At 66.9% G+C, this 57,671-nt stretch carries 46 protein-coding genes (2 of these 46 only partly in view); 23 read left to right on the top strand and 23 right to left on the bottom strand.

The genetic code is table 11. The features are described from left to right. The 3 genes from ccoO to AX708_RS14340 form a co-directional block, all read right to left on the bottom strand. Window positions 1-56, bottom strand: the 5' end (the start) of a protein-coding gene (gene ccoO / locus AX708_RS14350; RefSeq protein WP_066525319.1) for a cytochrome-c oxidase, cbb3-type subunit II. 715 nt of this gene lie to the left of the window's left edge; only the first 56 of its 771 coding nucleotides appear in the window; the start codon lies at window positions 54-56; its stop codon lies off the left edge, out of view. Between the two features lie 25 nt (window positions 57-81). Continuing rightward, window positions 82-1,767 (bottom strand): cytochrome-c oxidase, cbb3-type subunit I, encoded by a 1,686-nt coding sequence (ccoN, locus tag AX708_RS14345; protein ID WP_066525316.1) that lies wholly within the window; start codon window positions 1,765-1,767, stop codon window positions 82-84. A gap of 77 nt (window positions 1,768-1,844) precedes the next feature. Then, entirely contained in the window at window positions 1,845-2,609 is a 765-nt protein-coding gene (locus tag AX708_RS14340) for a Crp/Fnr family transcriptional regulator (protein ID WP_066525314.1), read from the bottom strand. 147 nt (window positions 2,610-2,756) lie between these two features. Here AX708_RS14340 and AX708_RS14335 point away from each other — a divergent pair, with 147 nt between their 5' ends. Then, a complete protein-coding gene (locus AX708_RS14335; RefSeq protein ID WP_066525312.1) occupies window positions 2,757-3,440 on the top strand; it encodes an OmpW family protein in 684 nt (227 codons plus the stop codon). Window positions 3,441-3,641: 201 nt separating this feature from the next. Continuing rightward, window positions 3,642-5,573, top strand: a complete 1,932-nt coding sequence (acs, locus tag AX708_RS14330) for an acetate--CoA ligase (protein ID WP_066525310.1) — start codon at window positions 3,642-3,644, stop codon at window positions 5,571-5,573. Here the strand turns inward: acs and AX708_RS14325 are convergent. The 7 genes from AX708_RS14325 to AX708_RS14300 all read right to left on the bottom strand — a co-directional run bounded on the left by AX708_RS14325 (window position 5,570) and on the right by AX708_RS14300 (window position 14,576). Next, entirely contained in the window at window positions 5,570-7,240 is a 1,671-nt protein-coding gene (locus tag AX708_RS14325) for an MFS transporter (RefSeq protein WP_066525306.1), read from the bottom strand. The genes acs and AX708_RS14325 overlap by 4 nt on opposite strands. An 88-nt stretch (window positions 7,241-7,328) precedes the next feature. Further along, window positions 7,329-7,772 (bottom strand): META domain-containing protein, encoded by a 444-nt coding sequence (locus tag AX708_RS14320; RefSeq protein ID WP_066525304.1) that lies wholly within the window; start codon window positions 7,770-7,772, stop codon window positions 7,329-7,331. A gap of 28 nt (window positions 7,773-7,800) precedes the next feature. After that, complete coding sequence (locus AX708_RS14315) at window positions 7,801-8,853, bottom strand: hypothetical protein (protein WP_156443257.1); 1,053 nt, start codon at window positions 8,851-8,853, stop codon at window positions 7,801-7,803. Between the two features lie 135 nt (window positions 8,854-8,988). Next, complete coding sequence (locus AX708_RS14310; protein ID WP_067490287.1) at window positions 8,989-9,288, bottom strand: hypothetical protein; 300 nt, start codon at window positions 9,286-9,288, stop codon at window positions 8,989-8,991. A 120-nt stretch (window positions 9,289-9,408) separates the two neighbouring features. Further along, window positions 9,409-10,686 carry a M16 family metallopeptidase gene (locus tag AX708_RS21390; RefSeq protein WP_369815634.1) on the bottom strand — a complete coding sequence of 426 codons (1,278 nt, stop codon included), beginning with the start codon at window positions 10,684-10,686 and terminating at the stop codon, window positions 9,409-9,411. Continuing rightward, window positions 10,583-12,280, bottom strand: coding sequence for a M16 family metallopeptidase (locus AX708_RS21385; RefSeq protein WP_369815633.1), 1,698 nt, complete (start codon window positions 12,278-12,280; stop codon window positions 10,583-10,585). Before AX708_RS21385 ends, AX708_RS21390 begins: the two co-directional genes overlap by 104 nt. Before the next feature lie 49 nt (window positions 12,281-12,329). Further along, on the bottom strand, window positions 12,330-14,576 hold the full coding sequence (locus AX708_RS14300) for an acylase (RefSeq protein ID WP_197425886.1): 2,247 nt from the start codon (window positions 14,574-14,576) through the stop codon (window positions 12,330-12,332). A 180-nt stretch (window positions 14,577-14,756) separates the two neighbouring features. On the opposite strand from AX708_RS14300, the gene clpB reads away from it, so the two are divergent. Next, a complete protein-coding gene (gene clpB, locus AX708_RS14295; RefSeq protein ID WP_066525916.1) occupies window positions 14,757-17,333 on the top strand; it encodes an ATP-dependent chaperone ClpB in 2,577 nt (858 codons plus the stop codon). A 100-nt stretch (window positions 17,334-17,433) separates the two neighbouring features. Here the strand turns inward: clpB and AX708_RS14290 are convergent, their stop codons facing one another. Beyond that, window positions 17,434-20,607, bottom strand: coding sequence for a TonB-dependent receptor domain-containing protein (locus AX708_RS14290; protein ID WP_197425887.1), 3,174 nt, complete (start codon window positions 20,605-20,607; stop codon window positions 17,434-17,436). Between the two features lie 381 nt (window positions 20,608-20,988). Then, window positions 20,989-23,910 (bottom strand): TonB-dependent siderophore receptor, encoded by a 2,922-nt coding sequence (locus tag AX708_RS14285; RefSeq protein ID WP_066525918.1) that lies wholly within the window; start codon window positions 23,908-23,910, stop codon window positions 20,989-20,991. An 839-nt stretch (window positions 23,911-24,749) separates the two neighbouring features. Here AX708_RS14285 and AX708_RS14280 point away from each other — a divergent pair. The 4 genes from AX708_RS14280 to AX708_RS14265 all read left to right on the top strand — a co-directional run bounded on the left by AX708_RS14280 (window position 24,750) and on the right by AX708_RS14265 (window position 28,550). Beyond that, the gene (locus tag AX708_RS14280; RefSeq protein ID WP_066525925.1) at window positions 24,750-25,919 is read left to right on the top strand and encodes an acetyl-CoA C-acetyltransferase; all 1,170 of its coding nucleotides are present in this window, start codon (window positions 24,750-24,752) and stop codon (window positions 25,917-25,919) included. Between the two features lie 28 nt (window positions 25,920-25,947). Continuing rightward, the gene (locus tag AX708_RS14275; RefSeq protein WP_066525927.1) at window positions 25,948-26,733 is read left to right on the top strand and encodes an SDR family NAD(P)-dependent oxidoreductase; all 786 of its coding nucleotides are present in this window, start codon (window positions 25,948-25,950) and stop codon (window positions 26,731-26,733) included. Between the two features lie 478 nt (window positions 26,734-27,211). Further along, window positions 27,212-28,084, top strand: a complete 873-nt coding sequence (locus tag AX708_RS14270) for a crotonase/enoyl-CoA hydratase family protein (protein ID WP_066525930.1) — start codon at window positions 27,212-27,214, stop codon at window positions 28,082-28,084. Continuing rightward, window positions 28,077-28,550 carry a MarR family winged helix-turn-helix transcriptional regulator gene (locus tag AX708_RS14265; RefSeq protein WP_066525935.1) on the top strand — a complete coding sequence of 158 codons (474 nt, stop codon included), beginning with the start codon at window positions 28,077-28,079 and terminating at the stop codon, window positions 28,548-28,550. Before AX708_RS14270 ends, AX708_RS14265 begins: the two co-directional genes overlap by 8 nt. 25 nt (window positions 28,551-28,575) lie before the next feature. Here AX708_RS14265 and AX708_RS14260 read toward each other — a convergent pair whose 3' ends face one another. The 7 genes from AX708_RS14260 to AX708_RS14230 all read right to left on the bottom strand — a co-directional run bounded on the left by AX708_RS14260 (window position 28,576) and on the right by AX708_RS14230 (window position 36,101). Then, on the bottom strand, window positions 28,576-29,586 hold the full coding sequence (locus AX708_RS14260) for a type II secretion system F family protein (RefSeq protein ID WP_066525937.1): 1,011 nt from the start codon (window positions 29,584-29,586) through the stop codon (window positions 28,576-28,578). A gap of 20 nt (window positions 29,587-29,606) precedes the next feature. Continuing rightward, entirely contained in the window at window positions 29,607-30,578 is a 972-nt protein-coding gene (locus tag AX708_RS14255) for a type II secretion system F family protein (RefSeq protein ID WP_066525939.1), read from the bottom strand. Window positions 30,579-30,696: 118 nt separating this feature from the next. Then, complete coding sequence (locus tag AX708_RS14250; protein WP_066525941.1) at window positions 30,697-31,977, bottom strand: pilus assembly protein CpaE; 1,281 nt, start codon at window positions 31,975-31,977, stop codon at window positions 30,697-30,699. Window positions 31,978-31,980: 3 nt separating this feature from the next. After that, window positions 31,981-32,664, bottom strand: a complete 684-nt coding sequence (locus AX708_RS14245; RefSeq protein ID WP_066525944.1) for a CpaD family pilus assembly protein — start codon at window positions 32,662-32,664, stop codon at window positions 31,981-31,983. A gap of 19 nt (window positions 32,665-32,683) precedes the next feature. Next, entirely contained in the window at window positions 32,684-34,333 is a 1,650-nt protein-coding gene (locus AX708_RS14240) for a type II and III secretion system protein family protein (protein ID WP_082745418.1), read from the bottom strand. Window positions 34,334-34,374: 41 nt separating this feature from the next. Beyond that, window positions 34,375-35,508 (bottom strand): Flp pilus assembly protein CpaB, encoded by a 1,134-nt coding sequence (cpaB, locus tag AX708_RS14235; RefSeq protein ID WP_066525954.1) that lies wholly within the window; start codon window positions 35,506-35,508, stop codon window positions 34,375-34,377. A gap of 89 nt (window positions 35,509-35,597) precedes the next feature. Beyond that, window positions 35,598-36,101: a prepilin peptidase gene (locus tag AX708_RS14230; protein WP_066525955.1), complete on the bottom strand. Its 504-nt coding sequence runs from the start codon at window positions 36,099-36,101 to the stop codon at window positions 35,598-35,600. A gap of 135 nt (window positions 36,102-36,236) precedes the next feature. Between AX708_RS14230 and AX708_RS14225 the strand changes: the two genes are divergently transcribed. The 3 genes from AX708_RS14225 to AX708_RS20035 all read left to right on the top strand — a co-directional run bounded on the left by AX708_RS14225 (window position 36,237) and on the right by AX708_RS20035 (window position 38,546). Further along, a complete protein-coding gene (locus AX708_RS14225) occupies window positions 36,237-37,202 on the top strand; it encodes an alpha/beta fold hydrolase (protein ID WP_066525957.1) in 966 nt (321 codons plus the stop codon). Then, window positions 37,199-38,308, top strand: a complete 1,110-nt coding sequence (locus tag AX708_RS14220) for an FAD-binding oxidoreductase (protein WP_066525959.1) — start codon at window positions 37,199-37,201, stop codon at window positions 38,306-38,308. The genes AX708_RS14225 and AX708_RS14220 overlap by 4 nt, the downstream gene beginning before the upstream one ends. A 61-nt stretch (window positions 38,309-38,369) precedes the next feature. Continuing rightward, window positions 38,370-38,546 carry a YegP family protein gene (locus AX708_RS20035; RefSeq protein WP_081095341.1) on the top strand — a complete coding sequence of 59 codons (177 nt, stop codon included), beginning with the start codon at window positions 38,370-38,372 and terminating at the stop codon, window positions 38,544-38,546. Window positions 38,547-38,669: 123 nt separating this feature from the next. Here the strand turns inward: AX708_RS20035 and rnhA are convergent, their stop codons facing one another. Genes rnhA through ispH form a run of 3 tightly spaced genes read right to left on the bottom strand, consistent with a single transcriptional unit; the run spans window position 38,670 to window position 41,135 of the window. Further along, window positions 38,670-39,128: a ribonuclease HI gene (gene rnhA / locus AX708_RS14215; RefSeq protein ID WP_066525962.1), complete on the bottom strand. Its 459-nt coding sequence runs from the start codon at window positions 39,126-39,128 to the stop codon at window positions 38,670-38,672. A 25-nt stretch (window positions 39,129-39,153) separates the two neighbouring features. Beyond that, window positions 39,154-40,125: a homoserine kinase gene (locus tag AX708_RS14210; protein WP_066525965.1), complete on the bottom strand. Its 972-nt coding sequence runs from the start codon at window positions 40,123-40,125 to the stop codon at window positions 39,154-39,156. A gap of 20 nt (window positions 40,126-40,145) precedes the next feature. After that, a complete protein-coding gene (gene ispH, locus AX708_RS14205; protein ID WP_066525966.1) occupies window positions 40,146-41,135 on the bottom strand; it encodes a 4-hydroxy-3-methylbut-2-enyl diphosphate reductase in 990 nt (329 codons plus the stop codon). A gap of 72 nt (window positions 41,136-41,207) precedes the next feature. Between ispH and AX708_RS14200 the strand changes: the two genes are divergently transcribed. The 9 genes from AX708_RS14200 (at window position 41,208) to tatC (ending at window position 48,791) form a co-directional block, all read left to right on the top strand. Next, complete coding sequence (locus AX708_RS14200) at window positions 41,208-41,873, top strand: hypothetical protein (protein WP_066525977.1); 666 nt, start codon at window positions 41,208-41,210, stop codon at window positions 41,871-41,873. 216 nt (window positions 41,874-42,089) lie between these two features. Beyond that, entirely contained in the window at window positions 42,090-43,838 is a 1,749-nt protein-coding gene (argS, locus tag AX708_RS14195) for an arginine--tRNA ligase (protein ID WP_066525979.1), read from the top strand. Window positions 43,839-43,869: 31 nt separating this feature from the next. Continuing rightward, complete coding sequence (locus tag AX708_RS14190) at window positions 43,870-44,589, top strand: SPOR domain-containing protein (protein WP_066525984.1); 720 nt, start codon at window positions 43,870-43,872, stop codon at window positions 44,587-44,589. A gap of 96 nt (window positions 44,590-44,685) precedes the next feature. Continuing rightward, window positions 44,686-45,699 carry a beta-N-acetylhexosaminidase gene (gene nagZ / locus AX708_RS14185; protein WP_066525987.1) on the top strand — a complete coding sequence of 338 codons (1,014 nt, stop codon included), beginning with the start codon at window positions 44,686-44,688 and terminating at the stop codon, window positions 45,697-45,699. Further along, window positions 45,696-46,481: a ScpA family protein gene (locus AX708_RS14180; protein ID WP_066525990.1), complete on the top strand. Its 786-nt coding sequence runs from the start codon at window positions 45,696-45,698 to the stop codon at window positions 46,479-46,481. Before nagZ ends, AX708_RS14180 begins: the two co-directional genes overlap by 4 nt. Next, window positions 46,478-47,119, top strand: a complete 642-nt coding sequence (gene scpB / locus AX708_RS14175) for an SMC-Scp complex subunit ScpB (protein ID WP_066525993.1) — start codon at window positions 46,478-46,480, stop codon at window positions 47,117-47,119. Before AX708_RS14180 ends, scpB begins: the two co-directional genes overlap by 4 nt. A gap of 108 nt (window positions 47,120-47,227) precedes the next feature. Then, a complete protein-coding gene (locus AX708_RS14170; protein WP_066525996.1) occupies window positions 47,228-47,464 on the top strand; it encodes a twin-arginine translocase TatA/TatE family subunit in 237 nt (78 codons plus the stop codon). A 45-nt stretch (window positions 47,465-47,509) separates the two neighbouring features. Next, window positions 47,510-47,989: a Sec-independent protein translocase protein TatB gene (tatB, locus tag AX708_RS20030; protein WP_082745419.1), complete on the top strand. Its 480-nt coding sequence runs from the start codon at window positions 47,510-47,512 to the stop codon at window positions 47,987-47,989. After that, entirely contained in the window at window positions 47,982-48,791 is an 810-nt protein-coding gene (tatC, locus tag AX708_RS14160) for a twin-arginine translocase subunit TatC (protein WP_066525998.1), read from the top strand. Before tatB ends, tatC begins: the two co-directional genes overlap by 8 nt. Here the strand turns inward: tatC and AX708_RS14155 are convergent, their stop codons facing one another. Continuing rightward, window positions 48,792-50,447: an amidohydrolase gene (locus tag AX708_RS14155; protein ID WP_066526001.1), complete on the bottom strand. Its 1,656-nt coding sequence runs from the start codon at window positions 50,445-50,447 to the stop codon at window positions 48,792-48,794. A gap of 150 nt (window positions 50,448-50,597) precedes the next feature. Between AX708_RS14155 and AX708_RS14150 the strand changes: the two genes are divergently transcribed. From AX708_RS14150 to AX708_RS14135, 4 genes are all read left to right on the top strand, one after another. Continuing rightward, window positions 50,598-51,860: a threonine ammonia-lyase gene (locus AX708_RS14150; RefSeq protein ID WP_066526004.1), complete on the top strand. Its 1,263-nt coding sequence runs from the start codon at window positions 50,598-50,600 to the stop codon at window positions 51,858-51,860. A gap of 223 nt (window positions 51,861-52,083) precedes the next feature. After that, on the top strand, window positions 52,084-52,929 hold the full coding sequence (locus AX708_RS14145; RefSeq protein WP_066526006.1) for an arginyltransferase: 846 nt from the start codon (window positions 52,084-52,086) through the stop codon (window positions 52,927-52,929). A 43-nt stretch (window positions 52,930-52,972) separates the two neighbouring features. Then, the gene (locus AX708_RS14140; RefSeq protein WP_066526009.1) at window positions 52,973-55,258 is read left to right on the top strand and encodes an autotransporter assembly complex family protein; all 2,286 of its coding nucleotides are present in this window, start codon (window positions 52,973-52,975) and stop codon (window positions 55,256-55,258) included. Next, window positions 55,258-57,671, top strand: partial view of a translocation/assembly module TamB domain-containing protein gene (locus AX708_RS14135; RefSeq protein WP_066526010.1) — the 5' portion only. Its footprint extends 1,813 nt past the window's final position; 2,414 of the gene's 4,227 nt are visible here — the first part of the coding sequence; it begins with the start codon at window positions 55,258-55,260; its stop codon lies off the right edge, out of view. Before AX708_RS14140 ends, AX708_RS14135 begins: the two co-directional genes overlap by 1 nt.

Raw genomic sequence — 57,671 nt, 5'->3', positions numbered from 1 at the left:
CGTTCGAGCTTCTTGTGGCCCTCGAAGGCGCCCGGTTGCGATGCGGTGTTGCTCATGGTGTCAGATTCCCTGTCCGAGCGGTCATTCGGCCGGTTCGGCGTTGGCGTTGGCGAATGCGGGGGCGGGGACAGGCAGCGGCCGATCGGCGGCCTGATCGTGTGCCGTCTCGCCCATCGGTGCTTCCTCGCGCAGCTTGCCCGCGATGGTCATGGCGATGTTGAAGGCCATGATGAGCGCGCCGGTGAGGTACATCAGGCCCCCCGCCATGCGCAGGACATACATCGGGTGGAGCGCCGCGACCGTGTCGACGAAGCTGTTCACGAGGTAACCGTCCGCGCCATATTCGCGCCACATCAGCCCCTGGGTGATCCCGGCCACCCACATGCTCGCGGCGTAGAAGACGATGCCGAGCGTCGCGAGCCAGAAGTGCCAGTTTATCATCCGCAGGCTGTAGAGCCGCTCGCGGTTCCACAGGCGCGGGGTGAGGTAGTAGATGCAGGCGAAGGTGATCATCCCGTTCCACCCCAGCGCGCCGGAGTGGACGTGGCCGATCGTCCAGTCGGTGTAGTGCGAGAGCGAGTTCACCGCCTTGATCGACAGCATCGGCCCTTCGAAGGTGCTCATCCCGTAGAAGGCGAGCGCGAGGACCATCATGCGGATGATCGGATCGGTGCGCACCTTGTCCCACGCGCCGTTCAGGGTCATCAGACCGTTGATCATCCCGCCCCAGCTGGGCATCCACAGCATCACCGAGAACACCATGCCCAGCGTCTGCGCCCAGTCGGGGAGCGCGGTGTAATGGAGGTGGTGCGGGCCTGCCCAGATGTAGAGGAAGATCAGCGACCAGAAGTGGATGATCGACAGGCGGTAGGAGTAAACCGGCCGCCCGGCCTGCTTGGGCACGAAGTAGTACATCATCGCCAGGAAGCCGGCGGTGAGGAAGAACCCCACGGCGTTGTGGCCATACCACCACTGGGTCAGCGCATCCTGCACGCCCGCAAAGGCGCTGTAGCTCTTGGCGCCGAGCAGGCTCACCGGCAGCGACAGGTTGTTGACGAGGTGCAGCATCGCCACGGTGATGATGAAGGCGAGGTAGAACCAGTTCGCCACATAGATGTGCGGCTCGCGCCGGTTCAGGATCGTCGCGACGAAGACCGCGAGATAGGCGACCCACACGATCGTCAGCCACAGGTCGACATACCACTCGGGCTCGGCATATTCCTTGCCCTGGCTGATGCCGAGCAGGTAGCCGGTCGCAGCGAGCACGATGAACAACTGGTAGCCCCAGAACACGAAGCGCGCGAGGCCCGGCAGCGCCAGCGTGGTGCGGCAGGTGCGCTGGACGACGTAGAAGCTTGTCGCGAGCAGCGCATTGCCGCCGAAGGCGAAGATCACCGCGCTGGTGTGCAGCGGACGCAGCCGGCCGAAGTTGAGGTAAGGCTCGATGTTGAGCTCGGGGAAAGCCATCTGCGCGGCGATGAACACGCCCGCGAGCAGCCCGGCGATGCCCCAGAACATCGTCGCGATCACGCCCCAGCGGATCGGGTCGTCGTCATAGCGCGATGGCCCCGGAGGCATCTTGAAAATCCCCTGCACGCGCGCCAGCGGATCGTAGCTGGTGGCCGTGGCAAGGATCAGGATCACCGTCACGAGGCCGACGATCCCCATGTGGATCGCGAACCCGCTATCGGGGGTGAGCGCGATGGCGGCGATACTGGCCATGAGGACGCACGCCCACACGCCCAGCCGCTTAACGACTGTTTCCATGTTGATTTATCCCTTCCGTCGGCAGGCCGTCTAACCCACCCCCGTGCCTCGTGTGTTTGACCGAAATCAAAAATGGTTCAGTTTTTGCCGCCGTCCTCCGGTTCGGGCCGGCGCCCGGCGATCCGCGCGAGCGCGGCGACATCGGTGAGCGCGACCTTCGACCGGCCCTCGGTCTCGACCAGCCCGGCCTCGCGCAGCTCGGTGAGCTGGCGGCTGACGGTCTCGATCGTGAGGCCCAATGAATCGCCGATGTCGCGGCGGCTCATCGGCAGCGCGAAGGCGCAGGTGCCGGCCGTGCAATCGGCCAGCCGCTCGGCCATCGAGACAAGGAAATCGGCGATCCGCGCCGCCGCGGACTTGTGCCCCATCTGCATCATCCGGGTGCGCGAGCGGTGCAGTGCCTGAAGCGAGCGGGTTAGCACCGATCGCAATACCACCGGATCGCCCTGCGCGTGGTCGAGAAAAGCGTCCGAGGGGAAGATCACCAGATCGCACGGGGTCAGCGCCACCAGCCGGAAATCGCCGTCCTTCTGGCGCAGCACCGAGACGAGATCGCCCGCGAAGTGGAAGGCGAGCACCTGTCCGCCGGGGGCTCCGGTCGCGACTGACGCAGGCCCGCGCGCGACCAGCTTGGCCGCGCCGCTCGCGAGCCACACCAGCCGGTCGGTCTCGGGATCGGGCGCCAGCTCCTGCCCGCGCGCCAGCTGCGCCGCCGCACCGAGCGCGCAGAGCGCATCGGCCACGCGGCCCTCGCCCGTTCCGTCCGGCAGCGCGGCGCGGAACTGGTCGAGCCCGATAGCGGGCGCCAGAGAGGTTGGGGGCAGAGGGCTGAGTGTCGCCATGATGGATGCCGCAATGGCCTTCCCGGGCGCAATGGTCTTTGATTCCGATCAATGAGGCGCGCGCAATCCTCGGGCTATCCGGCCCCCACAGGCAGCAACCATCCTGGGCCGCGGAGGGCGGCCACTGCTGCCAGTGAGGACAAGAAAATGAAGCGACTTCTGATGCTTGGCGGTGCCGTGCTGGCGCTCGCCGCGACGCCTGCCATGGCGCAGGACGGCGAAAGCGATCGTGCCGGCGACATCCAGTTCAAGGTGCTCGGCACTTACGTGGCGCCCGACGGGGCGATCACCGACATCAATGTCAACGTGCCGGGCCTGCCCGCGACCCTGCAGACCGAGGCCAACGACAATGTCACGCCGACCGTGGCGATCGAATGGTTCGTGACCGACAACATCTCGATCGAGACCATCGCCGGGATCACCCAGCACGATGTCGACACCGTCGCGGGGCTTCCGGCCGGGGCCGAACTGGTCTCGGACGCCAAGCTCATCCCGGCGACCTTGACCGCCAAGTACCACTTCGACCTCGGCGGCGTGAAGCCTTACGTTGGCGCAGGCCCCGCGCTGTTCCTGTGGGTGAGCGACGATCCGGGCGCTGCGACCCTGCCGCTGGGCGTGACCGAGACCAACCTCTCGAACGAACTGGGCCTTGCGCTGCAGGCGGGGATTGACGTGCCGCTGGGCGACAAGGGGTTCGGCCTCAGCCTCGATGTCAAGCGCTACTTCATCGACACCACCGCGCGCTGGTTCGTGGGCAACACGCTGGCGATCGAGACCGAGCACAAGCTCGATCCGTGGCTGGTCAGCGCAGGCGTGAGCTACCGCTTCTGACCGCATTGGCATGGCACGTGACCCCGCTGGCCGGATGCGGCCGGCGGGGCATGTGCGAGCGTCTAACCGATAACCAGATTGGCAATGGTTCACGTGAAACATTGCGCATTAGGTTATCTTCGCTGAACCGGCGGATCACCGGAACCCTCTTGCCTCAAGGCACCGTGCTGGTAGCCAAGAAGAGAACAAGGGAGAGTCGAGATGATCCACGCCGTAGCGCGGCCCGAGGCCGGCGCGCCTACGCATTGCACGCCCGAGCAGTATGCGGCGATGTACCGCGCTTCGGTGGAGACGCCCGATGCCTTCTGGCTGGAGCAGGCGGGGCGGCTCGAATGGGCCAAGGCGCCGACGGTGGGCGGGGACTGGGCCTATGATCCGGTCGCGATCAAGTGGTTCGAGGATGGCGCATTGAACCTGTGCCACAATGCGGTCGACCGGCATCTGCCGCAGCACGCCGACCGCACCGCGCTGATTTTCGAGCCCGACGATCCGGCAAGCCCCTCGCGCGGCCTCACCTATGGCGAGCTCCATGCCGAGGTGGTGCGCATGGCTAATGCGCTGAAAAAGCTGGGAGTGACGCGCGGCGAGCGGGTAACGATCTACATGCCGATGATCCTCGAGGGGGTGGTTGCGATGCTCGCCTGCGCGCGGCTGGGCGCGGTGCATTCGGTGGTGTTCGGCGGCTTCTCGCCCGAGGCGCTCGCGGGCCGGATCGAGGACTGCGGCAGCCGCTTCGTCATCACCGCCGACGAGGGCCTGCGCGGTGGCAAGCGCGTGCCGCTGAAGGCCAATGTCGACGCGGCCCTGAACCTCGCCGCTCATGCAACCCACGTCGCGGGCGTGCTGGTGATCCCGCACACCGGCGGCACAATCGATATGGTGGAGGGCCGCGACCACTGGTTCGCCGCCCTTGCCAGCGACGATGAGTGCCCCTGCGAAGTGATGAACGCCGAAGACCCGCTGTTCATCCTCTACACGAGCGGTTCGACCGGAAAGCCCAAGGGCGTGCTCCACACCACCGGCGGCTACGGAGTGTGGACCGCGACGACCTTCCACTACATTTTCGACTACCAGCCGGGCGAGGTGGTCTGGTGCACCGCCGATATCGGCTGGGTGACGGGGCACTCCTACATCGTCTACGGCCCGCTGATGAACGCTGCGACCGCGGTGGTGTTCGAGGGCGTGCCCAACTACCCCGATCACGGGCGCTTCTGGGACGTGGTCGACAAGCACGGCGTCAACATCATCTACACCGCCCCGACCGCGATCCGCGCGCTGATGCGCGAGGGCGACCACCACGTCACCAGCCGCTCGCGCGCCTCGCTGCGGCTGCTCGGCTCGGTTGGCGAACCCATCAATCCCGAGGCGTGGCGCTGGTATTTCGACGTCGTGGGCGAGGGTCGCTGCCCCGTCATCGACACCTGGTGGCAGACCGAGACCGGCGGCTGCATGATCACCACGCTGCCCGGCGCGCACGACATGAAGCCGGGGAGCGCGGGGCTCCCCTTCTTCGGCATCCGCCCGCAGCTGGTCGATAACGAGGGCGGGGTGCTCGAGGGCGCCAATGAGGGCAACCTGTGCATCACCCACAGCTGGCCCGGCCAGGCGCGCACCGTCTATGGCGACCATGATCGCTTCGTGCAGACCTATTTCAGCACCTATGCCGGCAAATACTTCACCGGCGACGGCTGCAAGCGCGACGCGGATGGCTACTACTGGATCACTGGCCGGGTCGACGATGTCATCAACGTCTCGGGTCACCGCATGGGCACGGCGGAAGTCGAGAGCGCGCTGGTGCTCCACCCCAAGGTCGCCGAGGCCGCGGTGGTCGGCTATCCTCACGACATCAAGGGGCAGGGCATCTATTGCTATGTCACCCTGAACGTCGGCGAGGAGGGCACCGACGCGCTGCTCGCGGAGCTGAAACAGCATGTCCGCAAGGAAATCGGCCCGATCGCAACGCCCGATGTGATCCACTTCACCGATGGCCTGCCCAAGACCCGCTCGGGCAAGATCATGCGCCGCATTCTGCGCAAGATCGCCGAGAATGACTTTGGATCATTGGGCGACACCTCGACCCTCGCTGATCCCTCGCTGGTCGAGCGGCTGATCGAAGGCAGGCAGAACCGCTAATCGTCGATATTGCGGCGGAAGGTTTCCGGGAGGAACATCAGCCCCACGACAACGGTGAGCGCGCAGACCCCGATGGGGTACCACAGCCCGTAGTAGATATCCCCCGTCGCCGCGACCATCGCGAAGGCGGTGGTCGGCAGGAAGCCGCCGAACCAGCCATTGCCGATGTGGTAGGGCAGGCTCATCGCGGTGTAGCGGATGCGGGTCGGGAACAGCTCCACCAGCAGCGCGGCGATGGGGCCGTAGACCATCGTCACCAGCAGCACGAGGTAGGTCAGCACTGCGACCACCAGCGGCGTGTTCATCGCCTCGGGGTCCGCCTTGGCAGGGTAGCCGGCAGCGGCGAGCGCGGCCTTCACTTCCTTCTGGAAGGCCTCGATCGCGGCCTTGCGCTCCTCGCCTGTGACCTTGGCCGGGTCCGGCGCGGTGAAGGTCTGGCTGCCCACCTTGACCTGCGCGATGGCGCCCGCCTTGGCGCTCACATTGCTGTAGCTCACCGCGCTCTTGGCGAGGAAGGACTTGGCGATGTCACAGCTTTTGGCGTCGAACTTGTTCTTGCCGATGGGGTCGAACTGGACCGAGCATTCACCGTTGTTGACGATCACGCTCACCGGGGCGGCGGCCTGCGCCCGGGCGAGCGCGGGGTTGGCGGCCTCGGCGAGCAGGTGGAAGGCGGGGAAATAGGTCACCGCCGCCAGCGCGCAGCCGGCAAGGATGATCTTCTTGCGCCCGATCCTGTCCGACAGCCAGCCGAAGACAACGAAGAACGGCGTGCCGATGGCCAGCGCCACCGCGATCAGGATGTTGGTGGTTGCCCCGTCGACCAGCAGCATCTTCTCGAGGAAAAACAGCGCGTAGAACTGGCCAGTGTACCACACCACCGCCTGCCCCGCGACCGCGCCGAGCAGCGCGATCAGCGCCCAGCGGGCATTCTTCCAGGTGCCGAAGGCTTCCGAGATCGGTGCCTTGGAATTGGTGCCTTCCTCCTTCATCTTCTGGAAGACCGGGCTTTCCTGAAGCTGCAGGCGGATCCACATCGAGACGCCCAGCAGGATCGCCGAAACGAGGAAGGGCACGCGCCAGCCCCACTCCTTGAAGGCATCCTCGCCGATCACCGTGCGGGTGCCGATCACCACCAGCAGCGCGGCGAACAGGCCCAGCGTGGCGGTGGTCTGGATGAAGCTGGTGTAGAGCCCGCGCTTGTTGTTGGGCGCGTGCTCGGCGACGTAGGTCGCAGCGCCCCCGTATTCGCCGCCCAGCGCCAGGCCCTGCATCAGCCGCAGCAGCACCAGCATGATCGGCGCCGCGACGCCGATGCCGGCGTAGGAGGGCAGCACGCCGACGGTAAAGGTCGATGCGCCCATCAGGCCCATCGTCACGAGGAAGGTGTATTTGCGCCCCACCAGATCGCCCAGCCGCCCGAACACCAGTGCGCCGAAGGGCCGGACCGCGAAACCGGCCGCGAAGGCCGCCAGTGCGAAGATGAAGCCGGTGGTCTCGTTCACCCCTGAAAAGAACTGGGCCGAGATGATCGTGGCCAGCAGGCCGTAGAGATAGAAATCGTACCACTCGAACACCGTCCCCAGCGACGAGGCGAGGATGACGCGCTTTTCGGTCGCGCTCGCCTCGTGATGCTTGGGCAGTGCACCTGCGGCTGCTTCTGTCATGGTCCCCCGTCTCCCTTTGTAGCGCTACCATGCCGTTCCGGCCGGTGAAGGCAAGGGAGCGCGCCCAGCGGGTTGGGGATGGCGCAGGCTATTCGCTGGCGGACGCGAAGGTGAAGCGCAGGTCCGGCGTCTCGATCACCAGCTGGCGGCTGTCGAGCGTGGTGATGTAGCGCTGCGCGTCGGACAGGCGGCCAAGCTCGTCGCCGAAGCTGGGCTCGGGGCAGAGCATCTTCGTACTTGCCACCGGGCCGATGCTGATGCTTCCCGCGCCATTGGCCGGCTGGCCGGCCGTCCAGCTCGAACGGCCGCGGTTGCAATCGAGCCGCAGCTGCATCTCGCCCCCGTCCGCAAAGGCGACCGTGTGGCGCGCCTGCAGTGCCGGAGTGAGCGTGGTGGTGCTGCCCGAGGTGTCGATCGCGACAAGCCGCCATTCGGTCCCGGCGAGCGGGTGGGCATCGGGGATGGTCGCGCATCCGGCAAGCGCAAGGCCAGCGGCAAGCACGGCGGCGACGGCAGTGGGGTGGATGGTCATTGCGGCGCCTCTTTCGTCTTCATGCACATCACATCGGCTTTTCGCGCTTCTTCATCGCACTGTCGATCAAATCCCAGTCGATGCCGAATGGCCCGACTGCGCTGCTCTGGGGCGGCAGCAGCAATTCGTCGCTTTGGCCTCCGATTATATGGTCCGGGGGCATCACGATGCGTTGCCAATCGGTGCCGTCGGCTTTCAGCATCGGCAGCTTGGAGGTGAACCACAGCATGTGCTCCCATGTGCGGTTCTGTGATCGCCAGCGCCCGTTGCTTTCCACTTCGGCCTTTGTTTCCTGCCTGATGTATTCGAAGAAGACAAAACCGAACAGGAGATAACGGGGGCGTAGCAAGAGTTCGACGGTCGTATGATCCAGGTGGCCCATCCGTACACCCAGGGCGAGTTGGTTGAGCGCGTTGAAGAACTGATCGACAGAGTATTCAAGCGTGTTCCCGGTCGGACGCGAACCGAGCCAGCCGCTTTTTTGCTTGCGGATCTTCATGCAGGCAACCGGAATGGGTGCGCGGCTCTGGATGCCGAATTGCTTGCGGCACAGCGAGGTCAATTCCCGGACGTCGTCGTACACCTTCGTGAGATGCGTTCCGTAAAGCTGTTCGCGGATCGCATCGAGCGACGTTTTGGTGCGATCTGCCTTGCCCTGTTCATAGCGGGTGAGCAGTACGCCCGTACTCGCCAGAAAGGCGGTCACGATCGCAGCCAGCGGCACAATCGCGTCCTGAGGTATCTCGTCCTGCTGCCCTGCGACGGACTGCTGCAGCTTCACGATGGTTGCGGCAACACCTAGCAGGAACAGGGCAAGCAAGCCTATCGCCCGCCAGAACCGCACCGCATGGCGCATATATGGCTCGGTCAAGCCGAAGAAGCGATAGATGGCGCGCCGCGCAAAGAGGCCATCGGCGAGGTACCAGCTGAAAAGCAGATGGATGAGCCCGAGGTTCACCCATCCCCATGGCGTTATCAGCTCCAGACCGATCAGGCCGAGACCAAAAAAAACGGCGCCCGATAAGGCGCCGTTCGCAATTATCAATATGATGGCCCCAATCGGCGAAACCGAAGGCTTCAAGGTTTAAGCCTTGCTGGCCTTACCCATGATGCCTTCTTTGTCTTCAAGCGCGGTCATGGCTTTACTCCGGCGGAGGGGGAGCCTCCTGTGACCGCTATATGCCACAGGAGGTTTAAATTTTCAAGAACCCCGCGATCAGCTCTCGCGGGTGCCCGACAGCGGCATCGCGCCGAACGCGCCGGCGTTGACCGAGCCGGTCAGCGTGTCGCCGTCGATGGTCGCTTCGCAATCGAGCGTCATCGGCATGGGGACAACCATGTTCATCTTCCACTTGATGGTGTTGCCCTCGATCGTGCCGCCGGCGATGTCCATCGAGCCGAGGCTGCCGACGAGCGAGCCCGAGAAGGTGTCGCCATCGGGCACGACGGTGAGGGTGCCGGACTGGTCGCCCATCGGGCTCTTGACGGTGGTCTTGTAGGTACCTGCAACGGACATGATCCATCTCCTCCTAAAGGTCCGGACCATCGGTGACCCGGCTCAACTGGCGTGGCTATTTACACGAGTGTCAGCGCGCTTCAACCGCAATCGGGCCGAAGCGCGCCGGTGTCTTTCCGCTTATTCCCCTTCAGCCTCGCGCTGCTCGATCGGCAGGCCGAGCGGTTCGAGCTGCGCGCGGACCTTGGCCGCATCGCCGACCACGACCCACACGAACTTCTCAGGGTTGATCGCCGCGCGCGCGGCGGCATCGAGGCTGGCCGTGGTCTGCGTCCGGTAGATCCCTGCGAGCTTTTCCTGATAGTCGTCGGGGCGGCCGAAGAGCGCGTTGGTCTGGAGCGCGCCCAGCACCGCCAGCGAGGTTTCGAACGAGCCGGGAAGCGCGCCGATATCGGCCGAGGTGCTGCGCGCGAGCTCGGCGTCGGTCACGCCCTTCTCGGTCAGGAACTCCTTGGTCTCGCGGATCATTTCGGCCAGCGAATCGCCGGTGCGGTCGGCCTGCACCCCGCCCGAGACGCCGTAGACCACCGCCTTTTCGCGCGGCTGCGGGCCGCCGAACACGCCGTAGCTCCAGCCCTTGGTCTCGCGCAGGTTCATGTTGAGCCGCGCGAGGAAGGTGCCGCCCAGCGCGTTGTTGGCGCTGCTGAAGTTGACGAAGGCGGCATCGCCCGGGTTTAGCGGGGTGATCTGCGCGCCGAGGATCACGCTCTGCGGCGAATTGGGCCGGTTGACGAGGATGATACGGCTGCTCTCGCCCACGCGGTTGGCCGCGAAGTTCTTGGTGCCCTTGACGGCCGCCGGCGCCTTCCAGTCGCCGAAGGCTGCGTTGAGTGCGGTGACGACTTCCGCCAGCGGCTTGTCCGAAATGACGAAGACCTCGCCATTGTCGGGGCGGATCCAGCTGTCCTTGAAGGCGATAAGATCATCGCGGGTTATGCCGGAGATGCTGGCGATGGTCGGCACCCGGCCATAGGGGCTTTCGGCCCCGAACAGCTCGGGCGTGATGGTGCGCTGGGCGATGCCCTGGGGCGACTTCATCTGCTGGCGCAGGCCGGTGAGGCTCTGGTTGCGCACACGTTCGAGATCGGCCGGGTTGAAGGCAGGCTCCCGCATGATCTGGCGCATCAGTTCAAGGCTCGGCGCGAGATTGGCGGTCAGCGCGGAGAGCGTGAAGGTCGAACGGTCATCGCCCCCGCCGACCGAGACATTGGCGCCCAGCCGCTCGCCCGCCTCGGCGATCTGTTGGGCGCTCAGCTTGGCGGTGCCTTCGTCGAACAGCGCCATGGTGAGGTTTTCAAGGCCGCGCTTGCCGGCCGGATCGGCGGCATCGCCGGCGTTGAAGCTCATCGCCACATAGGTCGCCGGCACCGCGGTGCGGCGGGCATAGGTGACCTTCATGCCGTTCTTGAGCGTCGCGCGCTCGACGGTCGGGAAATCGAGCTCGGCGACCGAGGTGACCGGCGGCTTGGGCCGTTCGACCGAGACGGTGATGGTCTCCGCCGAACGGTCGCGGGCCGAGGCGTTCTCGCCCGCTGCCGCGACCGAGGCGGCCCGCATCGCGCGGGCCAGGTTCGAGTACCACGGTCAGCGCCGGGCGGGTCATCCAGCGGCCCATCGCCGCCTTGACGTCAGCCGGTGTGATCGCGGCGAGACTTGCCAGTTCGGTCTTGTAGAAGGCGGGATCGCCCGCCAGCACGCGGCCTTCGGCGAGGCTCTGGGCCTTGCCGGAGAAGCCGCCGACCTGTTCGAGCCCGCGGATCGTGCGCGCCATGCTGCTGGTCACCGCGCGGCGCACTTCGTCCTCGGTCGGGCCTTCGGCGATCAGGCGGCTGACCACCGCTTCCATGCGCGCTTCGAGCGCGGCGACGTCCACGCCGGGCTTGGCGGTCGCTTCGACTTCGAGGATGCCGATGCGCTGGAAGGTGCCGTTGCTGGCCGAGACGTTCACCGCCAGCTGCTCATCGCGCACCAGCACGTTGTCGAGCCGGCTCGAGGCCAGCCCGCCGAGGATCGCGGCGCCGACGTCGAGCGCGATGCGGTCCTTGCCGGTGATCCCCTCGACCGCCCAGTAGCGGGTGACGCTGGTGGCGGCGACCTGGTCCTTCATGTTGAGGCGCACGGGCGCGGCAAGGGTGGGCACGTCGGCGGCGGCAGGCGTGTTGACGGGGCCGCGCGGGATGGCACCGAAATACTTCTCGACCAGCGGCCTCGCCTCGGCAGCCGAGATGTCGCCCGCGATCACCAGCGTTGCGTTGTTGGGGCCGTACTTGCTGCGGAACCAGTTCTTCACATCCTCCATCGAGGCCGAATCGAGGTCCGCCATCGAACCGATCGCCTCGTGCTGGTAGGGGTGGCCATCGGGGAAGAGGGTCTTGAGCACCTCGTAGTAAACGAGGCCGCCGGGCTGGTTGTCGCCCTCGCGCTTCTCGTTCTGCACCACGCCGCGCTGGTTATCGAGCTTGCCCTGCGTGATCGCGCCGAGCAGGTAGCCCATGCGGTCGCTCTCGAGCCACAGCGCACGCTCCAGAGCGGGGCGGGGAACGGTCTGGAAGTAGTTGGTGCGGTCGAACCAGGTGGTCCCGTTCTCGTCGGTCGCGCCGATTTCGGCGAGGTACTGGAAGTAATCCTCGGGCGCGTTTTCCGAACCGTTGAACATCAGGTGTTCGAACAGGTGGGCAAAGCCGGTCTTGCCCTTGGGCTCGTCCTTCGAGCCGACATTGTACCACACCGTCACGTTGACGATCGGCGCCTTGCGGTCCTCGTGCACCAGCACGGTGAGGCCGTTTTCGAGCTGGAACTGCTCGTAGGGGATGGCAACCTGCTTCACCAGCGAGGGCAGGTCGGCGACCGGCTGCGGGCCTGCAGGAGCGGCGGCCGGTGCCGCTGCACTCGCCGCAGCAGGGGCCGCGCTTTCGGCGAGCACGGGCGAAAACGGCACGGCAAGCGCAAGCGCGAGCGCCGAGAGGCTGGCGGTGGCAAAACGGTGGGTCATGGACGAAGGCTCCGGTAGGCGTGACGAGGGATAAGGCAGGGGCGCAAGGTCATCGCGCATTGGTGACGGTCTTGATGGTGTGGCGCCGGGTGCTGGCTGTCGCCAGCAGATCATCGCGCCAGAAGTGGACCGGCTTCAGCCGGTGTTCGACGAACAGCTTCATCTGGTCGGTGTAATGCGGGCTTTGCGGCCGCGTCGATGCCGCCCCGAAGGGCTGCACCGAGCGCGAGCTAACCTTCTGACCCGGCTGCCATTCCACCCACATGATGAAGCTGTCGCCGTGCTTGAGGGAGAGCCGCCCGTCGTCCGCCACATCCCAGGTGGTCGCCGCGCGCAGGGTGTCCGAGCCGCCGTCGACGGGCAGGTCGACCTTGCCTTGCCGCAGCCGCACCAGATCGCCCAGCGGCGGGTCAAGCCGGCCGAAGTGTTTCGTCAGGTGATCGGCCGCCGCCTTGAGCTTTTCGGCCACGTCGGGGAAGGGCTTGTTGTTGTAATCGGCCGCCATGAAGTCGCGGATGATCAGCATCGCGATGGCATCGGCGGCGCCCTTGCCGTCCGAGGTCAAATCCCACGACAGCAGCAGGTCACGCGCCTTGGCGAGCTCGCCCTCGGCGGGCATCGCCTCGAGCGCTTCGAACAGGCGGGCGACATAGCCGTCCTGCTCGTAGCCGGTGTCATACTTGATGCGCTCCAGCGTCGCGCGGTCGAGCACGCCCGCCTCGCTCAGCAGCTTGTAGGCGCGGCGCGAGCGGTTGGTCTGCTTCAGCTCGATGCCCAGCAGCGGCGAGAAGGCCTCGGGATCGAGATCGCTCCCGTCGCCAGCGGCCGTGAAGGGCGTGTTGTTCGAATTGTAGACCCACCCGCTCGCCGGGTTGACGACCTTCGGAATGGCGCTGAACGGCACCGCGCCCTGCCAGATCAGGTCCGAGCGGTTGCCGGGCAGAATGCTGCGCCAGTCCGCTTTCACATTTGCGGGCCGGTTGGGGATCGCGGCGTTGTAGAAATAGCCGATCGTTCCCGTCTCGTCGGCATAGATGAAGTTGGTCGAGGGGATCGCGAGACGCGACAGCTGGCCTTCCCACTCGGCGAAGGTCTTGGCCTTGTTGAGGCGGTAATAGGCATCGAGCTGCTGCAACTGTCCGATCCCGCCATAGCGCACCGCGAAGGCGCCCTTGGCGTTGCGGATCACCGGGCCGTGGACCGAGCGCAGCACTTCCTTGCGGATCGGCAGCACGACGGGGCCCATCCTGACCGGCAGGGTCACCCATTCGCTCTCCAGATCGCGCCACTGGCCATCGAGCTTGTAGCGCGTGCCGCCCTCGTCGAGTTCGAGCTGGTAGACGTCGATCATGTCGGGGGTGTTGACCGTGTTGGTCCACCCCAGATGCTCGTTGTGCCCGAGGAAGGGGAAGGGCGATCCGGGGAAATTCGCCCCGGCAAAGTGCCAGCCCTCGCCGCTTTCGACGACGAGTTCGTACCACGCCACGCCGCCGCGCAGGGGCTGGTGCGAGTTGGAGATCAGTGTCGTGGTGCCGCCGCCCTTCCCGGGCGCGACCGCGAAGGCGTTGGAGCCGAGGTGCTCGGCATCTTCGCCGAGCGGCAGGACCAGGCTGCGCGCCTGCTTGGGCGCGGCCGCGGGTGCGGGCGCTGCGGCATCCAGCGGAGGGCGGGGGAAGCCGGGGATGTCGGGGCCATGCTCGCGGCGCAGGTCCTCGCCCGCCACCAGCGGGCCGATCACGCCGTCGAGCCCGAAGAAGAACGGCTGGCGCAGCGCGAAGCCCGCCGCCACGTCGATCCCGGCGATGGGGAAGAGATTGGCGAGCTTGATCTCTTCGGCATGCTCCACGGCATATTGGTTGAGGCCCGCCGCATAGGCCTCGAACAACGCGCGGGTATCTGCGGGGAGCTTGGGATACTCCCGCTCCGCCGTGCCGCGCGCGTCGATCAGGTGGTAGACGTAATCCACCTGCGCGCCCTCCTCGCCCGCGATCGCGCCGTAGCGACCGCGGCTCATGGCGACCACGTCCTGCAGCGTGAAGAAATCATCCTCGGCATGGGCGATGGCGACGCCGTATGCGGTGTCGGCATCGGTCTTGCCGGTGATGTGGGGCACGCCCCATTCGTCGCGGATGATCTCGGCCGAGTAGGTGCGCCCCGAAGCCGGAGGCGCCGCGCTCGCCATCATCACCGGCTCCCACGTGGCCAGCACCGCGAAGGCGAGCACGAACAGAACCAGCAGCGCAAAGCCGCCGCGCTTCACCCAGGTCATGACGGATTTCTCTCCCAAATCGCGCATGTCTTCCATCGCTTGGGCAAGGGCATCGGTCAAGCAGCGACACGCCCTCTTGCCTTGCGGACGGAATGAACCCACCTATCCGAGTAATACACCTCCCGCGCGGCTTTTTGTGGGCGGGGGCTTGTGTTGCCATTGTGCAACACTATCTGCTGGCGGTACATTTGGAGGGTTTGGACCACCATGAATCTCGAGAAATTCACCGACCGCGCGAAGGGCTTTCTGCAAGCCGCGCAGACCGTCGCGATCCGCCTCAACCACCAGCGCATCACCCCGCTGCACATCGCCAAGGCCTTGCTCGAAGACAGCGAGGGCATGGCCGCCGGGCTGATCCAGCGCGCGGGCGGGCAGGCGCCGCTGGCGGCGACTGCGGTGGATGCGGGGCTTTCCAAGATCCCGGCGGTGACGGGCGGCGGCGCGCAGGCGACGCCGGGGCTCGACAATGACGCGGTGCGCCTGCTCGACAGCGCCGAACAGCTCGCCGACAAGGCCGGGGACAGCTACGTCACGGTCGAGCGGATGCTGACCGCGCTGGCGCTCGCGCCGGGCGCGGCGGGCGAGGCGCTGAAGGCGGCGGGCGTCACCCCGCAGGCACTCAACACCGCCATCGAACAGCTGCGCGGCGGGAAGAAGGCCGACAGCGCCGGGGCGGAGAACACCTATGACGCGATGCAGAAATTCGCCCGCGACCTCACCAAGGCCGCGCGTGACGGCAAGCTCGACCCCGTCATCGGCCGCGACGAGGAAATCCGCCGCACCATCCAGATCCTCGCGCGGCGCACCAAGAACAACCCCGCGCTGATCGGCGAGCCCGGCACCGGCAAGACCGCGATTGCCGAGGGCCTCGCGCTGCGCATCGCCAATGGCGACGTGCCCGACAGCCTCAAGGGCCGCACCCTCATGAGCCTCGACATGGGCGCGCTCATCGCGGGCGCGAAGTATCGCGGCGAATTCGAGGAACGGCTCAAGTCCGTGCTCGACGAGGTCAAGCACGCTGAGGGCCAGATCATCCTGTTCATCGACGAGATGCACACGCTGATCGGTGCGGGCGCGAGCGAGGGGTCGATGGATGCATCGAACCTCTTGAAGCCCGCCCTGTCGCGCGGCGAATTGCACTGCATCGGCGCGACCACGCTCGACGAATATCAAAAATACGTCGAGAAGGACCCCGCGCTCCAGCGGCGTTTCCAACCGGTGTTCATCGCCGAACCGAGCGTCGAGGACACGATCTCAATCCTGCGCGGCATCAAGGACAAGTACGAGCTGCACCACGGCGTGCGCATCACCGACGGCGCGATTGTCGCCGCGGCGAAGCTGTCCGACCGCTACATCCAGAACCGCTTCCTCCCCGACAAGGCGATCGACCTGATGGACGAGGCGGCGAGCCGCATCCGCATGGAGGTGGAGAGCAAGCCCGAGGAGATCGAGGCGCTCGACCGGCGGATCATCCAGCTGAAGATCGAGGAAAGCGCGCTCAGCAAGGAGACCGACGCCAATTCGAAGGACCGCCTCGTTGCCTTGCGCGAGGAGCTCGCGAACCTCGAGCAGCAGTCGGCCGAACTCACCACCCGCTGGCAGAACGAGCGCGACAAGATCGAGGCGGAAGGCAAGATCAAGGAACAGCTCGATGCCGCGCGGGCGCAGCTCGAACAGGCGCAGCGCGAGGGCGATCTCGCCAAGGCGGGGGAGCTGTCCTACGGCACCATTCCCGCGCTCGAAAAGCAGCTTGCCGAAGCGCAAGGCCAGGCCGCCAACGCGATGCTGCGCGAGGAGGTGACCGAGGAGGATATCGCCGGGGTCGTCAGCCGCTGGACCGGGGTTCCGGTCGACAAGATGATGGCGGGCGAGCGCGAGAAGCTGCTGGCGATGGAGAGCATCCTCGGCAAGCGCGTGATCGGGCAATCGCAGGCGATCGAGGCCGTGTCCAAGGCGGTGCGCCGCGCGCGTGCCGGTTTGCAGGACCCGGGGCGGCCGCTCGGCAGTTTCCTGTTCCTCGGCCCCACGGGCGTCGGCAAGACCGAGCTTACCAAGGCGCTCGCGGGTTTCCTGTTCGACGACGACAGCGCGATGGTGCGCATCGACATGAGCGAATTCATGGAGAAGCACGCCGTCGCCCGCCTGATCGGCGCGCCTCCGGGCTATGTCGGCTACGAGGAGGGCGGGGTGCTGACCGAGGCCGTGCGTCGCCGCCCCTATCAAGTGGTGCTGTTCGACGAGGTCGAGAAGGCGCATTCCGACGTCTTCAATGTGCTGCTCCAGGTGCTCGATGACGGGCGCCTGACCGACGGGCAGGGCCGGGTGGTGGACTTTGCCAACACGCTCATCATCCTCACCAGCAACCTCGGCAGCCAGTATCTCGCCAACCTGCCCGACGGCGCCGAGACCGCCAGCGTGGAGAAGGACGTCATGGACGTGGTGCGCGGGCATTTCCGGCCGGAGTTCCTGAACCGTCTCGACGAGATCATCCTGTTCCACCGGCTGGGGCAGGAACACATGGCGCCGATCGTCGATATCCAGGTCAAGCGCGTCCAGAAGCTGCTGGCCGATCGCAAGATCACCATCGACCTCACCGATGCCGCGCTGCGCTGGCTCGGGCGGGTCGGTTATGATCCGGTCTACGGCGCGCGGCCGCTGAAGCGAGCCGTGCAGCGCTATCTGCAGGACCCGCTCGCCGAGATGCTGCTCGCAGGGCGGCTGCCCGATGGCAGCACCTTGAAGATCGACGAGGGCGACGGGGCGCTGACCATGGCGGTCGCCTGACCGTCGCCGCCTCCCCGTCGACCCTGCTTCGCGGGCATCGCGCCCGAACAAAAAAAGGCCCCGGTTTCCCGGGGCCTTTTCGTTGTCGTTTCCGATCGGATCAGAACTTCTTCGACACGCTCGCCGAGAAGGTGCGGCCGAAGGCATCGTTGATCGAGGCCGGGATGCAGAAGCCGAAGTAGGCCTGGCAGCGGCGATCGAACGCGTTGTTGACCACGAAGTTGATGCGGAAGTTGTTGTTGGTCTCGAAGTACAGGTTGAAGTCGACCGTCACGTAATCTTCGAGCTGGTCGAATTCACGCGTGTCCGGAGTACGGCCAACGCGCGAGAACAGGCCTTCGCCGGTGTAGTTGATCACCGAGCCGAAGCCCCAGTTCTTGTCGAGGTAGTTGGCAGCCAGCTGGCCGACGAACTGCTCGTCACCGATCGTGCCGTGCGTGGGCTGCGGGCCGACGCCGGTGATGTCGACCACGCGGAACAGCGTGACGTTGAGGTCACCGCGCAGCTGCAGCGTGCCGGGCACACCGATGGCGTCAAGCTTGGTGGCATAGAGCGCCGAAGCGACGATGCCTTCGTACTTGATCGACTGGCCGTTGACGAAGCCGGTGGTCACGCCCGGGTTGGTCGGGTTGCTGACGACTTCGCCGTTGGCTTCACGACGGATCAGCGAGCAGAACTGGTTGCCGTTCGCCGGGTCGGCGGTGTTGAACACCGGGTTGTCGAAGCATGCCGAGTTGATCTGCGCCGAGGTCAGCTGGGCAATCGGGTTGCTGATGTCGATGTTGATGTAGTCGACGGTCAGCGAGAAGTTGGGCAGGAACCACGGACGCAGGATCCCGCCGACGCTCCAGCTGTCAGCCTGCTCGTTCTCGAGGTTCGGGTTACCGCCAGTGATCTGCGGTATCGAAGCCTGCGCCGCGATCTGCGGACGCGAGATGTTCGGGAAGGCTGCCAGGAACGCGGCACAGTTGCGCTCGCGATTCGGACGCACTGTCGCATTCGCCGCGCTGATGGCCTGCGGCAAGCACAGGTCGGGGATGAAGCCGAACTGGTTCGAACGCGGGGCGAACAGCTCGGTCAGAGCGGGCGCACGGAACGAGCGGGTGAAGTTCCCGCGCAGTTCGATGTCGCGCACCGGAGCGATGCTGCCGCCAGCGGCCCAGGAGAAGAACCCGCCGTTGATGGTGTTGTCGACATAGCGACCACGGCCATAGACGATCGCGGATTCAATGATGAAATCGTTCTCCGGGGTGATCAGCGGCACGTTCACTTCGCCGAACACTTCGTTGAGGGTGAATTCACCACCAACCGGAGTGATCGGCGCGCCGCGGCCACGACCGCGCAGGTCGAATTCCGAAGGCGTGAACTGGCCCTGTTCCTGACGATATTCGTAACCGACGTTCACACCGACATCATTGCCGAAGATCGCGAAGGGCGAACCGCCGACGTTGGCGTTGAAAACGATCTGTTCGAGCGTCGAGGTCGAGACCGAGTTCTCGAGGATGTAGGCGATCGCTTCGGGGCTCGCCTGATTGCCGAAGAAGTTCAGCGGCACGCAGCGGCTGTCGGCGATCGGTGCCGGGATGCCCTGAGCAGCGTTAGGTGTCTGGGCGAAGGTCGTCGGCGTGGTCGTGCAGACGATTTGACCCGAAGCATTCCGCGTAACGTTGACCGCGTTGATGAAGTTCTGGGCGTTGATGTCCTGACGGAAGTCGGTGATGTCCGAGTTGCCGTAGTTGAACGAGGCTTCCCAGTTGAACGCACGGCCACCGAGCTCGAAATCACCGCGGGCGCCGATCACGCCGCGCAGCAGTTCGGTTTCGGCAAAGCCGGTGAGGTCGGCCAGGCCGATGTTGGCGCGCGCGACGGTGAAGGTCGTGCGGTTGGGCTCGCCGCCGCGGATGAAGGCGTTCTGAAGGGTCGTGCGCGCCTGAGCGCTCAGGAACGGGTTGTTGATGTCGAAGGTCAGTGCGCCGCTCAGGCCCCCGAACAGGGTCGAGTTGAAGGTCGGCTGCTGGACCAGTTCGTCGGCGCGCGCATCATAATACTGCGCTTCGACGAAGACGTTGATGTTGTCGGTGACGTCGTAGTTCAGGAAAACGTTCGCCCCGAAGCGGCGCAGATCCGACGTCAGCTGACCGAAGTCAGAGAACTGGAACGCGCGGTCGCCGTTGATGCCGCGAATACCGTTGGCGGTGATTGCACCGGTGCCCGGGGCAGGGGTGTTGAGCGGACGCGTGCCGGGGTTGAACGGAATCAGATTGCCACCGGCATCGAACTGGAATGCGCCAGCAAAATTGTTGAAGATGCCGTCGAGGTCCGTGCCGGCAGTCGTCACGCCGCCGGGAACGTTGATGATGAGGCCGAGAGGGGTCAGCGCGAAGATGCGCGAGGGCGAGAACAGCGCCGTATCCGGAATGCCGTCAGTCGGGCCGGTGTTGATCGCGAGGTTCGGGTTGATGCGGCCGGTGGTGATGGTGTTCTGCTGGGTCTCGATTTCGTCGAGGTACACCGAGCGCGCGCTCTGCAGAATGCCGTCGGTCTGGGTGTAGAACGAGGAAACCTGCAGGTGGCCGCGGTTGTCGGCGAAGCTGGTGCCGTAGACGCCTTCGAAGCGGTAGCTGAAGCCATCGCCTTCTTCGGTGATGCTGCCGGTCGAGATCAGGTTGAGGCCTTCGTACTCGTCATCGAGGATGATGTTGACGGTACCGGCAATCGCGTCCGAACCATAGACCGGCGCGCCCGCGGTCGAAGCGATGTCGATGCGCTTCACGAGGGCGGTCGGGATGATGTTGAGGTCGACCTGCAGGCCGGGCGCGGCCGGGCCGAACAGCGACGGGGTGTTCGACGACACGATACGGCGACCGTTGACGAGGGTCAGGGTGCGGTTGGTGCCGAGGCCGAAGTTGTTGATGAAGTTCACGCCCTGGCCAAACGAGCTCTGGCCGCCGTCGGGCGTCACCGAGCCGCGAATCTGCGGAAGGTCGTTCAGAGCGTCGGCAACGTTGATGAAGTTGCGGTTCTCGATGTAGGCCGTGTCGATCGTGTTGGTCGGCTCGTTGGCGGTCAGGTTCGGCAGGCGAATACGCGAGCCGGTCACCGTGATGCCCTGTTCTTCGAGCTTGTCCTGCTCGGTGGTGGTGACAGTGGCCTCTTCGTCCCTCTCGTCCGTGGAGTCCTGCGCCACGGCGGGTGCTGCGACGATCAGTGCGGCAATCCCCACGCTGGAGAGCATGCCGAACCGGCGCCCGTTCTTGGTAATCTTTCTCATCATTGAGCCCCTTGGTAAGTGGTCAGACGCACCGGCAGACGACGCCGAGCCTGTTCCTGATCGCCTGCTAATCCGCTTTGACGCGGAGTCGCAACAGACACCGCACATAGATTGCAATCATGCTACAATTCCGTTGCGTGTCGTTGCAACTTTGCAACAGGCGAACCTACGGGGGTAGGTGACCTTTCCATTCATTGCGCGGGGGCCATTTCGGGCGCAGCGAAGTGCTCTGGAGGGTGTCCGCCGGGCTTGCAAAAGGGACGGAAATCCGCGCCCGCCAGCGCTCCGATAGCCATCTTCGAGGGCCGCTGCGGCCCGGGCACAAAAAGGGGGGCAGAGCCAAGCTCTGCCCCCTCCCCTGGTTGCTTCGCAGCCGCGTGACCGTCAGAACCGGACCCGCGCGCCGGCGGTGAAGCGGCGGCCGATCACGTCAAAGTCGGCAGCCGTTTCGAGACCGGTCGGCGTGCCGAACTGGGCTCCCGGCAGGTAGTAGGGCTTCTTGTCGAAGACGTTGTCCACGTTGAAGTAGAACGTGAATTCGTCAGCGAGGTCGAAGCTCAGCTGGGCGTCATGCGTAGCGTAGTCGGGGATGTCGTTGAGCGCCACGACATCCGGGTTGGCGTTGACGAAATCCCGGACGTAGGGACCCCCGCTCAGGAAGTTGGTCTGCCAGCTGAAGCGGACGCTGCTGAAGGCATAGGTTCCCCGCAGGCTGAACGAGTGGGTCGAGAAGGTCCGGCCGAAGGTGCCCGCCGAATCGACGGGGTCTTCGGTGGGGTCGGTCTGCGTCGAGGTCTCGATCAGGTAGGTGTAGTTGCCCGCAAGCTGGAACCGGTCGTCCGCCACAAGGCCGACCTCGGTGCTGTACCGCACCCCGACGTCGATCCCGCTGCTGGCAAAGGACGCGACGTTGATGAGCTGGCCGTTGACGGTTTCGATGAAGCCCGTCTGTGCGTTGCGGATCACGTTGTCGCAGAACACCGCGAGACCGGTTTCGAGGCAGCGCTGGATCGAGTTGTTCCGCCCCAGCGTCGCGATCGCATCGTCGATCTCGATGTTGTAGTAATCCACCGTCAGCGTGAGGCCGCGCACGAAGGTCGGCGTGAACACCGCGCCGATCGTGTAGGTCTTGGCGGTTTCTTCCTGCAGGTTCTGGTTGCCGCCGACGAAGCCATTGATGCCCTGCAGATCCGCGAGGGTGTAATCGAAGGTCCCGTCGGCCGCGATGGCCGCTGCCACGCCCGGGATGGCGCGACATTCGCCGCCGAGCCCGCCGAGGTCATTGGTCGCAGTGGTGCCGTCGCACGGATCGGTCACCGCCGCGAAGGTTTCGCTCGGGGCGCTGAACAGTTCCGAGAGGTTCGGCGCGCGGTTGGCCACAGCGTAGACACCGCGGAAACGAAGGTCGGGGATGGGCGCCCATTCCAGACCGGCGTTCCAGCTGAAGGTGGTGCCGATGGTCGAGTAGTCGGAATAGCGCGCCGCGCCGATCAGGCCGAGGTAATCGAAGAACGGCCGTTCGGACAGCAGCGGAACGTTGAGTTCGCCGAACACTTCCCAGACGTCGTATTCCCCCTGAAGGTCGGGAATGAGGTTGCCCGAGTTCCCGCCGGTGTTGGTCAGGATGTCGAGGTCGTCGAAGGTCGTCTCGCGCCGGTATTCCGCGCCCAGCGCAACGCCGACATCGCCGGCCGGCAGGGTGAAGAGCGAGCCGGAGATCGAGGCGTTGACGACATATTGCTCATTGGTGATCTCTTCCGACTTGGGGACCACGGCCTGCACATAGGCAGCCGCGCGCGGATCGGCGGTGTCGAAGCCGAACAGGTTCAACGGAATGCACCCCTCGGCACGGGCCGCCGCATCGGAGCACACGATATCGACGCCAAGGACGTTGCCCGGACCGACACGGACCGCGTTCAGCGCGTTGCGATAGCGGTTATTGTCGATGTCCTGCGAGGCGTTGAAATCATTGAGGTGGCCATAGACGAAGCTGGCTTCCCATTTGAACCGGTCGATATCGCCGCGCAGACCCGCGGCGACACGCCAGGTCTGACGCTCGACCGTGTTGCTGCGGTCGAACACATCGTTCTGGCGGCGACGGCCCGAGATCGAGTCGACGTCGTTGGTCGGGTCGGCATCGGAGTTGGCTGCGGCAATCGCCTGGGCAACCTCGGTCGGGATGAACGGGTTGGTGATCGGGATGCCGAAGGGATCGATATCGCGGAAGTAGATGTCGTTGGTGATGTCGAGCGCGAAAGCCTCGAGCCGCGAGTTCGAGGTCACGCGGGCCCAGGTCCCCTCGACGAAGGCCTCGACATTGTCGGTGATGTCGTAGTTGGCGATCACGGTGCCGAGGTAGCGCTCGACGGGCGTGGAGATGAAGCGATCGCCGTTGCGGTTGTAGCCGAAGCCCACCGCGCCGAGGCCGGGGATCAGCGCCAGCGAGTTGTCGGGGTTGAACGAGAAGGTCGCCGTCCCGCCGGGGAGAACCGACTGGACTTCGCCAGTGGCGCCGCGCAGCTGGTACTGGCCCTGCGGCGCGAAGGACGAATAGGCGGCGGGGCCGCAGATGAGGCCGTTGCAATCCTCGGCCGAAATCGCCCGGTCGCGCGAACGCAGGCCGCCGTCACGGTCGTAAGAGAAGTTGGCGATGATGTTGCCGCGGTCATCGGCACCGAAGGTGGTGCCGCCGGTGACGCTCACGAACTCGCGCGGGTTGTCGCCTTCGCCGGTGATCGAGGCCTGGGCGCGAACGGACAGGCCTTCGAACTTGTCCTTCAGGATGAAGTTGACCACGCCCGCGACCGCGTCGGACCCGTAAACGGCCGAGGAACCGCCCGTCACGACCTCGACCCGCTCGATCAGGTCGGTCGGGATGTTGTTGAGGTCGACCGCCGAATCGCCGGCAAAGCCGCTGATGAAGCGGCGGCCGTTGACCAGCGTCAGGGTGCGCGAATTGCCGAGGCCGCGCAGGTTGACGGTGGCGATGCCGGTGCCCGAGGTCAGGAAGTTGGTGTTGGTGCGGGTCGAGCCGATGCCGACCTGCGGAAGCTCGTTCAGGATGTCCGAGATGTTCTGCGCACCGTCGGTCTGGATGGTGTCTGCGCCGATCGAGACGACCGGAACCGCCGAATCGACCTCGGGCCGCGCGATGCGCGAGCCGGTGACGACGATGGCCTGCGCGGGTTGTTCGGCGGCCGCGTCGGTGGTGACGTCTTCGTCCTGCGCCACTGCGGGCGATGCTGCCAACGCGATGCCCAGCGCAAGGCTGGCGGCACCGAATTTGTAGGCGGCAAGCTTTCTCATGTTCTCTTCCTCTGCTTGGTCACGGGTCGGGGCGAGGGGGCCGGGCGGTGCCGGTGCGGCACCTTCCGGCTTGTCGTCCCGGACATGGGTTGGAGCGGCGGAATGACGCGCGCTCCATGGCCCGTGACTCGCCGAAGGGGCGGCGGGTGTGAAGAACATGCTGTTGATTGGATGAAGAAATGTTCCGGACGGTGATATATCTGCAACATCTTTAATATATCAAAATATAACAGGTTAGAAAGGTCGCGATCCGGTGCCCTTTGCGCTGTTCGGGGGGGCGGGGCTGGCCGGACTTGCGCGCCCCCGGGAGCAATTCCGGCTTGAACCGGACGAACAGCCCGTTTATTCGACGTCTGTTGTCGCAACTTCATGAAAAGTCAGGGTCTCGTCATGAACCAGCCGGTCCGTCCCCGTCGCCCCTATCAGCCGCCCGTATTGAACCGGCCCGATCCGGCCCACGCCAGTCCGCAAGGCAAACAACAGACGCATATCTACGAAGTCACAACCGGCTCCCCCACGCTGGGCGTGTCGTAAGTCGCCTGGACCTCATTCCCCGTCGTCACCGAGTTTGTCGGCACCCAAGAGGGTGCCGCCGGTGACGTGCACGACCACGATCCGCGCTGTGCGCGCGCCGGTCACGAAGATGGCCTGAGCCGGTTGGCCGGCAAATCCGGTGCCTCTCCGACGCTCCGACCCGCGCGGCGCGGCCAGCGATCGGCATTTTTGCCCGCTTGATTTGCCCCCGCGCCTTCAATAGGCGGTGCTCCCAAGCAAGTGGCGAAGCGCAACCGATTTCGCCCGGCGCGGCCCCCTCGAGGGACCGGAGTGGAGGAGAGATCATGAGCACAGCCTATATTGTCGAAGCCGTCCGCACCGCCGGGGGCCGCCGCGGTGGCCGCCTTGCCGGGGTGCACCCTGTCGACCTTCTGGCCAAGTCGCTCGACGCCATCGTCGAGCGCTCGGGCATCGATCCCAAGGCGATCGACGATGTCGTGACCGGCTGCGTCAGCCAGGCGGGCGAACAGGCGCTTCAGGTCGGCCGCATGGGTGTGCTCGCATCGAAGCTGCTCCCGCAGTCGACCCCGGCCGTCACCATCGACCGCCAGTGCGGCTCCAGCCAGCAGGCGATCCAGTTCGCCGCGCAGGCCGTGATGAGCGGCACGCAGGATGTGGTGATCGCCAGCGGCGTCGAGAGCATGACCCGCGTGCCGATGGGCTCCAACGTCACGCTGCACATGAAGGAAGGCCTCTACGCCAAGGCCGACGGGATCGAGGCGAAGTGGCCCGGCATCAACTTCAGCCAGTTCATGGGCGCCGAGATGATCGTCAAGAAGCACGGCTTCACCAAGCACCAGCTCGACCAGTTCGCCTATGACAGCCACCGCAAGGCGATTGCGGCGACGCAAGGCGGCGCGTTCGAGCGCGAGATCGTGGGCGTAGAGATCGAGACGCCCGAAGGCGCGGCGGTGCACACGGTCGATGAAGGCATCCGCTTCGACGCCAGCCTTGAAGGCATCGCCGGGGTCAAGCTGCTCTCGCCCGACGGGGCGATCACCGCGGCCTCCTCGAGCCAGATCTGCGACGGGTCCTCGGCGGTGCTGGTGGTCAGCGAGGCGGCACTGAAGGCCCACGGCCTCACCCCGCTGGCGCGCATCCACAACCTCACCGTGACCGCGGGCGATCCGGTGATCATGCTCGAAGAGCCGCTGTTCGCCACCGACCGCGCGCTTCAGCGCGCCGGGCTCACCATCGACGATATCGACCTGTTCGAAGTCAACGAGGCCTTCGCAAGCGTGCCGCTTGCCTGGCTCAAGCACACCGGTGCTGACCCCGAGCGGCTCAACGTCAACGGCGGCGCGATCGCGCTCGGCCACCCGCTCGGCGCGAGCGGCACCAAGCTGATGGCGACGCTGGTTCATGCGTTGCGGGCGCGCGGCAAGAAATACGGGCTGCAGACGATGTGCGAAGGCGGCGGCGTCGCCAACGTCACCATCATCGAGGCGCTCTAAGTCATTCCAATCTGAGAGGGAAAATTACATGGAAGTTTCAGCCAATACCCCCACGGTCGTCACCGGCGGTGCCTCGGGCCTCGGCGCGGCGACCGCGCGGGCGCTTGCCGCGAAGGGCGCGAAGGTCGCGATCTTCGACATGAACGCCGAAAAGGGCGAAGCGCTCGCCGCGGAGATCGGCGGCGTGTTCTGCCTCGTCAACGTGACCAAGGACGAGGACGTCGACGCCGGCTTCGCCAAGGCGCGCGCGGCCCACGGGCAGGAGCGCATCCTCGTCAACTGTGCCGGGATCGGCAACGCGATCAAGACCGCCAGCCGCTCGAAGGAAGACGGTTCGATCAAGCACTTCCCGATTTCGGCCTTCGATTTCGTCATTCAGGTCAACCTGATCGGCACCTTCCGCTGCATCGCCAAGTCGGCCGCGGGCATGCTGACGCTCGACCCGCTCGACGAATTCGGCGAGCGCGGGGCGATCGTCAACACCGCGTCGGTCGCCGGTGAAGACGGCCAGATCGGCCAGGCGGCCTACTCGGCCTCGAAGGCGGGCGTGATCGGCATGACGCTCCCCATCGCGCGCGACCTCATGAACGAGGGCATCCGCGTCAACACCATCCTGCCCGGCATCTTCGACACCCCGCTGCTCGCCGCCGCCCCGCAGAACGTGCGCGATGCGCTGGCCGCCAGCGTGCCGTTCCCCAAGCGCCTCGGGATCCCCACCGAATATGCCAAGCTTGCCATGTGCATGATCGAGACCGGCTATTTCAACGGCGAGGACGTGCGCCTCGACGGCGCGATCAGGATGGCCCCGCGCTAAGCCCGCGCGCCCCGGCGAAACACGAAGGGCCTCCGCCGCGACCGACGCGGGGGAGGCCCTTTGCTTTTGTGTGCGAGGTTGTCGGAGAGGTCGTGCCCAGCCGGCCGACCCCTCCGACCGGAGCCTTGCGGCCCCGCTCGTCTCCCGAAGTCGGGAGAGGAGTGGATGCGCGCACGCTGTGTCATACCATCTGGTGCCTGCGCAATGTTAAAATCTAACTAAAGTTAACCCATGCGATAGGTGGCCGCAGACAGGAGCGACCGGCTTCGGTTTAGTCCCTGTGCGGATGGGATAATCCCGGAACCGCGAGGCGCTTTCCTACAGGGGGCGAACCACTTATGTTGCCTGCGATGCTGACTGCTTCGCCCCGTTTGCCTCATAAAAACGTGCACGGGCGGCGGGCTTGTTTTCCCGTTCTGGACAGTGTCTCATGTGTCTCCAACACGGGCGATGACGCCCGGCACCGGAGAGCGCCGCGATGACCGACTACACGCAGATCACCCTCGCCAAGGCCGATGGGATCGCCACCATCACCTTGAACCGCCCCGACAAGATGAACGCCTACACCCGCACCATGGGCGAGGAGATCATGGCGGCGATGGACGACATCGACGCCGATGATGCGGTGCGCGCGGTGATCTTCACCGGCAGCGGCGAGCGCGCCTTCTGCGCGGGCGCGGACCTGACGCCCGAAGGGGGCGGGCAGGTGTTCTCGAGCGGGGATACGGTCGAGACCCTGTCCGACCCGCGGGTGCGCGACGGCGGCGGGCTGCTGACGCTGCGCTTGTTCGAATCGAAGAAGCCGCTGATCTCCGCCTGCAACGGCGTCGCGGTGGGCGTGGGGGCGACGATGCAGCTCGCCATGGACATCCGCCTTGCCGCCACCCATGCGCGTTACGGCTTCGTCTTCGCCCGGCGCGGGATCGTGCCCGAGGCCGCCTCGAGCTGGTTCCTGCCGCGTATCGTCGGCATCCAGCAGGCTCTGGAGTGGTGCTACACGGGCCGCATCTTCGATGCCGAGGAGGCCAAGGCCGGCGGGCTGGTGCGCTCGGTCCATGCGCCCGAGGATCTGCTCTTCGCCGCCCAATCCCTCGCGCGCGAGATTGCCGACAACACCTCCGCCATTTCGGTGGCGATGACGCGGGCGATGATGTGGCGGCTGATGAGCGCCGATCACCCGATGGAGGCCCACAAGATCGACAGCCGCGCGATCTACCGCCTCAGCCGCGGCGCCGACGCGAAGGAGGGGATCGCCAGCTTCCTCGAAAAGCGCCGCGCCATGTATCCCGGCAAGGTCAGCGCCGACATGCCCGATTTCTACCCGTGGTGGGACGAGCGGCCCTATGAGTGAGGAAGGCGAGCTCGCCGGCTTCCTGCCCTACCAGCTTTCGGTCACCTCCAATGCGGTGAGCAGCCTGATTGCCGAGCGCTATCGCAAGCGGTTCGGGCTCAAGATACCCGAATGGCGGGTGATGGCGGTGCTGGGCGATGCGGGCACCATGACCCAGCGCGCGCTGACGGCGGCGACGGTGATGGACAAGGTCGCGGTCAACCGTGCGGTCAAGGTGCTGGAAGAACGCGGGTTGATCGCGCGGGTGCCCAATCCGGGCGACGGCCGCTCGCACCTGCTGGCGCTGACGGCGGAGGGCCGGGCGATCCATGCCGAGGTGATGCCGCTCGCGCGCGCGACCGAGCGCGAATTGCTCGAAGGCTTCGGCGGCGGCGAGGAGGCGGCCTTGCGCGATCTGCTGGCCCGGCTGCGGGCGCGGGCTATGGCGCTCGCCAGCCCGGCACCCGAAGGGCCAGAGCAGGAATGATCCCGCTCCGGCCGTCCCGGGGTTGTTACTTGCCGACGTTCGAGTTGACGAGGTTGTCGCTGATCGAACAGGCCGCCGGGCCGAGAATGACCACGAACAGCGTGGGCAGAATGAACACGATCAGCGGCACGGTCATGATCGCGGGCAGACGCGCGGCCTTTTCCTCGGCGCGCATCATGCGCTCGTTGCGGAATTCGGCCGAGAGCACGCGCAGCGCGCTCGCGAGCGGGGTGCCGTAGCGTTCGGTCTGGATCATGGTCGTCACCACGCCCTTCACCGCCTCGAGGTTGACGCGGTAGGCGAGGTTGTTGAACGCCATGCGCCGTTCGTTGAGGAACGACAGCTCGATCGCGGTCAGCGCGAATTCGTCACCCAGTTCGGGATAGGCGCGGCCCAGTTCCTTGGCGACGCGGTTGAAGGCGGCGTCGACCGTCAAACCGGCTTCGGCGCAGATCACCAAGAGGTCGAGCGCATCGGGCAGGCCCTTCTGGATTTCCTTGGTGCGCTTGGCGGCCTTGTTGCTGAGATAGAGTTCGGGGCCCTTGTAGGACAGGAACACCGACATCGCGAAGGCGCCCAGCCGGGTCATCGGTCCCCAGTCGGGCCAGAATTCGACGACGTAGATGAGCAGGCCCATCACCGCGCCCACCACGATCGGCGCGATCGCGCGCATGCCGATGATCAGCACCGCAAGTTCCTTGTTGCGGTAGCCTGCGTGCGCCAGCTTCTGCTGGATGGTCTTGATCTGGCTGTCCTGAAGGACGTTCAGGCGGTCGAGGCTCGACTTGACCTTGTCGGTCGTGTCGGTGCGGCGCACCAGGCTGGTGCGCTTCTTGGTGGCGGAGGTGACGATCCCGGCCTTCAATTGCTCGCGCCGCCCCTCGAGCGCCTTGACGCGCTTGGCCATCGGGTCGCGGATGGTGACGGCGGCATAGATCGCCAGCAGGGTCGCAAAGGCGGCCATGGCGACGAGCATCGTCCCGACGAGGATGACGTCGAAACCGAGCAGCGTGGGTCCGGTGGGTTGGTCGATCATGGTTCAGGTGCCCTTCGCGCTCAGATCTCGAAGTTGACCATCTTGGCCATGATGAACACGCCAAGACCCATCCACACGCCCGCGCCGAGCCCGGCGACGATCAGACGATCGTCGGTGAAGAAGGGGTACATGTAGTTCGGGTTGATGTAGAAGATGGCGCCGAAGACGAGGAAGGGCAGCGAGCCGACGATATAGGCCGAGGCCTTGGATTCGGAGCTCATCGCCCTGATCTTGAGCTTCATCTGCGCGCGCTTGCGCAGCACGTCGGCAAGGTTCGAGAGCGTCTCGGCAAGGTTGCCCCCGGTCTCGCGCTGGATTGCCAGGGTGATGGTGAAGAAGTTGAATTCCGCAATCCCGAGCTTGTCGGCAGTGTCCTGGAGCGCGTCCTCCATGGTCTTGCCGACCTTGATGCGGTCGATCACCGACTTGAACTCGTAGCCGACAGGGCCGGGCACTTCGCTCGACACGATGCCCAGCGTCTCGGTCACCGGGAGGCCGGAGCGCAGGCCGCGCACGAGCAGCTCGATGCCGTCGGGAAACTTGTTGATGAACTGGTTGGTGCGGCGGCCGATGAGGAAGCCGACCACCAGGTGGGGCAGGCCCGCCCCGACGAACAGCCCCGCGCCGAGCGACATCACCGGCGCCCTGCTCAGCGCGAAGACCAGGGCCGCGATGCCCAGCGCCAGACCCGCCGAGACGTAGATGTAACTGTTGACGGTCCAGCTCTTGCCGGTGCGGTTGAGGCGCACCTGCAGCGCTTCCAGCCGCGAGCCGGAGCCTGCGACCTTGTATGTCTTGGGCTTGCGCGCGGCGACGGCGCGCTTGAACTGCGCGTCGACCTTGGCATCGAGGCTTTCGGAGTGACGATAGCGCACGGCCTGCATCCGGCGCTTCTGCGCCTTGGACGCACCCGACCCTGCGATCACCGCATAGCCGGCAACGAGCACGGCGAAGATCACCAGCGTGATGAGCAGGGTTTGGAAGAAGTCCATGCTGTCGTTTCCTGCCTCGCTCCGCCGCAAGGCGGCGGGTTCTTGTCCTCATGTCACTGTGCCGCCCGCCCGGTGGCGGGGGGCGCACCGACCGCCCCCGCGCGGGGGCGGTCGGCGATCAGTCCGCCTTGGTCAGATCGACCTTGGGCTTCTTGGCGAGCATCGCCTTCAGATCGAAATTGCCGAGCAGCGACTTCTTGTCTGTCGCCGGCGGCGCCATGTCTTCCGCGCTCACGCCCATCACGCGCTCGGCGATCTGGCGGATTGCCGCGGTCGCCTTGCTCGAGCGGTTGGCATCGACGAACACCTGGCCGAGCTTGGCCGCGTTCGAGGCCGCCTTGATGTCGTAGGGGATCACGAAATCGACCTTGCGCTCGATCGAGGCCTCGAAATCGGCCTTGCTGATCTCCGACAGGCTCGGCTGGACCTTGTTGGCCACGATCATCGGATGCGCGTGGCTGGCGTTCGACTTGAGCCACGAGAGAATGCGGATCGTGTCGCGCGCCGAGGCGAGGGTGAGCTCGCAGGTCAGCACCACCAAATTCACGTCAGCGAGGAGCTGCGGGAAGTTGATCAGCATGTTGCGCGGCAGGTCGATGACCGTCATCTCGAACGCCTGGCGGAACTCGTTCTCCAGCTGCACGAAGGCCGAACCATCGGTCATCAGCGGCTGGTTGATGGGCGCTTCGGCCGACAGGATCGACAGGTTGTCGCCGGCGCGCACCATGGCGCGTTCGATGAACAGGGGGTCGATGCGGCTCGGGTTCTCGATCGCGTCGGTGAGGCCGCGGCCGGGCTCGAGATCGAGCGCGAGCGCGCCGGTGCCGAAGTGGACGTCGAGATCGAGCAGCGCGGTCGGGGCCTTGTGGGCTTCGGAGAACAGCCACGCGAGCGAGGTCGCCAGCGTCGAGGCGCCCACACCCCCGCGGGTGCCGACGATGGCGGTCGAGATGTGGCGCTTGGCCGCATCGGCATCGCCCGCCTTGGGGCTCATGAATACCGCCAGCGCCTGGTTCAGGGCATCATGCACCTGCTGGGGCGAGAGCGGCTTCAGGAGGTAGTCGTGGATCCCGCTCGCGAGCAGATCGCGGTAGAGGCGCACGTCGTTGACCTGGCCGATGGCGATCACCACCGTGCCCGGCTCGCACACTTCGGCCAGCGCGTTGATGTCGTTGAGCGGATCGCCGCTTTCCGACAGGTCGACCACGAGGATCGCCGGCGAGGCGCTGACCGAAAGGGACTGCACCGCGTTGCGCAGGCCGCCCTTGTTGCACTTCTCCGGCTGCCAGCCGAGCTCGATCACCACCGGACGCAGCACGTCCAGCGCGTTGTCGTCGCAGATATAGGCCGAAAAGGGATCGCGGTTGCCGGGCAGGCCCGATTTCCAGGGAGCATTCATGGCTTAGTTACCTCCTCCGCCCGAGCCCGAGCCGCCGGCCTGCTGCAGGCCGCCCTTGCCGGTCGGATCCATTTCACGATAGGTCGAGATTGCCTTGTTCGAGGTCGCGATCACGGTCTCGCCGTCGCCCTTCTTGCCTTCGAGCAGGTCTTGCGGATCGGCGACCATCGCGGCGAGGTTGCTGTTGATTGCGCAACCGAAATTGGGGCTGGTACCGTTGGAGTAGTTCATGTCCGACTTGGCCGACCAGTCGGGGCAGCCCGGAACGCTGGCGCTCGAACGCGTGATCACCACGCGCGCCTGACCCGGCTGCACATAGCCCGGGGTCACCGGGGCAGTGTCGCTGATCATCAGGCCATAGCGCGCGGCAAGGTCGCGCACCGCGGCGGTCACGGCCGGGTTCTGGCTCGGGTTCTCGATCGCGATGCGGTCGCCGTAGCGCAGGTCCATGGTCTCGAACCAGCCGTTGAGGCGCTGCTGTTCGGAGATCGGCAGGCCCGAGGCCGTGGTGTTGACATCGAGCACCATGTTGGTGCGTTCGACCACCGGTTGCTTGACGCTGTAGAGCGAGGTGTTCTCGGGCATCCCGCCGCAGCCGGCAAGGCCAAGCCCCAGCGCGAGCGCGAGTGCGAGCTTGAGCTTCGGGGCGGGCACGCGGGCCGGCCGGTTCGATCGTGCATTCGGCATGTGTGGCACCTTTCTCGCGTTAGAGGCTGAAACCGGGGGTGGCGGCAGGAGTATCGGCCTTGGCGGCACGCTCCGGACGGCGGCTCTTCTTGTCCGCGCGGCGGGGCTTTTCCTCGCCGGTGGGAACGATCGCGGCCGGATCGGCAGCGCTCACCTTGGGAGCAGGCGCGTCAGGCTGCGCCGCGCTCGGCAGGGGCCGCGTCTCGCCCGAGACTCCCGCGTTTTCCTTGTAGCCAAGCAGCTGCTGGAACTCGTTGGCGGTATGGAAGCCGTCGGTCGGCAGCTTGATGTCCTTGGCGTCGACCGGCTTCACCAGATATGGGGTGACGATGATCACCAGCTCGCTCTCGCCCTTGCGGAACTGGCGGCTGCGGAACAGGTTGCCGAGGATCGGCACGTCACCCACGCCCGGCGCCTTGTCGAGCGTGTTCTGCGCGTTGGCGCTCATCAGGCCGGCAATCATGAAGCTCTGGCCAGAGCCCAGCTCGACCGTCGTTTCGGTGCGGCGGGTGGTCAGGGCAGGGACCTGGAAGCCGTTCAGCGTGACCGAGCCCTGCGCCGAGAGTTCCGAGACTTCCGGACGCACGCGCATCGAGATGCGGCCGTTCGACAGCACGGTCGGGGTATAGGCGAGGCTGACGCCGAACTGGCGGAACTCGATCGACACCTGGCCGAGGCCCTGCGAGATCGGCACCGGGAACTCGCCGCCCGCAAGGAAAGTCGCGGTTTCGCCCGAGAGCGCGGTGAGGTTGGGTTCGGTGATGGTCGAGACGAGGCCGAGACGCTCAGACAGGTCGAGCGCGCCGAGCATGTCCATCCCGAACAGGCGGCCAAGGCCCGTCAGGGTCGTGCCGTTGTTGCTGTTGACCGCAGTGCCGAGGATTTCCTGGGTGATCGGCGTGCCGTCATCGTTGAACAGCGGCAGGCCGTTGGCCCCGAAGACCGGCACGGTGATGGTCGGGTTGAGGATGTTGTTGCCCGCCGCGAAGGGACCGCCAAGGCCGTATTCGCCGGTGACGATCGAACGCCCGCCGGTGCCCACGCCGAAGCGGAAGCCGCCGGTGGTGTCGAAGGTCTGGAGGTTGCCGCCGATGCTGCGCAGCAGCGAGCGGTTGACCTCGGCGATCTTGACCTGAAGGTTGACCTGCAGCGGGGTCGCGGTGCGCAGGCGGCTGATGACGTTGGTCTTTTCGCCCAGGAAGGCCTGCACCAGGCGCTCGGCCTCGGCAGCATCCTCGGGCGCGCCTACGGTGCCGGTCAGCAGCACCGTGCCGACGCCCATCGTCGACACGCTCACCTTGGCATCGGGCATCGCCATCGCGAGCATCTGGTCGATGCTGCCGATGTTCGAGCCGACCCGGATGTTGGCCGAGAAGATCACGTCGCCGCGTTCGTTGCTGGCGTAGATCGTGGTCTCGCCGCCCGACTTGCCGAAGACATAGAGCTGGCGCTGGGACTTGATCTGGACATCGGCGACTTCGTCATTGGCGACGAACACGTCGGCCATCGCACCGGGAACCGTGACCAGTTCGCCCTTGCCGATCGACAGGACGATTTCCTGCGAGGGCCGGACGACCTGCTGGGCGACCGCGGTGGCGGCGGGCATCGCCGTCATCGGCGCCGCGGCCATCGCGGCCACCAGCAGCTTGAGCTTGAACTTGCGTGTCATGGGTTGACCCCCCTCGGGTTTGATCGACATGTGCCCGGTCCTCAGAATGCGATGGTCGCGCCGGCGCTGGGCAGAACCTGCCCGGCACGCTTCACGCCGCTGGATTGGCTGGAGATGACCGCGCCCGTGCCGGAGCCGACGCTTTCCTCGGTGGTTTCCTTGCCGCGGGTGACGCGCACGCTGGGACCGCGATAGACGGGGGCCGGGGCGCTGGCGTCGCTGCTCGCAGGGGTGGAGCGGCGCGGTGCGGGCTGCGGCGCATAGGACGGCGCGGCCTGCTGCCCCCCCGACCCGCCCTTGGGCGGCATCGTCGAGCGCTGGAAGCGCGACACATCGCCGCCGGTCACGAAGGTCGTGCCCTTGTCGATCGGGCTCTTCATCGCGGCCTTGAGGATGCGCTCTTCCTGCTCGGGCGTGGCGCCCGCCGGGATCTTGACGTCGCCTGCGGCCACGGCCTTTTCGAGTTCCGACTGGCTGTCGGAGATCGAGCGCAGCGCAAGGCTGAGCGTGCCGATGGTCTGGGCGACCGCAATCTTCTCGGCGATCTTGGGCGTCACTTCGAGCGTGACGGTGCGGAATTCGGTGACCTGGGTCTTGCCGTTCTCGTCGACGGTCTTCTCGACCGTCTGGTCGGTCGCCAGCACGCGCAGGTTGCGCAGCACGGTTTCGGCCGCCTTGAGCGGCGCGGTGCCGTTGTCGCCATCGACCTGCTGGGTCAGCACGAGATCGACGCGGTCACCGGCGAAGACGAAGCCAGCAACACCGGTGGTGGCCGACACCGGCACGGTGACGGCGCGCATGCCCGGGCCAAGCGCTGCGGCGAGGAAGCCGCGGTCGCCCGGCGAAACCAGCGCGCCCTGGGTGACCGGCTCGCCCGCAGTGATCGGGAAGCGGACCACGGTGCCGAGGAGCTTGTTCATGTCGGCCTCGCCGTCGATGAAATAGGCGTCCTGCACCAGTTCCTTGGGCCAGGGTTGAAAGCCGAGTGCATCGGCGGTGATGATGGTGCCCGCGGTCAGGGCCCGCTTGGCGACGAGGACGCGTGGGCCCGTCGGAACCGCAGCGGCCTCGGCTTCGGGAGCGGCGCTTCCGGCGAACATGCTGCGCGCGGCAAATGCCGTTCCGATCGCGATGATCAGCGCACCGAGCAGCAGAACCAGTTTCTTCCTATCCATGGCTCAAATAGCCCCCTCGTAATGGCCCGTGGGTTGGTTGGCGGGCAGGTATGGTTGCAGTGCGTAAGGCTTGACTGGTTAAAATCGGGTTATGCGCTGAACGCAGCCGTCGCATCGGCGGGAAGATAGTTGAGCACGAGCACCCAGAGCGCTCCGAAAGCGATCGCCACGCCATAGGGCAGCTCGCCCGGTGTCTTGGGCTTGAACACGACCCGGCGGACCACGAAGCCGACCGCCAGCGCGCCGCCGAACAGCGACATGATCATCAGCATCTGGACGTAGTGGAACGGGGTCAGCCACAGCGCGAGCGCGGAAAGCAGCTTGATGTCGCCGCCCCCCAGGATCCTCACCCCCGTGGCATATCCGATATAGGCGATGCCGATCAGGATCGCGGTGATGATGACGAAGGACAGCAGCTGCCAGCCCAGATCGGGCCACAGGGACATGCCGGTCGACCACCAGAACACCGGCGCACCCAGCGCGATGGCAAGGTTCAGCCAATTGTCGATCTGGCGGCGGCGGATGTCGGTGAACGAGGCCACCAGCAGCGCGATTGCCAAGCCGATCAGCAGACCGTAGGAAATGGTATTCATCTTGCGTCGTCCCCCGGAGCATGGCCGTGCGCCGTGCGCAGACCGTCCTTCAATGGGACACTTGCTACAGGTTATGACTTACCAAATAGTAACCACGATTTCCGGTTTGCGGGCCCGCAGGGGAGCCGGCGGAGCGTGAGCGCGGCCGTTCTCGATTCCCCGATCGATCGCCGGGCGATTCCCGCCGCCGCGTGCGAGAGCACCTGGACCGCCGCCGATGGCCATGCCATCCGCCGGATCGACTGGCCGGGCGCGGGCGAACGCCGGCGCGGTTCGATCCTGTTCCTCCCCGGGCGGGGGGATTTCTACGAGAAATATCTCGAAACGCTCGAGGAATGGCACCGCGCCGGGTGGCGGGTGACCGCCTCGGACTGGCGCGGGCAGGCCGGATCGGGCCGGCTCGGCAAGGACGATGTCACGGGGCATGTCGAGGATTTCTCGGTGTGGATCGACGATCTTGCCCTGCTGTGGGAACGCTGGACCGCCGAGACGCCCGGGCCGCACGTGCTCGCGGCGCATTCGATGGGCGGGCATCTCGTGCTGCGCGCGCTGATCGCGCGGCGCGTCGCGCCGGATGCGGTGGTGCTTAGCGCGCCGATGACGGGCGTCAACGGCCCGCCGCTGCCGCTCGCCATCCTCCACCGCGTCGCGCAGGCGATGTGCGCGGTCGGCGATCCGACGCGGCAGGCTTGGAAATGGAGCGAAAAGCCGGGCGAGAAACCTTCCAAGCGCGCCAACCTCCTCACCCACGATCCCGATCGCTATTCCGACGAGATGTGGTGGCGCACGGCGCGGCCCGAGCTGGTGATGGGCCCGGCCAGCTGGCGCTGGGTCGAGCGGGCCTATGCCTCGTGGATGATGCTGGAAGCGTCGGGCGCGCTGGAGCGAATCGATGTGCCGGTGCTGATCGTTTCGACCTCGTCCGACAAGCTGGTGAGCCACCCCGCCAACCTGCGCGCCGCCGCGCGCCTGCCGAAGGGCGAACTGCTCGCGCTCGGCGAGGAGGCGCATCACGAGGTGCTGCGCGAGACCGCACCCGTGCGCGCGGCGATCATGGCGAAGATCGCCGACTTCCTGGACCGGGTGGCTCCGCAACAATGATCCACGATATCGCCGTGATCGGCGCCGGCATGGCGGGCGCGAGCATCGCTGCCGAGCTGGCCCCTCACGCCCGCGTGCTGCTGCTCGAGGCCGAAGACGCGCCGGGCTACCATGCCACCGGGCGCTCGGCGGCATTCTGGGAGGAATGCTACGGCGGCCCCGGCGTGGTGCCGCTGACCCGCGCCTCGGGCGCCTATCTTGGCGATCACGGCTTCCTGACGCCGCGCGGCGCGCTCTACATCGGGCGCGCCGAGGATGCGGCGGCGATGGCGGAGTTCCGCGCAAGCTATGAAGGCACGGGAGTGCGGATCGAGCGCCTCGCGCCTGCATCGCTGGGCGCAATGATCCCGCAGATCCGGCCCGAATGGAGCGAGGCGCTGCACCAGCCGGCCTGCGCCGATATCGATGTGGCGGGGCTACACCAGCATTACCTCGCCATTGCGCGGCGGAACTGCGCCGAGGTCGTCACCCGCGCACGGGTGGCGGGGCTGGCGCGCGAGGGCGGGGCCTGGACGATCACCAGTGCGCGCGGCGAGACATGGCGCGCGAGGACGATCGTCAACGCCGCCGGCGCCTGGGCGGACGAGATCGCGGTCGTCGCAGGGGCCGCGCCAATCGGTATCGCCCCCTTCCGCCGCACGGTCGCCGTGCTGCGCGTCGATCCCCCCGCACCGGCCGACCTGCCGCTGGTGCTCGACATCAATGGCGGCTTTTATTTCAAGCCCGACGCGGGCCGACTCTGGCTCTCGCCCCATGACGAGATCCCCTCCGAGCCCTGCGACGCCGCGCCCGAGGAGCTCGACGTCGCCATCGCCATCGACCGCTTCCAGAGCGTGACCGACTGGCGGATCGCCGCGGTCGAGCGCCGCTGGGCGGGCCTCAGGAGCTTCGCGCCCGACCGGATGCCGGTCTACGGCTTCGATCCGCAGGCCGAGGGCTTCTTCTGGTTCGCAGGGCAGGGCGGCTTCGGCATCCAGACCGCGCCCGCCGCCGCGCGATTGGGCGCACAGCTGCTTCTGGACCTGGCCGCCGATGCCATGACGGCAGGGATCGATGCGACCGCCTACAGCCCGGCGCGCTTTGCCGCCGCGCTACAATCGGCCTAGGCAAGCGGCGGCCCATCTGGCATTTCCCTAATGTGGATTAACCACCTCAGGAGGGAAAACGATGGCTCACAAGTTCGAGATCTACAAGGATAACGCCGGCGAATTCCGGGTGCGCTTCAAGTACAATTCGGAAGTGATGTTCTCGACCCAGGGCTATTCGAGCAAGGCGAGCGCGCAGAACGCGATCGATTCGATCAAGAAGAACGGCCCCGACGCCGAAGTCGAAGACAACAGCTGAGATTTTCCCTCGTCATTGCGAGGAGCCGAAGGCGACGAAGCAATCCAGGGCCTGAGCGATCTGCCTTGGCGCGAGCTTGATCCATGGATTGCTTCGCTTCGCTCGCAATGACGAAAACAGGGCTTAGTGCCCGGACGCCGACCCCGGCTCCGCCTGCCGCACCGCTTCCTCGCTCGCCAGCGCGTCGGCGCGTTCGTTTCCGGGGTGGCCCGCGTGGCCCTTCACCCATTGCCATGAGACCTTGTGAGGCCGCGCCGCCGCGATTAGCTCGCGCCATAGGTCCTCGTTGGCGACGGGCTTCTTGGCCGCATTGACCCAGCCGCGCTTCTGCCAGCCGAAGATCCATTGCGTCATCCCGTCGATGACATAGCGGCTGTCAGTGTGGACCGTGACCGCGCAGGGCTCCTTCAAGGCTGTGAGGCCGCGCAGCACCGCGGTCATCTCCATGCGGTTGTTGGTCGTGTCGGGCTCGCCGCCGACCAGTTCCTTCTCGTGGCCGCCGCTGCGCAGGATCGCGGCCCAGCCGCCGGGGCCCGGATTGCCCTTGCACGCGCCGTCGGTGAAGATGTCGACCTGTTTCATCGGCTGCGCTTTGGCGCGCGCGGCCTCAGCCTGCAAGCAGGCCCGCGCCGTGCTCGTGGTAAAACTGCCAGCGGCGCGCGAACTGCATCGGGTCCTTGCGGGTGACGAGCGCGTCGTCGGGCGTATCGAGCCAGTCCTCCGCGCGGCTGGCGACGAACCTGAGGCACGCGCCCTTCGCAACCTCGGCGAACAGCGCCCGCTCTGCCGGATCGAGGCGCCGGACCGATTGGTAACCCTCCACCAGCGCCGCCCCGCAATCCGCGCGATAAGCGTTCGCCCCGTCGAAGCACCAGGCCGCGTGGGTCACCGCAAGATCGAGCACCATGGGCCCCGTGCAGGCGAAGTAGAAATCGATGAGGCCGGTCACCCGGTCGCCCAGCATCAGCACATTGTCGGGGAACAGGTCGACATGGGTCTGCGATTGCGGGAGCGCGGCAAGATCGAGCGCTGCGGCGGCACGGGCGTGGTCGAGCATCGCGGGCAGGCCTGCGTCGATTGTCGCCAGCGCCTCCGCGCCGCATGCCTCGAGGATCGCCGCGCTCGCGGGGAAATCCATCGCATTGGCGCGGATGCCGGGAAAGTCCTGCGCAGCCAGATGGAGGTTCGCCAGCACCGCCCCGATGGCGCGCGCCTGCGCGGGCGTGGGGCGGGTGGGGGAGACCCCGGGCAGGAACTCGATCAGCGCCGCCGCCTTGCCCTCGACCATGCGCCACGAGGCGCCGGCGCGGTCGTGCATGGTGCGCGGCACCGGACAGCCCTTGCTCGCCAGATGATCGAGCAGGCCGAGGAAATAGGGGAGGTCCGCATAGTCGATCCGCCGCTCGTAAAGCGTCAGGATGAAGCGCGTACCCGAGTCCCCGGAGCCTGTCGTCTCGACCAGCCAGTTGGAGTTGGAGACGCCCTCGGCGATGCCCTTGGCCGAGACCAGCTCGCCCACGTCGTACTCGCCGATCAGCTGGGCGAGTTCCTCCGCGCCCAAATGCGTGTAGACCGCCATGCGCCTCTTCCGCGCCAGGCCTATTCGGTCAGCTGGCGGGGCAGCTTGAAGACCATTTTCTCGACCGTGGCGGTGATTTCCTGCTCGCGGATCGTGCGGTGCTCGGCCAGCGCGGCGACCACTTCGCGCACCAGCACCTCGGGCGCGGAGGCCCCGGCGGTCAGGCCGAGCGTTTCTACGCCCTCGAGCCAGGCAAAGTCGATTTCCGAGGCGCGCTGGATCAGCTTGGCGGGGGTGCCAAGCCGTTCCGACACCTCGACCAGCCGCAGCGAGTTCGAGGAATTGGGCGCGCCGATCACCAGCACCAGATCGCAGTCATGCGCCAGCTCCTTGACCGCCGCCTGGCGGTTGGAGGTGGCGTAGCAGATGTCCTCCGCCCGCGGCCCCGAGATGTTGGGATAGCGCCACTCCAGAGCCTGGATCACCTCGCGCGTGTCGTCGACCGACAACGTCGTCTGGGTGAGGTAGGCGAGCTCCTCGTCGGAATCGAAGGGCAGCTTGTCCACGTCCTCGATGGTCTCGACCAGCGTCATCTGCCCGGGCTCGACCTGGCCCATGGTGCCGATCACCTCGGGGTGGCCTTCGTGGCCGATGAAGATGATGTGGCGGCCCTTTTCGATCTGGCGTTCGGCCTGGCGGTGGATCTTGCTGACCAGCGGGCAGGTGGCATCGACATAGAGCAGCTGGCGGCGCTTGGCCTCGGCCGGGATCGCCTTGGGCACGCCGTGGGCGCTGAACACCACGGGCGCATCGTCGGGCACCTCGTCCAGTTCCTTGACGAAGATCGCGCCCTTGGCCTTCAGCCCTTCAACAACGTATTTGTTGTGAACGATCTCGTGGCGCACATAGACCGGCGCGCCATAGCGTTCGAGCGCCTTCTCGACGATCTCGATCGCCCGGTCGACCCCGGCGCAGAACCCGCGCGGGGCAGCGATCAACAGGTTGAGCAGCGGGCGCTCCGCCGTGTCGGCCGGAGTTTCGGAGGCGGAAGCGGGAAAGGGCGCGTTCATGTCGCCCCCTCTAGCGCAAGCGCCGCGTCATCGCTAGGGCGCTCGGGATCGTTTAATTCGAGGACGGCTTTGATGAAGCTTCGCGCGCACGCCCCCCATGTCCGTTTCGGGCTTGCCCTGTCTGCCGTGGCGGCGCTGTCCGCCTGCTCGAACGAGGGCGAGCTGGTGATCGACCAGGGCGTCGGCATCGCCAGCGTGCTGACGCTGTGCCCCTCGGTCGGGATCCCGGACTACACCGGCGACGTCACCACCTTCCGCGACCCCGCCGACACCACCGTCGCCAGCCTCGATGTGAGCGCGGCGATGACCAATCTGCGCGCCACCTGCAACGACACCGCGGACAAGATCTATTCCGAGGCGACCTTCACCGTAAACGCCCGCCGCAGCGACACCCGCGGCGCGCGCACCGTGGAACTGCCCTATTTCGTCACCGTGGTGCGCGGCGGCAGCGCTGTGGTCTCCAAGCGCATCGGCACCGTCACGCTCGCCTTCGCCGACGGGCAGGAGCGCGCGAGCGCGACCGCCAAGGCGGGCGGCTTCGTCAACCGCGCCGACGCCGCCCTGCCCGAGGACATCCGCGAGAAAATCACCAAGCGACGACGCGCGGGCGACCAGGAAGCGGCGCTCGATCCGCTCGCCGACCCCGAGGTCAAGGCGGCGATCGCGCGCACCCGCTTCGAGATGCTGGTGGGCTTCCAGCTGACCGAGGCGCAGCTGAAGTATAACGTGACGAGGTAGGTTTGCGCGGCGCCTCCGCGCCCGCGTCCTCGGTGCTGTTCCCTTCGCTTCGCTTCGGGGCACCTGCGGCTCGCGCGCGTGCGCTCACGACGCCTTCGGCGTCGATCATAGCCACCTGCTGCTGCGCTCGCCCTATATCGTCTTACCGGGCTTGACCCGGGACCCCGCTTCCTTCTTTGCACGCGCGAACCTCCGCGCCATCGCTACGAGAAACCGATGACCGAACCGAAAACCCTCTACGCCGCCCATGCGGCCCTGATCGAACAAGTGCTGACCGAACTGGTCGGCGAAGGCCTGCTGCCCGCGGGCACCTCCTTCGCCAACGTCACATTGGAGCCGCCGCGCGATGCCTCGCATGGCGATCTTGCGACCAATGCCGCGATGGTGCTGGCCAAGCCCGCGGGCCTCAACCCGCGCGCGCTGGCCGAGGCCATCACGGCGAGGCTCGCGGCGCACCCCGGCATCACCAGCGCGGAGATCGCCGGCCCCGGCTTCATCAACCTGCGCCTTGCCCCGGCCGCATGGCTGAGCGAACTCGCTGCCATCGCCAAGCTCGGCGCCGATTACGGCCGCTCGGGCATGGGCGAGGGCCGGGTGGTCAATGTCGAATATGTCTCGGCCAACCCCACCGGCCCGATGCACATGGGCCACTGCCGCGGCGCGGTGGTGGGCGACGCGCTTGCGGGCCTGCTCGAATTCGCCGGGCACCGGGTGACCAAAGAGTATTACGTCAACGATGCGGGCGCGCAGGTCGATGTCCTCGCCCGCTCGGTGCACATGCGGTATCGCGAGGTGTTGGGGGAAGAAATCACTATCCCCGAGGGGCTCTATCCCGGTGAATACCTGAAGCCGGTCGGCGAGGCGCTCGCCGCCGAGTTCGGCGACAGCTACGCCGCCGCGCCCGAGGCCGAGTGGCTCATCCTGTTCCGCACCCGCGCAGTCGCGGCGATGATGGACATGATCCGCGCGGACCTCGCCACGCTCGGCATCAAGCACGACCTGTTTTCCTCCGAGGCCGAATTGCAGGCCTCGGGCAAGGTCGATGCGGCCGAGCAATGGCTGCGCGACCACGATCTCGTCTATGACGGCGTGCTCGAAGCCCCCAAGGGCAAGGCCCCGCCCGAGGACTGGGAGCCGGTCCAGCTGCCGCTGTTCCGCTCGACCAGGTTCGGGGACGATCAGGATCGCCCGATCAAGAAGTCGAACGGCGCGTGGACTTACTTTGGCGCGGACCTCGCCTACCACTTCCAGAAGGCGCAGAGCGCCGACGCGCTGGTCGATATCTGGGGCGCGGACCATGCGGGCACCGTCAAGCGGATCAAGGCGGCGGTGGCAGCGCTGACCAGCGCCGATGGCGCAGCGCCCAAGCCGTTCGAGGTCAAGCTCGTCCAGATGGTGCAGCTGATGAAGGGCGGCCAGCCGTTCAAGATGTCGAAGCGCGCGGGCAATTTCGTCACTCTTGCCGACGTGGTCGACATGGTCGGCAAGGACGTGGTGCGCTTCACCATGCTCACCCGCAAGCCCGACGCGCAAATGGATTTCGACTTCGACAAGGTGGTCGAGGCATCCAAGGACAACCCGGTCTTCTACGTCCAGTACGCCCACGCGCGCATCCGCTCGACGCTGAGGAAGGCCGCAGACTTGGGGATCACGCCCTCGGATGCTGCGCTCGACAAGCTCGGGGCCGAGGAACTGGCGCTGGTGGCGCGCGCGGCACAATTCCCGCGCGAGATCGAGGCCGCTGCCCGGGCGCGCGAGCCGCACCGGATCGCCTTCTATCTCTACGATCTCGCCGCCGATCTCCATTCCTACTGGAATCTGGGTAACGACCGCCCCGAAAAGCGCTTCATCGTGGAACACGACGCTCAGCTGACCGCGGCAAGGCTTTTCCTTGCCGGGGCAATCGGGCAAGTGATCCGCAACGGTCTCGGCGTCCTCGGCGTCGAGGCGGTCGAGAGTATGTAATCAGGCCTTGTGGGGGCGAGACGCTGCCGTGATGATCGATGCCGAATATGAAGATCTGAACGAGGTCGACGGCGAGCTCGGGCTTTCCGACACCGACAGCCTGCCGTGGCTCGAATCCGATGAGGAGGAAGAAGGCGCAGGCGGGATCGACACCAGCCAGATCGTGCTGTTTGCCTTGGGCCTGCTGGCGCTGCTCGGCGTGGTGGTGGCGGGCGTGTGGTACGTCACCAACCGCGCAGCCAGCGGCGAGGTGGTCGCCGATGGCAGCGTGATTCCGGCGCCCGAAGGCCCGATAAAGCAGCGCCCCGACGATCCGGGCGGCAAGACCTTTGACGGCACCGGCAATGTCGCACCCGTGGTGGGCGAGGGCGGATCGCGCCCCGGCGTGGTCGCCGGAACGCCAATGCCGCCGCAGGCGGGCGGGCCGATGGCGGGCCAGCCTGCCGGGCAACCCTCGCCTGCGCCGACAAAGCCCGTGCCTGCTGCCACTCCCGCTGCCGGGCAGGCCCCGCAAACGGGCGGCGTCGGGGTTCAGCTCGCCGCCTACGGCACCCGCGCCCGCGCCGAACAGGGCTGGAGCGACGCCCAGCGCCGCACCGACGCCTTGAAGGGCATCAAGTACCGCGTGGTCGAAGGCAAGGTCGATATCGGCACGGTCTACCGCCTCCAGGCCGTGGTCGGCACCCGTGCCGAGGCCGACCGCCTGTGCGGTGCGCTCAAGGCCGACGGGGTCGATTGCCAGGTCAAGTAAACCGGCTTCAAGTAGTTGGGGATTGGCGGGGGCTATCCCCCGCCATGCGCCGGTGCCACCCTTGATAGCCCCCGCGCACGGTGCGACGTTACACGGATGATTCCGGCGATTTTCGGCCTCTCGGGCCCCGTCCTCACCGAAGACGAGCGCGCCTTCTTCCGCGATTGCGATCCGGCGGGCTACATCCTGTTCGGCCGCAATATCGTTGACCCGGAGCAGCTGCGCGCGCTGACCGATGACCTCAGGAGCATCCACGGGCGCGAGCGGCTGCTGGTCTCGATCGATCAGGAAGGGGGCCGCGTCGCCCGGCTGCGCCCGCCGCATTGGGCGGGCTATCCGGCAGGCGCGGCATTCGAAAAGCTGTATGACATCGCCCCCGCGAGCGCGATCGAGGCGGCGCGGGCCAACGCGACCGCGATGGGGCTCGAATTGTCGGCCATGGGCATCACCGTCGATTACCACCCCCCGCTCGATCTGCGAGTCCCCGGCGCGCACGACGTTATCGGCGACCGCGCCTTCGGCAGCGATCCGATGCAGGTCGCGGCACTTGGCCGTGCGGTGCTCGAAGGGTTGGCAGCGGGTGGCGTTGCGGGCTGCATCAAGCACATGCCGGGCCACGGGCGCACCGATGTCGACACCCACAAGGCGCTTCCCACGGTCACCGCGAGCGCCGAGGAACTGGAGGACGACCTCGCCCCGTTCCGCGCCTTGAGCCACGCGCTCATCGGCATGACCGGGCATCTCGTCTTCACTGCCTGGGACCCCGAGAACCCCGCAACCCTGTCCGAAACCGTGATCCGCGACGTGATCCGCGGCGCCATCGGCTTCGACGGGCTGCTGCTCACCGACGATATCGATATGGAGGCATTGGGCGGCACGATCCCCGAACGCGCCGCCCGCGCCCAAGCGGCGGGGTGCGATCTCGTGCTGAATTGCTGGGCGAAGAGGGCCGACATGGAGGGCATCTGCGACGTGCTCCCCGCCATGTCCGAGGCCACCGCCGCGCGGCTCGACCGGGCGCTGGCGGGCACGCGGGTGGCCGATGCTATCGCCCCCGAGACCGCCGAACTCCTCGCCAAGCGCGACGCCCTGCTGGCGCTCACCGCATGAACGCGCCCGACCAGCCCTTCATGCTTGCGCCCGAGGCCGGACGGCAGGACGCCGACGCGCTCTATCTCGAGCTCGACGGTTGGGAGGGCCCGCTCGACCTGCTGCTCGATCTCGCGCGGCGGCAGAAGGTCGACCTCAGGCAGATTTCGATCCTCGCGCTGGTCGATCAGTATCTGGGCTACATCGAGCGCGCCGGAGCGCTGAAGCTGGAGCTGGCGGCCGATTACCTCGTGATGGCGGCCTGGCTCGCCTACCTCAAGTCGGCGATGCTGCTGCCCAAGGTTGAGCAGGAGGACCCGAGCCCCGAAGAACTGGCGCTGCGCCTCCAGATCCGCCTGCAACGTCTCGGCGCGATGCGTGAGGCGGCGGGGCGCCTCATGGGCCGCGACCGGATCGGGCGCGACGTGTTCCTGAGAGGCAGCCCGGAGGGCCTGCGCACCGATCGCAAGACGGTGTGGCGCTCCGACCTGTTCAGCGTCATCCAGGCCTACGGGCAGGTCAAGGCGCGCACCGCGCCGCGGATCTATCATGTGGCGAACCGTCCGGTGATGACGCTCGATTCCGCGCTCGAACGGGTGTCCTCGATGCTCGGCGTGACGCTGGAATGGATGGAGATCCGCGACTTCCTCCCGCCCCACGCCTCGCCCGCGCTTCGGCGCTCGGCGCTGGCTTCGAGCTTCGTTGCCGCGCTCGAGCTGACCAAGCGCGGTCGGGCGGAGATCGAACAGGACGGCGCCTTCGCCCCCTTGCGCATCCGCCGCCTGCGCGAGGCTGCGGCATGAGCGAGGAGCGCCAGGACGAGCCCGGCACCCTCGAGCGCGCGGTGGAAGCCACGCTCTTCGCCGCCGAGACGCCGATGGGGGTCGAGGCGCTCGCCGGGCACCTTGGCGGGCTGGAACCGCGCGAGGTGCGCGAGGCGCTGGGCCTGCTCGAAGCCCGTTACCGCACCCGCGGTGTCCACCTTGTCGAGCGCGGGGGGCGCTGGCATTTCGAGACCGCGCCGGACCTCGCGCACCTGCTGCGCCGCGAGAAGGAGCAGGTCCGCCGCCTCAGCCGCGCGGCGACCGAGGTGCTCGCGATCATCGCCTATCACGAACCGGTCAGCCGCGCCGAGATCGAATCGATCCGCGGCGTGCAGACCAGCGCGGGGACATTGGACGTGCTGATGGAGGCGGGCTGGGTGAAGCCCGCCGGCCGCCGCGAGGTTCCGGGCCGACCGGTGATCTACGCCACCACCCCCGATTTCCTCGACCACTTCGGCCTCGCCAGCCGCCGTGATCTCCCTGGCATCGACGAATTGCGCGCCGCCGGCCTGCTCGATCCGGTCGACGAGGCGCTGGAGAACGCGATGAACTTCGAGCCCGACGAGGAGCCCGACGCGCCGCAAGCCGAGGATGACGACGAGAATCTGGCGGACTGACTCGCAATTCGCTGCGAAGCGGACTAAATGCACCACTATCGAACGCCGGGCCGCGTCCCGGCCTTGCGGCACCCGTTTTGGCCAGGCCGCGGTTCAGGAGTTGAGACAATGGGTTTTGGTTCGCTTTGGCACTGGATCATCGTTCTCTTGATCGTGCTGGTCCTGTTCGGGCGCGGCCGCATTTCGGAAATGATGGGCGATTTCGGCAGGGGCATCTCGAGCTTCAAGAAGGGCCTCAACGAGACCGAGGAAACCGCCAAGTCCGTGCGGATCGAGCCGCCCGCCGCACCGGTCGAAGCCCCCGCTGCTGCCCCGGCCGAAAAGACCGACAGCACCGGCGCCTGAGCGTTTCGCCCCTGATCTCCTGACGACAGCCGAGGCGCCCCTTTCATGTTCGATGTCGGCGCCGGAGAGCTGCTGGTCATCCTGATCGTCGCGGTGATCGTGATCGGTCCCAAGGACATGCCGCTGGCGATGCGCACTGCCGGTCGCTGGATCGGCAAGATGCGCCGCATCTCCGCCCATTTCCGCTCCGGCATCGACGCCATGGTACGCGAGGCCGAGCTGGAGGAAATGGAAAAGAAGTGGAAGGCGCAGAACGAGGAGATCATGCGCCGTTCCGCCGCGCTGACCGAGGCGGAAGCCGGCGCCCCGGTGATGACCGGCCCGCCGCCGGTCGATAACCCGCCGGAGCATCGGATCGTCGAGGACCCCCCGGCCGCTCCTGCGCCGCAGCCTTCGCTGTTCGACAAGGCCCCGGCACCGATCGCGACCGTGACGGTCGGCGGCCCTGCCCCCGATGCCGCGCCCGAAACGCCGCCTCCGCCGATGCTGCCCGCAAAGCCGCACACGGGGGACGAGAATGTTTAGCATTCAGGATCTCGACGAGACCCGCGCCCCGCTGCTCGACCACCTGATCGAACTGCGCACCCGCGTGGTGCGCGCGCTGCTGGCGCTGGCGGTGGGGTTTGCGGTGTGCCTCTATTTCGCCGACGAGATCCTCGGCATTCTGGTCTGGCCGCTCAAGCAGGCCTTTCCCGACGGCAAGGGCCAGCTGATCTTCACCAAACTGCCCGAAGTGTTCTTTGTCGAGCTGAAGGTCGCGCTGTTTGCGGGCTTCATGGTGAGCTTCCCGGTGATCGCCAACCAGCTGTGGGCCTTTGTCGCGCCGGGGCTCTACGCGCGCGAGAAAAAGGCCTTCCTGCCCTTCCTCTTCGCCACCCCCGTGCTGTTCGGCGCGGGCGCATCGCTCGCCTATTTCATCGTCATGCCGACCGCCTTCAAGTTCTTCCTCGGGTTCGGGGGCGAGGCGGGGGGGCTCGAGGTGCAGGCCCTGCCGAGCGCGGGCGAGTATCTCAACCTCGTCATGCAGTTCATCCTCGGCTTCGGTGTGACGTTCCTGCTGCCGGTGCTGCTGCTGCTGCTCCACCGCGCCGGGATCGTCACCCGCGACCAGATGGTGGCGGCGCGGCGCTATGTGATCGTCGGCATCTTCATCATCGCCGCGATCGTGACCCCGCCCGATCCGGGCTCGCAGATCATTCTCGCGGTGCCGCTGCTGCTGCTGTTCGAGGCTTCGCTGGTGCTTATGCGCTTGCAGGAAAAGGCGGTCGCCGAAGACAAGGCTGCGCGCGAGGCGGAGCAGGCGGCAGAAGCGGCTGCGGCGGAGTAATTACTCCGCCTCTTTGACCTTCACCCCGCCGATCCACACCTGCAGCACCTTGGTTGCGCGCAGCGCCTCCGGCGAGGCGAACAGCGGGTCACGGTCGACGAACAGGAAGTCGGCGCGCTCGCCCGGGATCAGGCGGCCGAAGCGGCCTTCGGCGAACCCGGCAAAGGCGGCGTCCGCGGTAAAGCCCGCAAGCGCCTGTTCGCGCGTCACGGTCTCCTGCGGGAACCACCCGCCGAAGGGCTCACCCTTGGCATCGGTGCGGCTGATCGCGGCGGCCATGCCGGCCCAGGGATCGGCGGGCTCGACCGGCGCGTCCGATCCGAAGGCGAGCCTGCCGCCCACCGTCAGCACGGAGCGCCACGGATAGGCCCCTGCCAGCCGCTCCGGCCCCAGCCGCGCCTCGGCCATCAGCCGGTCGGAGGTCTGGTGAAGCGGCTGCATCGAAGCGATCACCCCGTGCCGTCCCATCCGCGCAAGATCGGCGGAATCGATGATCTGCGCATGCTCGATCCGCCAGCGCCGGTCACCCTTGTAGCTTTCCGAAAGCTCCTCGATCGCGCCCAGCACCTCGGCATTGGCAGCATCGCCGATAGCGTGGATCGCTGTCTGGAAATTGTCCATCGCGGCAAGGCTCATCAGGTTCCTGAGCTGCGAGGGCGTAAGGAACGGCAGCCCCTTGGCGCCCGGATCGTCGTGATAGGGCGCCTTGAGGCTCGCCCCGCGCGATCCCAGCGCACCGTCGAGATAGAGCTTGATCCCGCCCATCCTGAGGCGGTCGTCATAAAGCCACACCGTCGGCTCCGGCCCGGCGACGGTGGAAAGCGTCGCGTGGCTATCGGCATAGGACATGATGCGGATCGCCAGCCGCCCGCTGTCGCCCGCGCGGCGATAGGCGTTCCAGTCGGCAAGGCTGGTGCCCATGTCGGCGACCGCGGTGACACCATAGCCGAGCAGCACCTCCTGCGCCTTGGCGAGCGCGAGGTCGCGGTCTTCGGGGCGCGGGGCGGGGACGTCCTTCTCCACCAGCAGCGCGGCCTTGTCGACGAAGACGCCGGCCGGATTGCCTTTGGCATCGCGGATGATCTTGCCGCCCGAGGGGTCCGCGGTCTTGGCGGTGACGCCTGCGGTCTGGATCGCGAGGGTGTTGCCCCAGGCGGCGTGGCCATCGACCCGCTCCAGCCAGACGGGACGGTCGGCCACCACCGCGTCAAGCTCGGCGGCGGTCGGGAAACGGCCGAGGCCCCACTTCTCCTGGTTCCAGCCGCGCCCGATGATCCACGGGCGGCCGGGGTTCTCCTCGGCAAAGGCCTTGATCTTGGCGAGCGCGCCTTCGAGCGAGGTGGTGTCCGACAGATCCAGCGTCAGCGCGCCGAAGCCGATCCCCATGACGTGGACATGGGCATCGATCATGCCCGGCAGCATCACCCGCCCCTCGCCATCGACGCGGTAATCGGTCTGCGGGCGCTTGTCGGCGCGATCCAGCACCGCGGTGATCGTGCCGTTCTCGTCAAACACCAGCGCGCTGAAGCGCTTGACCTTGCCGGTCTCGTCGATCGTCACCCCGTCGACATTGTCGACCAGCGTATCGGCGAGCGCCGGGGCGGCGAGCGCGAGGGCGGAGACGGCGGCAAGCGCGGCAGAAGCGAAGCGGAGCATGGCGATCCTTGGGCAGAAATGCGGGTCAGGCCGGTGCCTATCGCCTTCGCGCGCGCTTGCCAACTTTCACCCCCGCGCAGAAATCCTTTCGCGCCCACGGGCCAAGCCACATTGCCCTTGCGCGCCCGAGGCTCTAATCGCCTCGGGATCATGTTGACGCAAGCCACCGCATCGAACCCCAAGGGCGCCGCCGCCACTCCGGCCGACCTCACCCTCGACGACGTCCGCGCCGCCGCTGCGCGGATTGCGGGCGCGGTGGTCAACACGCCGATGATGCACTCGATCACGCTGTCGCAGATCACCGGCGCGAATATCTGGCTGAAGTTCGAGAACCTCCAGTTCACCGCGGCCTACAAGGAGCGCGGCGCCCTGAACGCGCTGCTTCTGCTCAACGAGGAACAGCGCGCGCGCGGGGTGATCGCGGCTTCGGCGGGCAACCATTCGCAGGGGCTGAGCTATCACGGCACCCGGCTGGGCGTGCCGGTCACCATCGTCATGCCGCGCACCACGCCCACGGTGAAGGTGATGCAGACCGAAAGCGTCGGCGGCAAGGTGGTGCTGGAGGGCGAGACCTTCGACGAGGCCTATGCCCATGCCCGCAAGCTCGAAGGCGAGCTTGGCCTCACTTTCGTCCACCCCTTCGACGATCCGCATGTCGCGGCCGGCGCGGGCACGGTGGCGCTCGAAATGCTCGAGGTGAACCCCGATCTCGATTGCATCGTCACGCCGATCGGCGGGGGCGGGCTGATTTCGGGGATGGCGACGGTTGCCAAGGCGATCAATCCGAAGATCGAGGTAGTCGGCGTGCAGGCCGGGCTGTTCCCGAGCATGTTCGACCGCATCAAGGGCGCGAGCCTGCCGTGCGGCGGGGATACGCTCGCGGAAGGCATCGCGGTGAAGGTGCCGGGCGATTTCACCTCCAAGGTCATCGCCGAGCGGGTCGACGACATCGTGCTGGTCGATGAACCGGCGCTCGAGAAGGCCGTGGCGCTTTTGCTCCAGATCGAGAAGACCGTGGTCGAGGGTGCGGGCGCGGCGGGGCTCGCTGCGGTGCTGCGCAATCCGGCGCGCTTTGCGGGCAAGACCATCGGCCTTGCGCTGTGCGGCGGGAATATCGACACCCGCCTGCTTGCCAACGTGCTGCTGCGCGACCTTGCGCGGCAGGGCCGGCTCGCGCGGCTGCGCATCACCTTGCAGGACCGCCCCGGCGCGCTGTTCCGGGTCATGCGCCTGTTCGACGAGCACAACGTCAACATCATCGAGATCTACCACCAGCGCATCTTTACCACGCTGCCGGCCAAGGGCCTGATCACCGACATCGAATGCGAAGCGCGCGACGCCGAGCAGGTCGAGCGGCTGGTCGAGGGCCTGCGTGCCAACGGCTATTCGGTGCAGCTGGTCGAACTCGGCTGAGTTTCCGCGACAATCGCTGAACGCTTGCCGGGCATTTGTTCCGGTTTGCACCATTGCGGGCGGGGTTTGCCGCGGCGCTCGGCACACCCATGTCGTTTTCGCGACATTTTCATAGTTAAGGGACTTTTACCGGAGCGAAGGTGTGGGCATAAGATTTTCTTAACACTTTCGCCCACCCGCGATTCACGCGCGTGGCCATGGACACAAGGGACAGGCCCCACCCGTGACGGCACCGATCCGCTTCCCCCGCTTCTTCGTGACGAGCCCCGCGCCGTGCCCCTATCTGCCGGGCCGCAGCGAGCGCAAGGTGTTCACCGAATTGAAGGGGCCGCATGCGGACCAGCTCAACGAGGCGCTGGGCCGGATCGGCTTCCGCCGCAGCCAGACAGTCGCCTATCGCCCCTCCTGCCTCGATTGCCAGGCCTGCGTCTCGGTGCGGGTGGTGGCGGGCAAGTTCAAGCCCTCGGCCACGCAGAAGCGTGATCTGAAGCGCAACAGCGACCTTATCGTCACCGAATGCCGCCCCTGGGCGACCGACGAGCAGTTCGAACTTCTCGCCCGCTATCTCGGCCAGCGTCACCCAGATGGCGGGATGTCGGCGATGGACGAGCTCGACTACGCCGACATGATCGAGCACACGCCGGTCACCAGCGTCGTCACCGAATATCGCGAGCCGGGCCCCAACGGCAAACCCGGCCGTCTGGTCGGTGCCTGCCTGACCGACCGGCAGGGTGACGGGTTGTCGATGATCTACTCCTTTTACGAGCCCGATCACCCCGAACGCGCTGGCCTCGGCAACTTTATTATCCTCGATCATATCCGCCGCGCCGCAGCTGAGGCATTGCCGTACGTCTATCTCGGATATTGGGTCGAGGGCTCGCCGCGCATGCAATACAAGGTCCGCTATCGCCCGCTCGAGCGCCTGACGCGCGAGGGCTGGCAGCTGATGGAGGAGGGCGAACAGCATCGCCTGATCGCCGCAGCGACAGCGCCGCGCCGGCCGCAGGATGAAAGCCTCGCCGGCGCGCGCGGCAAGGATGGCCAGCCTGTCAAGTTCCCCGCGACCTGAGACGGACAAGCGTCTCTCGCTCGGTCTCGCCATTGCCGCAGGATTGGGTCACACCGTACTGGCGCTGAACGGCGCGCCGGTCGCGGCGGCGTCGCTTGCCGTGCAGCAGGAGGGACCGGCGCAGGCCAGCCGGCCGGAGGAGCCGGTTGGCGAAGCGCCCCCCGTTCCCCCTCCCGCCGCGCCCGAGCCGCAGCCGGTGCCGGATTCACTCGACGATCTGATCCCCGAATCCGCGCTCGCCGATCCCGAGGCGTGGGCCGCTGGCGGCGTTGCCAATCCGGTGCCCGTGGACGAACTGCCCGATCCGCTCGCAGGCGCCCCCGATCCCGCCTTCGATGCCGCCTTTGCCGGGCTGGACACCGTCCCCGACAGCGCGGCCCCGTCCGATAGCGAGGCCGCCTTTGCCGAGCTCGCGGTTCCCGATCCCCAGCCACTGCCGCCCGATCCCGAGATCGAAGCGCTGGCCAGCATCGAGGCCCCCGTGCTCGCTGCCGCGCCCGAGCTTGCCGAGACGCGGGTCAGCAGCACGCTGGTCCTCGCGCTCCCGGCTGCCGAGGAAGCCTTCCCCGAGAAGGACGAATTCGTCGACCGCTTCAGGGACCTCTCGACCCTGCGCGAGCTTGATGACGGTGTCGAAGCCGCCCCGCAGGTCGCTGCCCGCGCGCGCGCCGATGCCGAGCTGCTCGGCGATATCCTGCGCACCTACGGCTATTACGATGGCGAGGTGGTGCGCCAGCTTTCTGGCGGGCGGCGCGCGGGTGAGGCTGCCGGCGAGGAAGAGGCCGAGGCCGCATCGCGCGAGCCGAGCGTGCGCTTCGATATCCTCCCCGGGCCGCGCTACCGCTTCGGTGCGATCGATCTCGGCCGGCTTCCTGCGCTGCCCGAACCCGATGCCAGCCGGTTGATCGAGGCCTTCGGGATCAAGACCGGCGATCCGCTCTATGCCGACCGCATCGTCGAGCGCGAGCTGGAATTGCGCGTCGCCTTGGGCGAAAGCGGCTATCCCTTTGCCGCGGTGGACGAGCCGCAGCTGCTGATCGACCACGCCCGGCAGGAGGGCGACCTCACCCTCGCGGTCGATCCCAAGGGCAAATATGTGTTCGGCGCTGTGGTCAGCAACGACCCGCGCTTCCTTTCGGGCGAGCACCTGGCGCGCATCGCCCGTTTCGATCCGGGCGACACCTTCCAGCAGAGCCTCGAGACCGATCTCAGGCGCGCGATCATCGCCACCGGGCTCGTCTCGAGCGTCACCGTCACCCCGCGCGAGACCCGTGCGCCGCAGGAGGGTCAGCCGGGCGAGGTCGTGCTCGACGTGGAAATGGAGCGCGCGCCCTTGCGCACCATCGCGGGCGCAATCGGTTACGGCACCGAGGATGGCTTCAAGGTCGAAGGTCGCTGGGAACACCGCAACCTCTTCCCGCCCGAAGGCACCCTGCGGCTGCGCGGTATCCTCGGCACGCGCGAGATGCTCGGCAGTGTCGGGGTCAGGCGCAACAACTTCCTTGGCCGCGACCAGGTGCTGACGGTGGATGCCTTCGCCAGCGACATAACGACACAGGCTGTGGACTCGCGCGGCGGCGGGGTGCGCGCGACCTTCGAGAAGATCTCGAACATCCTGTTCCAGAAGCCGGTCAGCTGGCAGATCGGCGGCGAGCTTGTCTATACCGACGAGCGCAACCGCAATGTCCGCAGCGCGCCCGGCGTGGTGGTGCCGCGCCAGGCCTATCTGATCGGCGGGCTGTTCGGCAGCGTGACGCTCGACGAGAGCGACGACCTTCTCGATCCGAGCGAGGGCTGGCGCACGACCCTGTTCCTCGCGCCCGAGGTTTCGCGCAGCAGCGGGGCGCAGAGTTTCTACCTGCGCGCGCAGGCCGATGCGAGCTATTATCAGTCGCTGGGCGATCTGGTGCTGGCCGGGCGTGTGCGGGCGGCGACGATCCAGGGGGCGGGGATCGACGACATCGCGCCTTCACGCAGGCTTTACGGCGGCGGCGGGGCCTCGGTGCGTGGCTACGGCTTTCAGGGCGTTGGCCCGCGCGATGCGCTCGGCAATCCCACGGGCGGCGCCTCGCTGGTCGAATTCTCGCTCGAGGCGCGCATTCCGACCCCGCTGTTCGGGGGCGCGATCGAAGTCGTGCCCTTCGTCGACGGCGGCTCGGTGGCGCGCGGATCGACCCCGGATTTCGACGAGATCCGCTTCGGCGCAGGGCTGGGCATCCGCTACAAGACGACCTTCGGCCCGATCCGCGTCGATGTCGCAGCCCCGCTCAACAAGACCGAATTCGACAGCCCGGTGGTGGTCTATGTCAGCCTGGGGCAGGCGTTCTGATGGCGGGCGCGGGGGACCCCGGAGCGGTGACGGCGCCTGCGCCATCGGCGCGGCGGCGCTGGGGCAAGCGGACGGGCTGGGCGCTCGGGCTGCTGCTTGCGCCGTTCCTGCTGACCGCGCTGTTCTTCGCCACCCCGATCGGCAAGCGCTTCATCGCCGACCAGATTGCCGCCGTTGCCCCCGCCTCGGGCCTTCGCTTCACCGTCGGGCGGATCGAGGGCGATATCTACGGGCAGGCGGTACTGCGGCAGGTGACCGTGAGCGACCCCAAGGGCGCCTTCCTCACCATCCCCGAAGTGCGGCTCGACTGGCGGCCGCTGAACTGGCTGTGGAGCGGGCTCGATATCCGCGAGGTCACCGCCCGGCGGGGCAGGCTGACGCGGCTGCCCGAACTGCTCCCCGGCGACCCGGACGCGCCTTTATTGCCCGATTTCGATATCCGGGTGGACAAGCTGGTGGTCGAGGACCTGACCATCGCCAAGGGCCTTGCCACGCCGCGCGACGAGCGGGCCAATCTCACCGCCAAGGTCGACATCCGCCAGGGCCGCGCGCTGATCGACGCGGATGCGCGGCTGGGCGCGCGCGACCGTTTCGCGCTGCTGCTCGATGCCGAGCCCGATGGCGACAGGTTCGAGCTTTCGGGCGATGCGCTCGCCCCGGCAGGCGGCGTGCTGGTCGGGCTGGCGAAGCTCGACCGGGGTTATTCGGCGCGGATTGTGGGCGACGGTACGTGGAAGCGTTGGCGCGGCGCGGCGGTGGCGCGGGCTGCGGACGGCGAGGACGATGCCCCCGTCGCCGCCTTCCGCATCACCAATGACGCGGGCCGCTACGGCGTGCTCGGCGAGCTGCGCGCCGGGCTTGCCGACGCGACCATCCTCGGCCGCGCGCTGGGCGAGACCACGGCGCTCGCGGCCAGCTTCACGCTGGCCGACAGCGTGATCGACGGGCGCGCGGCGGCGGTCTCCTCCGGGCTCGATGCGCGGGTGAGCGGCGTCGCCAACCTCGCCGACAAGGTGGTCGAGGGCGCGCGGGCGCGATTGGCGCTGCGCGATCCCGACCTCTTCGGGCAGAACCTCAGGATCGAGGGCGGCGCTGTGGTGGCCGACCTCACCGGCGAGTTCGACGATCTCGGCATCAAGCACGAGATCGCGGTCAGGCGGCTGGCTGCCTCGGGCGTCACCGCGACCGGCCTCGCGCAATCGGGCAGCGCGCGGCTCGATGGATCGGTGCTGCGCCTCCCCCTCGCGCTCACCGCCGAGCGGGTGACGACCGGCATCGCCCAGGCCGATCCGCGGCTGGTCAAGGGCCGGGCGAGCGGCCTCCTGACCTATGATTTCGCCAAGGGCGCGCTCGCGGCCGAGCGGACCGAGATCGCCTTCCCGGGCCTCGGCGCCCAGCTCTCGCTGGCAGGCGACATCCCCGGCGGCGCCTATGCCATCGCCGGGCCGGTGACCGCCAGCCGCCTGCGGGTCGAGGGCGCAGGCGAGGTCACGGCCAATGCCAAGATCCTCGCCAAGTTCGGCCCCGCCGTGCCGTGGAGCCTGCGCGCCAATCTCGCCGGGGTGCTGAGCCGGATCGGCAATGCCACGATCGTCAACCTCGCGGGGCCGCAGGTGCGCTTCAAGGGCGAGCTCGGGATGGGCGCGGGCCAGCCGATCATCTTCCGCAACACCACCGTCACCGCCCCGCGCCTGACGGCCAAGCTCGACAGCAAGGTGGTGACCGGCGGCGGCGTCACCCGCACCGTCCTCGCCGGAAACGGGCGGCAGGCGCAATATGGCCCCTTCCGCTTCGATGCCGAGATCGCCGCCGACGGCCCGCGCGCGGTGCTGGTGCTGGCCGATCCCTATCCGGCGGCAGGGCTCAAGGACGTGCGCATCGCGCTCGCGCCCAGCGAGGAGGGCTTCGGGCTCGATGTCGAGGGCCAGTCGACGCTCGGCGCATTTGATGGCGCGCTCGAACTGTTCCTGCCCGAGAACGCGCCCACGCGCATCGCGATCAATCGCCTCAATGTCTACCGCACCAATGTGACGGGCGAGGTCGTGCTGCTCAACGAGGGCGTCTCGGGCGATCTCCGGCTGGCGGGCGGCGGGGTGAACGGCACGGCGAGCTTCCGCCCGCAAGGTGGCGGCGCGATCGGCTTCGCGGTCGATCTGGCCGCGCGCAATGCGAGCTTCGGCGGGACGACCCCGATCACCATCGCCCGCGCCGATATCAATGCCGCCGGCCGCTACGCCGACGGCAGCGCCACCGTGGATGCCGACATCACCGCGAGCGGTTTCGAATATGGCGGGCTCTACCTCGCCAATCTCACCGCCAAGGCCGCCGTCGCCAATGGGCGGGGTAAGGTCACGGGGCAGATTTCGGGCCGGCGCGCGGACCGCTTCGCGCTCAATTTCGACGCCAATGTCGC

It is taken from the genome of Erythrobacter sp. CCH5-A1 (assembly GCF_001557115.1).
Taxonomy (GTDB): Bacteria; Pseudomonadota; Alphaproteobacteria; order Sphingomonadales; family Sphingomonadaceae; genus Erythrobacter.
This window is presented reverse-complemented; position numbering and strand designations above follow the sequence as displayed.

Coding starts and splice junctions, on each gene's coding strand:
- AX708_RS21390 (WP_369815634.1), bottom strand. CDS start 10,686: ATGAAGGTCACCTATGCCCGCCGCACCGCGGTGCCGGCGACCTATGTG.
- rnhA (WP_066525962.1), bottom strand. CDS start 39,128: ATGAAACAGGTCGACATCTTCACCGACGGCGCGTGCAAGGGCAATCCG.
- argS (WP_066525979.1), top strand. CDS start 42,090: ATGACCGAACCGAAAACCCTCTACGCCGCCCATGCGGCCCTGATCGAA.
- AX708_RS14150 (WP_066526004.1), top strand. CDS start 50,598: ATGTTGACGCAAGCCACCGCATCGAACCCCAAGGGCGCCGCCGCCACT.
- AX708_RS14180 (WP_066525990.1), top strand. CDS start 45,696: ATGAACGCGCCCGACCAGCCCTTCATGCTTGCGCCCGAGGCCGGACGG.
- ccoN (WP_066525316.1), bottom strand. CDS start 1,767: ATGGAAACAGTCGTTAAGCGGCTGGGCGTGTGGGCGTGCGTCCTCATG.
- AX708_RS14285 (WP_066525918.1), bottom strand. CDS start 23,910: ATGAGAAAGCTTGCCGCCTACAAATTCGGTGCCGCCAGCCTTGCGCTG.
- AX708_RS14280 (WP_066525925.1), top strand. CDS start 24,750: ATGAGCACAGCCTATATTGTCGAAGCCGTCCGCACCGCCGGGGGCCGC.
- tatB (WP_082745419.1), top strand. CDS start 47,510: ATGTTCGATGTCGGCGCCGGAGAGCTGCTGGTCATCCTGATCGTCGCG.
- scpB (WP_066525993.1), top strand. CDS start 46,478: ATGAGCGAGGAGCGCCAGGACGAGCCCGGCACCCTCGAGCGCGCGGTG.
- AX708_RS14245 (WP_066525944.1), bottom strand. CDS start 32,664: ATGCCGAATGCACGATCGAACCGGCCGGCCCGCGTGCCCGCCCCGAAG.
- AX708_RS14170 (WP_066525996.1), top strand. CDS start 47,228: ATGGGTTTTGGTTCGCTTTGGCACTGGATCATCGTTCTCTTGATCGTG.
- AX708_RS14220 (WP_066525959.1), top strand. CDS start 37,199: ATGATCCACGATATCGCCGTGATCGGCGCCGGCATGGCGGGCGCGAGC.
- AX708_RS14325 (WP_066525306.1), bottom strand. CDS start 7,240: ATGACAGAAGCAGCCGCAGGTGCACTGCCCAAGCATCACGAGGCGAGC.
- AX708_RS14190 (WP_066525984.1), top strand. CDS start 43,870: ATGATCGATGCCGAATATGAAGATCTGAACGAGGTCGACGGCGAGCTC.
- AX708_RS14340 (WP_066525314.1), bottom strand. CDS start 2,609: ATGGCGACACTCAGCCCTCTGCCCCCAACCTCTCTGGCGCCCGCTATC.
- clpB (WP_066525916.1), top strand. CDS start 14,757: ATGAATCTCGAGAAATTCACCGACCGCGCGAAGGGCTTTCTGCAAGCC.
- AX708_RS14290 (WP_197425887.1), bottom strand. CDS start 20,607: ATGATGAGAAAGATTACCAAGAACGGGCGCCGGTTCGGCATGCTCTCC.
- AX708_RS14265 (WP_066525935.1), top strand. CDS start 28,077: ATGAGTGAGGAAGGCGAGCTCGCCGGCTTCCTGCCCTACCAGCTTTCG.
- acs (WP_066525310.1), top strand. CDS start 3,642: ATGATCCACGCCGTAGCGCGGCCCGAGGCCGGCGCGCCTACGCATTGC.
- AX708_RS14230 (WP_066525955.1), bottom strand. CDS start 36,101: ATGAATACCATTTCCTACGGTCTGCTGATCGGCTTGGCAATCGCGCTG.
- AX708_RS14250 (WP_066525941.1), bottom strand. CDS start 31,977: ATGAATGCTCCCTGGAAATCGGGCCTGCCCGGCAACCGCGATCCCTTT.
- AX708_RS14210 (WP_066525965.1), bottom strand. CDS start 40,125: ATGGCGGTCTACACGCATTTGGGCGCGGAGGAACTCGCCCAGCTGATC.
- AX708_RS21385 (WP_369815633.1), bottom strand. CDS start 12,280: ATGACCCACCGTTTTGCCACCGCCAGCCTCTCGGCGCTCGCGCTTGCG.
- AX708_RS14255 (WP_066525939.1), bottom strand. CDS start 30,578: ATGGACTTCTTCCAAACCCTGCTCATCACGCTGGTGATCTTCGCCGTG.
- ispH (WP_066525966.1), bottom strand. CDS start 41,135: ATGAACGCGCCCTTTCCCGCTTCCGCCTCCGAAACTCCGGCCGACACG.
- cpaB (WP_066525954.1), bottom strand. CDS start 35,508: ATGGATAGGAAGAAACTGGTTCTGCTGCTCGGTGCGCTGATCATCGCG.
- AX708_RS14300 (WP_197425886.1), bottom strand. CDS start 14,576: ATGCGCGATTTGGGAGAGAAATCCGTCATGACCTGGGTGAAGCGCGGC.
- AX708_RS14320 (WP_066525304.1), bottom strand. CDS start 7,772: ATGACCATCCACCCCACTGCCGTCGCCGCCGTGCTTGCCGCTGGCCTT.
- nagZ (WP_066525987.1), top strand. CDS start 44,686: ATGATTCCGGCGATTTTCGGCCTCTCGGGCCCCGTCCTCACCGAAGAC.
- AX708_RS20035 (WP_081095341.1), top strand. CDS start 38,370: ATGGCTCACAAGTTCGAGATCTACAAGGATAACGCCGGCGAATTCCGG.
- AX708_RS14335 (WP_066525312.1), top strand. CDS start 2,757: ATGAAGCGACTTCTGATGCTTGGCGGTGCCGTGCTGGCGCTCGCCGCG.
- tatC (WP_066525998.1), top strand. CDS start 47,982: ATGTTTAGCATTCAGGATCTCGACGAGACCCGCGCCCCGCTGCTCGAC.
- AX708_RS14200 (WP_066525977.1), top strand. CDS start 41,208: ATGAAGCTTCGCGCGCACGCCCCCCATGTCCGTTTCGGGCTTGCCCTG.
- AX708_RS14260 (WP_066525937.1), bottom strand. CDS start 29,586: ATGATCGACCAACCCACCGGACCCACGCTGCTCGGTTTCGACGTCATC.
- AX708_RS14310 (WP_067490287.1), bottom strand. CDS start 9,288: ATGTCCGTTGCAGGTACCTACAAGACCACCGTCAAGAGCCCGATGGGC.
- AX708_RS14155 (WP_066526001.1), bottom strand. CDS start 50,447: ATGCTCCGCTTCGCTTCTGCCGCGCTTGCCGCCGTCTCCGCCCTCGCG.
- AX708_RS14275 (WP_066525927.1), top strand. CDS start 25,948: ATGGAAGTTTCAGCCAATACCCCCACGGTCGTCACCGGCGGTGCCTCG.
- AX708_RS14270 (WP_066525930.1), top strand. CDS start 27,212: ATGACCGACTACACGCAGATCACCCTCGCCAAGGCCGATGGGATCGCC.
- AX708_RS14240 (WP_082745418.1), bottom strand. CDS start 34,333: ATGACACGCAAGTTCAAGCTCAAGCTGCTGGTGGCCGCGATGGCCGCG.